A 57,671-nucleotide genomic window follows, 5' to 3' on the forward strand; every position below is an offset into this window, starting at 1 on the left:
GTACCTCGTGGCCCGGCCAACGGGTGACCATCGCCTGCGACAGGTAGAGCAGGCTGTAGTAGCCCGCATCGCGGACGAGGTCGACCTCGCTCTGGTCGAGAGCCGCACCGGTCGCCGCGTGCGCAGTCCAGCCGTGCAGCACCGACGCCGGCCGCCCGCCGCCGACCTCCATCGCCGCGCACAGCTCGTCGTAGTCGCCGCGGTGCGCGACGCGGATCTGGAAGCGACCGTCACCGAGGTCGGCGAAGCCGTCGCCGGCCACGACCCGGACGACCGTCTCGCCCCGGGTGGCCAGGCGGTCGGCGACCTTCTCGACGATGCCACTGCCGGTGGTGAAGACCAGCCACGGGCCGCCCGGCGACCGGGCCGGCTGCGACGCCAGACGGGCCTGCCGCCAGGCGGGCACGATGGTGATGTCCTCCCCTTCGGCCGGCGGTTCCGCCTCGACCTGCTCCGCCTTGTCGAGAGTGCGGTCGACGCTGTCGATCCAGTAGCGGGTCCGCTCGTACGGGTACGTCGGTAGCGCGACCCGGCGGCGGCGCTCGCCGGCGTGCAGCGCGGCCCAGTCGATCGTGGCGCCAGCCGCCCAGAGCTGCCCGAGCGCCTGCGCCAGGCTCTGCCCGTCCGGCTGGTTGCCGCCGACCCGCCCGAGGGAGGGGATCGTGGCTGTGGACTTCGCGACCGTTTGCCTGGCGAGCTGGGTGAGGCTGCGGCCCGGTCCGACCTCGAGCAGCACCGCGCCGGTCTCCGCCGCGGTCTGGCAGGCCTGCGCGAAGCGCACCGGCTGGCGCAGGTGGTCGGCCCAGTAGCCGGGATCGGTGGCCTGCTCGTCGGTGATCCAGGTGCCGGTCAGGGTGGAGATGAAGCGGCGGGTCGGCGGCTGTAGCCCGGCATCGGCCGCAGCCGCCCGCATCTGCCCGACGATCGGGTCGAGCATGGCCGAGTGGAAGGCGTGCGAGGTGCGCAGCATGGTGCCCTGGACGCCGGTCCGGGTGAGCAGGTCGTGCAGGGCCGCGATGGCCTCGGTCGGCCCGCCGACGACGGTTGCCTGGGGCGCGTTGACCGCGGCGAGGCTGATCTCGTCCGTCAGCACCGGCTCGATGTCCCGCTCGGCCAGCGGCAGCGCGAGCATCGCACCGGCCGGCATCGACTGGATCAGCCGACCGCGGGTGGCGACCAGCTCCAGGGCGACCGGAAGGGGGAACACCCCGGCGAGGCAGGCGGCCACGTACTCGCCGATGGAGTGGCCGACCATCGCCACCGGTTCGACACCCCAGCTCATCCACAGCCGCGCGAGTGCGTACTCGATCACGAAGAGGGCGGGCTGGGTGATGCTGGTCTGCCGCAACCGCTCGGCCAACTCCTGCTCAGCACCGGCGGCACGAGCGCTGAACAGCACGTCGCGCAGATCGAGACCGAGGTGGGGCACGAGGAGTTCCGCGCACTCGTCGATGGTGTCGCGGACCACCCGCTCGGTCCGGTAGGCCTCCTCGGCCATGTCGACGAACTGGGCGCCCTGTCCCGGGAAGAGGAAGGCAACCGGAGTCGGCTGCTTCGGTTTCACAGTGCTGCTCTCGCCCACGGCGAGGCCGACCACCGCGCTGTCCACATCGCTACAGACCGTCGCCGCCCGATGGCCCAGCTCCGGCCGCCCCACCTGCAGCGTGTACGCGACATCGGCGAGTGACTTCTCTGGATGGTCCTTGAGGTAACCCGCCAGCTCGGCGCCCATCGTCGTCAGTGCGGCCGGCGTCTTGGCCGAGAGCGGGAGCACCTGCCAGGTGCGACCCTCGTCGGTCGGCGGCAGCGCCTCGGCCTCCTCGAGAATGACGTGGGCGTTGGTCCCGCCGATGCCGAACGAGCTGACTCCGGCCCGCTTCGGGCCGTCGACGCGCGGCCAGCTGCGCTGTTTGCGAACCACGTGGAACGGCGTCTCCGCAAAGTTGATCTGCGGATTCGGCCGCTGGTAGTGCAGCGTCGCGGGTAACTTGCCGTGCTGCATGGCCAGCACCGTCTTGATCAGGGCCGGTGCGCCAGCGGCCGCGCCCAGGTGCCCGATGTTGGTCTTCACGCTACCGATCGGGATCTGCTGGGCGCCGACGGCGCCGGCCTGCCGGTACGCCGCCGAGAGTGCGGCCACCTCGATGGGGTCACCGAGCGCGGTGCCGGTGCCGTGCGCCTCGATGTAGCCGATCGAGTCCGGCGGGACGTTGGCGGCGTGCAGCGCCCGCCGGACGACAGCGGTCTGGCCGTCCACACCGGGAGCGCTGAAGCTGGCTCGACGGGCGCCGTCGTTGTTGATGGCGGAACCGATGATCGTCGCGTACACGGTGTCGCCGTCGGCGACCGCCTCCTCGTACCGCTTGAGCACGAGGACGCCGGCCCCGTGGCCGAAGTTGGTCCCGGAGGCGTCCGCGTCGAAGGCACGGATGTGCCCGTCGCGCGAGTAGATGCTGTTCTCCGCCCACATGTGCCCGCGTTGGTTCGGGACCCGGATGTTGACCCCGCCCGCCACCGCCATCGCGCACTCGTCGTCGGCCAGCGCCTTGCAGGCCATGTGCACAGCGACCAGAGCGGTGGAACAGGCGGTGGTCACCGACACGGCCGGGCCGGTCAGGCCGAGTGCGTAGGCGACGCGGGTGGCGATGTAGTCGGAGGCATTGTTGATCTCGATGGTCAGATCGCCGACCGTGGCCCGTACGGACGGGTCCTCGTAGACGTACTCGTTGCTGTACGTGTTCGGGGCGCCACCGCCGAACACACCGATCGACGGGTGGCGGGCCGGGTCGTACCCGGCGTGCTGCAGGGCGGTGTGGCAGACCTCGAGAAAGACCCGCTGCTGGGGATCGGCCACCTGAGCCTCGCGTGTGTGGTACCCGAAGTAGCGCGCGTCGAAGGTCGCGATGTCATCCAGCAACGGTGCGAGTCGCACGTAGTTCGGGTTGGCGATGACCGAATCGGAGACACCGGCGGCACGGAGCTGGTCCTCGCTGATCTCGGTGAGAGATTCCACGCCGTTGACCAGGTTCGTCCAAAATTCGTCGATGTCGTCTGCACCTGGAAAACGGCCGGCCATTCCGACGATCGCAATGCGTCGGCCATTCGTCGTGGAGACATCCTCTGCTGCGCTCACCGGCACGGCTCCTCTCGCGGGTCGGAGCGAGACTAAGCCGAACCCTGTCGACGCGGGTACATCCGTTTTTGGTGACTCGTGCCCCGCCGGGTAATACCGGCCATGCGATCTACCGCTGCTAGACGTGGATGGTGCGTTCGATGGACAGCCAAGTAGGACTACCCATCGCAGGAGTGGATCAGTTTAGGCTCGGGCCGTTCTAATGGGCGTGCGAGGGAGCAGGCATGTCGGACGTTGCCAACGACGACCACATCGCGATTGTCGGTATGGCGTGCCGGTTCCCCGGTGCTAACTCACCTGACGAATATTGGGAGAATCTCGCAAAGGGCGTCGGGTCGGTCACCTGGCTGACCGACGAGGAACTCGCTGCCAGCGGAGTCTCCGCGCGGGAGTACCGGCATCCGCACTACGTCAATGCCGCGTACCTCATGGACGACATGGAGGGCTTCGACGCCCGGTTCTTCGGATACACCCCGCGCGAGGCCGAAGTGGCCGACCCGCAGAACCGCTGGTTCCTGGAAATGTGCCACGCGGCCATCGAGGACAGCGGGTACGACCCGACCCGCATCGACGGGCTCGTCGGCGTGGTCGGCGGCACCGCGCACAACGGCTACGGCGAACACCACGTCAAGAGGAACTCGGCGCTCAACACCACAGTCGGCACGATGGCCATCGATGTCGGCAACCGCTCCGACTACCTGGCCACCACCGTGTCGTACCGGCTGGGCTTCCAGGGGCCCAGCATCAACGTGCAGACCGCCTGTTCGACGGCCCTGCTCGCGATCCACACGGCGAGCCAGATGTTACGCAACGGGGAGTGCGACTACGCCCTGGCCGGCGGGGTGGAGGTGGAGCTGCCGTACCGGGCCGGCCAGATGTGGGTCGAGGGAAGCATCTACACCCGCGACGGACACATCCGACCGTTCGACGCGGACGCCTCCGGCACCATGTTCAGCACCGGCGTCGGCGTCGTCGCGCTCAAACGGCTCACCGACGCGATAAACGATGGCGACCACGTCCACGCGGTGTTGCGCGGTTCCGCGGTCAACAACGACGGTGGCAACCGGGCCGGCTTCACCGCCCCGGGCGTCGAGGGTCAGGCGCAGCTCGTCGTCGAGGCCCTGGCGGTCGCCGAGGTGCACCCGGACAGCATCGGTTTCGTCGAGGCGCACGCGACCGGCACCCTGGTCGGCGACCCGATCGAGGTGGCCGGGTTGACCCGGGCGTACCGGGCGGCCGGCGCCAGCGGGGTCGGGACGATCCCGATCGGCTCGGTGAAGGGAAACATCGGCCACCTCGGGCCGGCCTCCGGCATGGCCGGGCTCATCAAGGTCTGCCTCGCGATGCGCCACGGTGCCATCCCACCCACCATCAACTTCTCCCGTCCCAACCCCAACCTCGACCTTGAGAACAGCCCGTTCTACGTGGTGTCCGAGCTGACGCCGTGGCCGCAGGGCGAGACACCGCGCCGCGCGGGGGTGAGCTCGTTCGGCATCGGCGGCACCAACGTCCACGTCATCGTCGAGGAGCCGCCGGCCAGCGCGAACCGCCCCCGGCCGGGTCCTGCCTCCCGCCGCTGGCACACCGTGCCGGTGTCCGCCAAGACCGCTGCCGCCTGCGAGGCGGGCGCCCGGGCGCTCGGCGCCGCACTCGCCGGCCCGGCCGGTGGGTACGAACTGGGCGACGTCGCGTACACCGCGCAGGTCGGGCGGACCGCGTTCCCGCACCGCGTGGCCGTTGCGGCGTCCGGAGCCGTGGACGCCAGCGAAGCCCTCACCACGCCGAGCCGGCACATCAAGGGAAAGGCGGTGCCGCGCCGGATCGCGATGATGTTTCCGGGCCAGGGCACCCAGTACCCCAACATGACCCGCGACCTGTACGACACCGAGCCGGCGTACCGGGCCGCGTTGGACGAGTGCGCGACTCTGCTGCTCCCGCACCTCGACGACGTCGACCTCCGTGAGCTGTTGTTCTGCTCGGCGACCGACGTCGAGGCCGCGGCGACGCGACTGCGCGAGACCCGGTACAGCCAACCCGCGCTGTTCGCCGTGGAGTATGCGTTGGCGACACTGCTCGGTGCCGCCGGGATCACGCCGGCACGGATGATCGGCCACTCCGTCGGCGAGTACGTCGCGGCCTGCCTCGCCGGGGTGTTCACGCTGGCCGACGCCCTGGCCGTGGTGGCCGCGCGGGGACGCCTGATGCAGGCGATGGCACCCGGTGCGATGCTCGCGGTGGACGGTCCAGCCTTCGTCATCGGGCAGTTCCTGTCCGGCGACGTGGAGGTGGCGGCAGTCAACGGCCCGCGCGCCACAGTCGTCGCCGGGACGGTCGAGGCGGTGGCCAAGAGTCGCGAGACGCTCGACGCCAACCACATCGCCTACACCGCGTTGGTCACCTCGCACGCCTTCCACACCCAGCTGATGGAGCCGTGTCTCGAGGAGTTCACAGCTGTCGTCGCCGGGGTGCCCCGGTCGGCGCCGCAGGTGCCGTTCGTGTCGAACGTGACCGGCACCTGGATCACCGACGCGGAGGCGACAGATCCGGCCTACTGGGCCCGGCACCTGCGCTCGACGGTGATGTTCGCGGACGGCATCACCACAGTCGCCGCCGACGACGACACGTTGCTGGTGGAGGTGGGACCGGGCGACACCCTGTCCCGGCTCGCCCGTCAGTCGGTGGCGCGCAGGGCGGTCCCGATGGTCGCCACGACACGTCATCCGTTGCGCAACGTGCCGGACGACAGGGTGTTCGCCGAGGCGTTGGCGGGGATCTGGTGCCGTGGCGGCGACGTCGACTGGGCACTGTGGAGCACCGGCCGCCGGGTGCCGCTGCCGGGGTACCGGTTCGAGCGGCAGCCGTACTTCGTGGAGCCGGACCCGGCGCTGCCAGCGGCGCAGGCGGGACCCGAGGAGGAGGCCGGCTGGCCGCTGCCCGCCGACCGCTGCTCCTTCGTCCCGATCTGGCGCGAGGCGCCGCACTCGGAGCCGCCGAGTGATCTCACCGGCCGGCACGTCCTGGTCTTCGACAGCGGCCACCCCGTGGTCGCGGCGCTCACCGCGAACCTCACCCGCGCCGGCGCGGTGGTAACCGTCGCGCGCCCGGGCGGGACCTTCAACCGGGTCGGCGACCGGGAGTTCCAGCTGCGGCCGGGGGACGCCGGGGACATGAGCGAACTGTTCACGGCCCTCTCCAGCGATCCGCCCGTGGACGTGGTCCACGCGCTGAACCTCACCGAGCCGGCGCCGGACACCATCGGCGTGGACGCGATCGGTGCGGGCCAGCGCGACGGCTTCTCCGATCTGCTGCATCTGGGCCAACAACTGGCAATCCTCGGCACCCCCGCCCGGGTCCACGTCCTCTCCAGCAACATGCAGGAGATCTCCGGCGCGGAACGGCTGGAGCCGGCCAAGGCACTGCTGCTCGGCCCGGTCCTGTTGATGCAGCGCGAGGTCGTCGAGGTCACCGCCCGCAGCGTGGACATCGCGCTGCCCTCGGAGCTGCCGGCCGCCGCGCTCGCCCGCCAACTGAGCACCGAGATCGCCACCCCGAGCCCGCAGGCGCAGGTCGGCTGGCGCGGTCGCAAGCGCTGGCGCCTGGACTACCAGATGGAGCCGATGGACACGCCGCCGCGCGCTCAGGATGCCGGCGGGGTGTACGTGATCACTGGGGGCCTCGGCGCACTCGGGCTGATCACCGTTGCGGAGCTGGCCGACGGCAGCGCGCACACCGTCGTACTGCTCGGCCGCTCCCCCGTGCCGGACCGGGCGGATTGGCCGGCCCTCATCGCCAGCCCGGAGACCGGCGCGCAGCTGCGCACCACGTTGTCCCGTCTGCGCGCGGTGGAGGAGCGCGGCATCACCGTGGTGCCGCTGCGCTGCGACGTCGTCGACGACGCCTCGCTCGCGGCGGCGGTGGCGAGGGTGCACGAGAGGTACGGCCGGATCCGTGGGGTGTTCCACTCCGCCGGTGTGGCCGGCGGCGCGATGATGGCGGTACGGACCGACGCCGACGCGGCCGCCGTGCTCGCCCCCAAGGTGAACGGGACCTTGAACCTGTACCGGCAGCTCGGTGACGAGGTCGACTTCTTCGTCGTGTACTCCTCGTTGACCGCCGCGACCGGGACCTTCGGGCAGGTCGACTACTGCGCGGCGAACAACTTCCTCGACGCCTTCGCCCGATGGGCCGCACAGCGTGACCGGCCCGTCTACTCCATCGGCTGGACCCAGTGGACCGAGTCCGGCATGTCCGCCGACTCCGAGGCCGCCGCACCGCAGGCGTTCCGTGAGTTGCAGACCGGTGCCCGCTCGGAGCCCGCCGCCCATCCCCTGCTGGATCGTCGCATCCTCGCCCCCGGCGAGGTGGTCGCGTTCAGTACGACGCTCACGCCGGGCAGCCACTGGATCGCCAGCGAACACCGGTTGGGCGACCGGGAGGTCGTCGTCGGGACCGGCCTGCTCGAGATGGTCGACGGCGCGTACCGCGAGGGCGTCGGCGGCGTTCCGGAGATCCGTGACGTCATCTTCCTCGGCCCGGTAGGGGTCACCGAACCCACCGAGATCCGCATCGAGCTGCGCCCGGACGGCGCGGGACATGATGTCGTGGTCACCGCGGCCACCACGGGCCCGGACGGTCCGGTCCGGACCGAGCGACTGCGCTGCCAGGCCCGCCCGTACCAGGCCGAGCAGGTGCCGGTGCACGATCTCGAGGCGATCAGGTCCCGTTGTTCCCGGTTCACAGTGACGGCCGAGGAGCTGCGGTCCGCGGGCGGCATGATCGACCATGGCCCGCGCTGGGCCGGCAACATCAAGGGCACCTCGGTGGGTGACCGCGAGGAGCTTTCCCGGGTGGAGATGGCCGAGCAGTACTGGCCCGAGTGCGGGCAGTTGCGCCTGCACCCGGCGCTGCTGGACACCGCGGTCGCCGAGGCGAACTACGCCGAGGACCGGTTGCAGGCCGGGGAGAACTACCTGCCGTTGGGCTACGGCCGCATCCGGGCGCACGAGCCGTTACCGCCACGCTTCTGGGTGCACATCCGCCATCTCGGTGAACCCGGGGCCGAGATCGACCGAATGACCACGATCCTCATGCACGACGACGGCCAGGAGATCGCGCGAATCGACGAGTACGCCGAGCGTCGGGTCGATCCGGCCGCGATCCGCGCGGCGGTGCAGGGGGCGGACGTCCCCGTGGCGGCGGCACCGCACGCGCAGACAGTTCAGGATGTGAGCATCACCCCGGAACTGGGCCGCGATGTGCTGCGCCGAATCCTGCACTGGCGCCCGGCGCCGCACCTGCTCGTGGTGCCCGAGGGCATCCACCGCAATCTGCGCCGCACGCAGGCGATCACCATGGACCTGGTCCAGCGCGAGCTGGTCGGTGCCCGGCTCACCGGCACGTCCGCGGCGCAGGACCGACTCGTCGAGACCGATTACGTCGGGCCCGAGACGGACCTACAGCGCAAGCTGGCGGACCTGTGGGGTGCCGCGCTCGGGATCGCGCAGATCGGCATCGACGACGCCTTCCTCGAACTCGGCGGGAACTCGCTGGTCGCGGTGCAGCTGGCGTCGCGGATGCGGGACACGCTCGGGGTGGAGCTGCCCATCGCCATCCTGTTCGACCATCCCACGGTCCGGTCCCTTGCGGGTTTCCTGGGGAGCGCCGCGTGAACGAGACCGACACCGCGTCGCTCGCTCCCTGGATCCAGTACGCGCAGCCGGTACCCGGGGTCCGGCTGGTGCTGCTCTGCATCCCGCACGCGGGTGGATCGGCTTCCAGCTTCCGAGACTGGACGACAAAGCTCGCCAGCCGGGGCATCGAGGTCTGGCCGGTCCAGTTGCCGGGACGGGAGACGCGGTACAACGAACCGCTCCTGACCGACCTTGGCGGGATGGTCAAGGCACTCTCCGATGTCGTCCTGCCGCAACTACGCGACCGGCCGTACGCGGTGTTCGGGCACAGCGCCGGCTCGGTCATGGCGTACGCGTTCGCCCGGCACGCCGTGGCGCACGGACAGCCGCCTCCCCGGCACCTGTTCGTCAGCGCGTGCCGACCGCCCCAGCACCCGGATCCGGACTTCCCGATCCACCTGCTCCCCGACGACCGGTTACTCGACCGCCTGGTCGGATACGGGCGGATGCCCATGGAGGTGCTGCGCTACCCGGATCTCACCAAGTCGATGATCAACACCGCCCGGGCCGACCTGCAGCTGGTCGAGACCTACCCGTGGCCTGACGACCCGGCGCTCGACTGCCCGGTCACCGCGCTGGGCGGCCTTGAGGACGTGGACGTTCCGGTGCATCTCCTGCCGGACTGGCGAGTGATCAGCCGGCGCCGGACCGAATCCCACACCGTGCCGGGTGGGCACTTCCCGGAGGCCGCCGGCCAGCAACGGATCCTTGAGGTGGTGCGCCGTGCCCTCAGCGAGTACTGACGTCGGTGGCCGGCAGGCACCGGCGCTGAGCAGTCGGGCACCCACGGTGCCCGCTGTGGAACTCGTGGACCTCACCAAGTTCTATCCGAAACGGCGCGCCACCGACGGCTCCCCGATCGCCTCGGTCGACCACGTCAACCTGACGATCGACGCGGGCCAGGTGTACGGCCTGCTCGGCCCGAACGGCGCGGGCAAGTCGACGACGATCCGCATGATCGCCACGCTGCTCGAGCCGACCTCCGGTCAGGTCCGGGTCGGTGGGCTCGACACCCGCACCCACGAGCGGGAGATCCGGGCGATGTTGGGCGTCGCCCTGGGCGGTGAACGCAGCGTCTACTGGAAGCTGACCGCCAGGCAGAACCTGGAGTACTTCGCGGCCCTGCACGGTCACTCCCGGCGCCGGTCGCAGCGGCGCATCATCGAGGTGCTCGACCAGATGGAGCTCGCGGACCGGGCCGACGACCACATCGAGACCTGGTCCACCGGCATGCGTCAACGCCTGGTGATGGCCCGGGCCCTGCTGAACCACCCGCAGGTGCTCCTGCTCGACGAACCGTCAAGCGGCCTCGACCCTCATGCCAGCCAGAACATGCACGAGCGCATCGTCGCGTTGAAGGACATGGGCCACACGATCCTGCTCACCACGCACGACATGGCCGAGGCCGACTCGCTCTCCGACCGGCTCGGCATCATCGATGGCGGCAAGCTCGTCGGTGAGGGCACGTCGGCGCAGCTCAAGCGATCGGTCGGGGTCACCACCATCGCGCACGCCCGGATCATCGCGCGCTCCAGTGCGGACGTGGACAACCTGGTGCTCGATCTGGCCGGTGCCGCCACCACCACTGTCGAGTCGGAGGGCCAGGACGGCTACACCCTGACCCTGCGCGGCGACCTCGGCGACGAACTCATCCCGACGTTCATCTCCGCCGCGCTCCGGCACGGGGTCACCGTGCTGCGGCTGGAGAACGAGCCGGTGAGCCTCAAGGACGTGTTCCTCGCCCTCACCGGGAGGAGGCTCTCCGCTGAACCGGATCCGAGCTGACGTCATCGCGTTCACCGCCACCGCTCGCAAGGAGTGGCAGGTGATGATGCGGTACAGGAGCAACTTCCTGCTGCTGCTCGCCGAGACGGTCCTCATGCCGATCGCCTACTGGGCGCAGGCGGCGGGCTTCGAGGGCGGCGACCCGAACGCTGCCGACGCCTTCGCCCAACGGTCCGGCACCTCCAGCGTCGCCGGCTTCATCTACCTCGGCTGGGCCGTTTACATGTGGATGACCGAGGTGGTCTGGGGTCCGGGCTCGGCGCTGCGCAAGGAGCGGATGCAGGGCTCGTTGGAGAGCCTCGTGCTCACCCCGGTCTCCGGTTTCACGCTGCTGTTCGGGCCGGCCGCCACCCAACTGTTCCCCGCCGCGCTGGTGTTCACGGCGGTCGGACTCATGATGCGCTTCGCCTTCGGCGTTCCGCTGGACGCCGGCCAGATCGTGGGTGGCGTGCTGGTGGTGCTCGCGTCGGTCCCGGTGCTGTTCGCGCTGGGCGCTGTGGTCGGGGTTTCCGTCATGCGGATACGGGACTCCGCCGGAGTGAACTCCTCCGTCCGCGGTCTGGTGGGCATCCTCTGCGGGATCACCTATCCCGTCGCGGTACTGCCCGAGTGGGTGCGTCCGGTCAGCGAGGCCATCCCGATCACACACGTGCTCGACGCGCTGCGGTTCGCGGTGCTCAACCACGGTGGCATCGCCGAGTTGTGGCGGCGGGCACTCGTCCTGCTGTTGTTCGCCCTGGTGATCGGCACTGTCGCCATGGTGATGTTCCGGCTGACCATGATCAGCGTGCGCCGGACCGGCCGATTGGGGCAGTTTTGATCCGCGAAGCCGTCGCTGTCGTGGTGCGGGAGTGGCAGGTCCAGCGCCGCTACCCCATCAGCATGGTCAATCTCGTGCTGTTCACCCCGCTCTACCGACTCGCCCTGCCAACGCTGCTGCTCGGTGCGACGTTCACGGTGGGTGGCACCTCCCTGGGGCTGTCCCGGATGACCGGGACGACCGACCTGGCCGGCTGGATCGGGCTCGGCGTGCTCTCCGCCTCACTGCTGGTCGGAGCGGTCACCAGTGTCTTCTCGACGCTCGACGCCGACCGGTCCACCGGGGTGATCGAGCACTCCTGGTGCTCGCCCGCCCCCCGCGAGGCGTACGTGGTCGGCGCTGTGCTGACCGGATCCATGTTCGCCTCGGCGGCCAGTCTGGTGCTGCTGGCGTTCGCGGTGATCGGATTGGGTGCGTCGTTGTCCGCCCTCGGATCGTTGCTGTCACTACCCGTCCTCGCCGTCATGATCGTCGGCAACTGCGGGTTCGGCTACCTGGTCGCGGCGGCGCTGCTCGCGATGCGGCGGGCGGAGGCCCTGGTCGAGGTGACCGCGATGGTGGCCATGCTCTTCTCCGGGGTGTCGTTCCCGCTCACCCTGCTGCCCGGCGTCAGCCGTTGGCCGACCTACCTGTTGCCGGGCACCTGGGGCTTGGACCTGACCCGTCATCTGACGATGAATACGCTCCCGTTGGTACCGCTGCCGGTGGAGGTCATCGCGCTGGTACTGACCTCGACCGGCTGGCTGCTCGTGGGCCGGCGCGTATTCATCCGCACCGAACGGCGACTACGCGTCACCGGCTCTCTCGCACAGTTCTGATCCGACGAGGGGAACGAGATACCGATGAAACACGCACAACGGCCCGTGGTGCTCTCGGCCCGGTCCGGGCCCGCCGACGAGCAGACCGGCCGGGCGCGGATCGCCGAGGAACTGGGCGTTGACCAGATCTGGATCGAGCAGCAGCCCGACCAGCGGGATTCGACAATCGTCGCGGCCAACTACCTGCACCATGCGCCGTCCGCCGCGGTCGGCACCTCGGTGCTACCGGTCTACACCCGAAACCCGGTGACCACCGCCCAGGCCGCGCTCACCCTCGCCGACTTCTCCGGTGGCCGGTTCATGCTCGGCCTGGGCTTCAGCCACCAGTTCGTCAACGAGTACGTCCTGGGTTGCCAGCAGGGGCCACCGATCGCGGTGATGCGGGAGTACCTGAAGATCGTCAAGGGCATGATGCACCAGGGCTCCGTCATGTTCGAAGGCAAGTACTTCACCGCCCACGCGAACTACCTCGGCTTCCGCCACCCCGTACCGCTCTATCTGGCCGCGTTGCGACCGCAGATGATCCGGCTGGCGGTCACCGAGTGCGATGGCATCGTGCTGTGGCTGTGCAGTCACCGGTTCGTGCGTGAACACATCACACCCATGGTCGAGCGGGTCTGTGCCGAGGTCGGCAAGGACCCCGACGAGTTCAAAGTCATCACCATCCTGCCGACGTACACGGGAAAAACCCATGCGAAGAGCACGTTCGAACAGTTCTGTCAGACCGTCAAGGCGTACCGGCTGATCCCCTATTACCGCTACGTCCTGGAGGCGCACGGCACCATCGAACCGGAACAGCTCTGCCTCATCGGCTCCGAGGAGCACATCCGCGAACGCATGGCCGAGTTCCGCGACGCCGGTTGCACACCGATCCCCTCGCCGCTCGGCGCCACCTACGAGGAGTTCGCCGAGGACGTGCTCGCCGCCTACGGGCCGAAGCCCAGCTGAGCCCGATGCTGCACCACTGGTTCCTCGACAGCGTCCGCAAGACCCCGGACGCGATCGCGCTCGTCGTGGGCTCCGCCGACTACACCTACGCGGACCTGGACGCGGTGTCGCGCGGCATCGGCCACCGGCTGCGGCAGGTGGCCGAGCGCCCCCGGGTGGGCCTACTCGCGTCCCGCTCGGCCGCGGCCTACGGGGGATATCTGGCAGCATTGCGCAGCGGCGGCGTCGCCGTACCGATGAACGATGCCAACCCGCCCGAGCGGCTGGCACAGCTCACCCGGGCCGCGGGGCTCGACGTGGTGGTTGTCGACCGCGACCAGGACGCGTCGTTCGCCGGCGCCGTCCCGGTCGTCCGGATCGGTGCGCAGTCGGTCGCCGGATTCTGTGCCACCGACGCCGGTCCGGACGATGTCGACCACCTCGACGGCACCCCGGACGACCTGGCCTACCTGCTGTTCACCTCCGGCTCGACCGGCGTGCCCAAGGGCGTACCCATCCGGCACCGCAACCTCGACGAGTTCGTCAGCTACAACATCGCACGCTACGACGTGGGGCCGGGATCGCGGCTGTCCGCGACCTTCCACCTGACGTTCGACCCGTCGGTGTTCGACATGTTCGTCGCCTGGGGGGCCGGCGCGACGCTCGTGTCCCCGTCCCAACAGGACCTCTTCGACCCGGCCGCGTTCGTGAACCGGCACCGGATCACCCACTGGTACTCGGTGCCGTCGATGATCTCCACCGGGTACGCGGCGGGGTTGCTGCCCGCCGGATGCATGCCGGAGCTGCGCTGGAGCCTGTTCTGCGGTGAACAGATCACCCTTGACCAGGCGGCCCAGTGGATGGACGCGGCACCGCACAGCACGCTCGAGAACGTCTACGGACCTACCGAGTTGACCGTGACCGTGGCCGCCTACCGGCTACCGGCCGAGCGGGCGGCCTGGCCGCAGACCGTCAACGGCACGATTCCGATCGGGGCCATCTACCCCCACCTCGAGCACCGGGTCGACCCGGAGACCGGTGAGTTGCAGGTGCGCGGGCCGCAGCGGTTCGGGGGATATCTGGACCCGGCGGACAACGTGGGGCGTTTCGTGCCGTCGCCGACCACCACCGACGGGGTGCCCGGCCCGGACGCCTGGTACCGCACCGGCGACCGGGTCGGCCGGCACGACGGGCAGTTCGTCCACCTGGGCCGGATCGACCATCAGGTGAAAGTCTTCGGCCAACGCGTGGAGCTGCCCGAGATCGAGCATGCGATGCGCACCTGGGCCGGCGTGACCGACGCGGTGGTGGTACTCGTCGACGTCGCGGGCGGGCGGGAACTCGCCGCCGTCTACACCGGCCCGGAGGTGGCCGCCCGCGAGCTGCGCGGCCGACTCCGGCCGCACCTACCGCTCGCGCTGATCCCGAAGCGGTACCTGCGGGTGGACCTCCTGCCCCTCAACGACCGCGGCAAGACCGACCGGTTGGCCTGCCGCGACCTGCTCACCGCGAACCCGGCTTAGCGTCCCCGGTCGGTCGGCGCCGACGCGGGCCGGCCGGGCGCCGCCCGGATCAGCCACGGTCGACAACGGCGATCCGCAGTTCGCTGGTGCAGCGCTCGCCCGCGTCGCCGGACGGCAGCCAGACCTCGTCCGGGCCGGGGTACATCTCGGTGACGGTGACGGCCGAGTCCGGTGCGGTGCGGGCCGCCGCACGCACCGACGCCGCGATCATCGAGATCAGCAGTGGGCTGGTCAGGTCGACGTAGTACGGCTTCGCCTGCCCGGCCACCCGGACGAAGACGTAGCGGGGCAGCCCGAGCGCATCCGCCCAGCGCCGGACGGCCCGGTAGCGGTCGGCTTCGTCACGCAGCCCCGCCCAGCTCACCTCGGCGACCGGGACGGTCCACTGCTCGCGGCTGACCACCAGTCGGTCGATCGCTATGCGGGGGCGGTGCGCGGCCGCCGCGAACGGGTGGAAGAGCTGCCCGACGCCGTCCAACAGGAAGTCGCCGAGCACCGCCAGCGGATGCCAGAACCGGCCGTCCTCGGCCTCCACCCAGAGGTCGTCGTGTCGATCCCGGACCAGGCTGAGGGCCGAGATCGGCACCCCCGCCGGCACCCCGTCACGGGGCGGCTCCGCGGCGAAGCGCAGGTACTCGTAGGCGTCACTGGCCAGGTAGGGCGGCGGGTAGGACCGCCCGCTGACCATCGGCCAGCTCGCCGGGAAGATCGGAACGAGACCGGGCACCCGACGGGCGTCCTCGGTGGCCATCGCCCGCGCCCGCGCGGGATCAGGGTGCGACAACATGAACACGCCCTGGTTGAGGCTGTTCTGCCCGGAGTGCAACTCGCCGAGCACCCATTCGTACTCGCCACGGGACACCGCCTCGACGTCGGAGGCGGCGATCATCACGTCGGGGCAGTGGAACCGGCCGGACAGCCACTGCGCGGGCGGCGCGGCGAACCGTTGCCGCACGGCGGCGGCGATGTCGACGGCCGCCGCCCGATGACGCGACACACCGTCGGGCACCGCGATGATCTCTGCCCAGTGCCGGCGCAGCTCGGCCATGTCGGGGGCCATCTCCTGCTCCACCACGTCGGCGGCGCAGCGCGGCCAGAACTCGTAACAGACAGCGGCGAGGCCGACCCGGTCAGCGCCGCGCGCCATCGTCCGGTGGATGTCGCCGAGGATCGCGAGGTAGCGGGTCGCGACCCGGTCCACCATCCACCGGGCCGAGGTGAGGACGAGGTCGAGCGGCGCGGCGAGGTCGTCGCGCATGCCCAGCGGCAGGTCGATGTCGACAGCGCTGCGGCAGTCCTCGACGAGGACGGCCCGGCCGGTGGCGTGCGTGTCGTCCGCCGGCCGCTCCGGCGCACGTCCGCTCGCCGGGGCGAAGGCGCCGGCCAGCTCACGGAACGCGCTGTCGAGTGCCACCGGATCACCGGCCGCCGCGCGCACCCGCTCGGCCGCCGCCGACACACCGTCCAGCAGGTCAAGCGCTCGTTGCCGGAGCCCGGCGTCCGGAATTGCCTCGAGTCGCCGCCGCAGGTACCGGTCCGGGTGACAGGTCGGTGGCACCGCCATCCCGACACTCACCTGCCCGGCTCGTTCCAGCCCGGACAGCACCCGCTGCACGTCGTCGTGTCCCGAGACGCCGGGAACCCCGGCGGCCAGCAGCCGGTCAGTGATCTCGGCGACCGTTCGCGTGCCGTCGCACAGCGCCAGCACGTCGAGCCGTGGGCGGGGCATCTCGAACCAGCCCCGCACCGCCGACCAGACCTTTCCGTCCGCGACCCGGACGGTCGGGGCGAGGACCGGCGTGAGGTACGGCCGCAGCAGCGGGTCGGCCGAGAACCGGTCGGCGATCGCCTGCACCGCCCAGTGCTCGAACTGGACCCGGCGCTCGACGATCTCGCCGTGCCGACCCCGGACCGCGAACGCCGAGCGCTCGTCGTCGGCCCACCGCGCCCAGCCCACCGGCCCGAAGAAGCCGATCGACTCGTTCTTGGCGTGGTAGCGCTGCGCGTACTTGGTGAGGGCGACCTCGTGCTGACGCTGGCTCTTGTTCCGCGGCGCGCCCGCGCGGTGCCCGGTGAGCCACGGCTCCAGCACCCAGCCGACGAGCTTGCGGTTCTGCCACAGCAGCGCGGCCCGGAAGGGGTCGCTGTCGACGATCTCGGCCAGCACCGCACAACTGTGCGCGACCGCCGTGTCGTACGTGACCCGGAAGCCGTCGGCGTCGGCGTCGGCATCCTCGGCCAGTTTCGGCTGCCCCAGACGGAGCAGGTCGTCGACGGGAGATCCGGCACCCCGGACCGCGACATCCCGCCACATCCACAAGGACCCGGCGAGTTGCACGCTCAACGGCCAGTCCGAGCCCGTCATGACGCCTCCGGCAGGGTCGTGTCGGCCACCACGAGCCGCAACTCGCTGGTGTACCGACGGCCCTGCGCGTCCGGCAACCACAGCTGGCCGGGCCCCGGCAGCATCTCGGTGAAGGTGACCTCGTCCCCGTCGTCGAGACGCCGACGGATCTCGCGCTGCAGGACCGCCGCGAGCAGAGGGCTGTGCAGGTCGAGGTAGACCGGCTTGACACCGCTGCCGATCCGCCAGTAGCTGTGCCGCGGGATGCCGTACTCGGCGGCCACCCGCCGCAGGGCGGCGTAGCCGTCCGGTTCGGAGAGCCGGGCCAGCGGCGCGATGTCGTCGCGGAGCCGCCAGGACTCACGGGCCACCACCAGACGGTCGATCACGACCCGTGGGGTGTGCGGCCGAGGTGGCAGCATCCGGAGCCGGTTGGCCAGCGCGTAGGAGATGTATTCGCCGAGCACGTTCTGGATCGGATGCCGCGCACCGTTGGGCAGTTGGGCCACCAGCGCGGCGTTGTCGTCGACGACGGTGACCGCCGAGGCCGGCACCGGATCCGGCATCTTTCGCTCTCCGATCCGGGTGCCGAAGGAGAGGTAGGTGTAGCCCGGCACGTGGGCGTCCGGCGGCGGGTGGTCCCACCCACTGGTTGGGGTGCTCGCCCAACGACCGTGCAGCGGAACGAACCGTGGCTGGCCGTCGAGGCTGCCACGGGAGATCAGTCGTGGCACGAGATCGGCGTCAGAAGCGAAGTCGAGGAACGATTGACCGTCCACGGTGACCATCGCGGCGTGCACTTCGCCGAGAACAGCGACATAGTCGCCCGCATTGATCGCCTCGGGACCGCTCGACGCGATCATGACATCGGGACTGTGGTGGCGACCGGCGAAGAATGCCGGAGCGGGTCCCCCGAACGCCCGCTGTACGCCGTCGGCCAGCTCCGCAGCGCTCCGAACGGTAGACGTGGCGGTGAAGTCCGGACGCAGCACATCGACCCAGCGCCGTTGGAACTCCACGGTGAGTGGATCCAGCCAGTCTGGTTGTTGGGTGGCTGGAACGAGCCTGGCGCACAGCGCGTCGAGCGGCACGGCACCCGCCGCGAACAGGGTTGCCAGGTCCCCGTACATCGAGCGGGCGAGTATCTCGAACTCTTCGCCCGCACGTCGGGCGAGCCACCGTGCGCCGGCCAGTACGTGTTCGAGCGGACCGGCGAGGTCGTCTATCAGCCGGGTCCCGAGCGTGACCGAAACGTTCCGCTCGGCCTGCGCGACGAGCGGACGGCGACCGATCTTCGAGTCGTCACCGTTGCGCGTGGCGGACGTGCCGGCGGTCGACGTGAAGAGATCGTCGAACTTGGCGAACGCGGCGGCGAGGTCGGTGGAGGTCTGCGCCCTGGCGACCTCGGACCGTGCGGCCTCGATCTCGCCGAGCGTGGCCAGGGCCCGCCGCACGGCCGGCCCCGGCGCGAGGCAACGCAGTTCCGCTTCGACAGCTCGTTCGGCGCGCAGCTCGTGCGGAACGTCGAAGGTGCGGGTGACCAGCCCCTGCGCGGACAGCGCGTTGAGTACGTCCTCGACGTCGTCTTCCGGTATGCCCAGGTCGACGGCGATCATCGCACCTGTCCGGACGCCGTCCACCCGCTTGACGACCTCCAGCTCGAGCTGGCCCAGACGGACGAGACCGCCCTCCGGCCGGCTCAACGCGCGGCCCGTACGGCTGACCGCCGGCGCCAGGGCGGGAGGTAGTTGCGCGGCGATCTCCGGGTCCGCCGCGAAGGCTCGGCCAACCGCATCCAGCGCCCAGTCCTCCACGTAGACCTGGGACCGGCGCACGAGGGGTGTCTCCGCCACCACCGCGATGCGGTCCGGACCGGATCCCGTCGTACCCCACACGACAGGGCCGAAGAAGCCGACCGACTCGTTGCGGGTGTAGTAACGCTGGAGATACTTGGTCACTGTGCGCTCGCTCGCCCGGCACCGCTGGTTGCGCGGAGCGTCGGCGGCGCGCCTTCGCAGAAAGTCGACGGAGAGGGCGAGCACACCCGGGTTCTGCCACAGCAGCGCGGTGCGGATCGGTTCCGATGCGGCGAGTCCGACGGCTCGGGGGGCGGTGGCCGACCGCGCGGAGGACCAGTCGGTGACCTCCTCCTCGCTCACCGCGGCGGTCAGGTCAGCGAAGGGAAACCCCGTGCTTCGCAGCACGAATTGCGGCCACACGAGAAATCCACTGCTGCCCAGTGGAATCCGTTCGTCTCCAGCCATCGGAGCGTCCTCTCCGGCTCTCACTCGCACGGTCACCGCGTTTCGCGCTCGTACGCGGCGTGGCTGCGTCGCGCCGCGATGCGCTTTCCCTGCTCGCGTTGGCGGGAAGCTCGAGCCTGCGCGGCCGCGGGGGCCGGCGCGGGATCCACTGTCAGGCTGCGGGCCAACGCCCGTACCGTGGGGTTCTGGTACAGCGCCAGCAGCGGAATCGGCTGTTGGAGTTCGCGTCGGATCAGGGTGTGCAGCCGCAGCATGCTCAGCGAGGTGCCACCGAGGTCGAAGAAGTTGTCGGTGACGTCAACATGTTCCTGCCCGAGCACTATCGACCAGAGCTTGGCCAGGCGGTCCTCCATGCTGTTGTCCGCTGTGGCACTGACCCGGCCCACCTCGGTCGGTGCGGACAGTGGTCTCTCCCGTAGCGCGGCCCGGTCAACCTTGCCGTTGACGGTCAGCGGTAGTCGGTCGACGATGACGATCCTGGTCGGCAGCAGGTACCCGGGCAGCGACCGAGCCAGCCGGGAACGTAGCTCGACCGGCGTGGCACCTTCGGCCACCACGTAGCTGACCAGCTCAGGTCCGTCAGGGCCGTCGTGCGCAACGGTCGCGGCACCGGACACCCGGTGATCGCCGAGAAGCTCGGCATCGGTCTCGGCGGTGGCTGCGCGAAATCCACGGACGTTTACCGTCTCGTCGGCACGTCCGAGGTACGCCACGGTGCCGTCGGTGCGGTACCGCCCGACATCGCCAGTGACGAAGCGTCCGACGCCCGGCACCTCCTCAGCCGGGCGGTCGGTGTCTCTGGCCTCCAGGGGCTCCGGACCGCTCTCGCCGTCCGCACCCCGGTCCGGGTCGCTCAGGAGGGCCGCGAGGTGACGGCTACGGACCACTATCGCACCGGGCTCGCCGATCCCGCAGCGGGCTCCGGTTGGGTCGACCACGAGTAGCTGACTGCCCGGAGCCGTTGCCCCCAGTGCGACGGGGGCACCGACCTTGAGGACGTGCCGCGAGACGAGCTGCGGAGTCTCGGTGGTGCCGTATCCGTTGAGCAGCACCGCAGCGGGGGCGAGGCGGGCGAGCTGCGCGACGTCGACAGCCGTCACGGCGTCCCCGGCCAGGCAGAGCAGGCGTACGTCCGGCAACTCGACGCCGGTATCGGCGAGGAGGCGGGCCAGCGGTGGAGTCAGGTGGACCACTGTCACCCGCTCCTCCCGCAACCATCCGGCGAGCTCGTCTGGTGACCGGTAGGTGTCAGGTGCCGGAACGCACAGTGTGGCGCCGGTCCACAGTGGCAACAGGACGTCGCGGAAGACGGGGTCGTGGGAGACCCCGGCCAGCAGCGCGAAACGGTCGGTCGCGGTCATCTCGTGCTCGGCGGCGTACCACTGAAGGAAGTGTTCGAGTGGGCCGAAGTCCCCCACGACGCCCAACGGAGTGCCTGTCGACCCCGAGGTGAACGCGAGATAGGCCCCGTTGGCTGGCCCGCCACCGGCAGGCGATGTTCGGTGCACCTCGGGTGGAGCATCGTGGTGCAGGGCAACGAGTGCCTCAGTGCTCAGATCGAGACGGCTCGGCCCCGTACGGATCAGGCAGCGGGCCCCGCCCCTGGCGACGTAGCGCGCCAGACGCGCTACCGGGTAGCTGGGGTCCAGCAGCAGCAGCCGGCCGCCGGACGCCCAGACCGCGAGCATCGCGGTCACCAGGGCGCAGGTCCGGTCCGCGGACACGGCGACGGTGTCCCCGGGCCGGACGCCGGCATCGTGGAGGGCCGTGGCCGCCGCACGAACCTCGCCGCGCAGCTGGGCGTAGCTGTGCACGCCAGCGGCGTCGCGAATGGCCACCCCATCCGGGTTGGCCCGCGCGACCCGGGCGAGACGGACGCCGAGATGCGGTGCGGCGGGGATGAGCAGTGCGTCGGTCGGGTCGGGTAGGCGTAGGGACCGGGGCGTGTCCGGTCGGTGTGCACGTAACGGCGCGACCGGTTCGTCGAGCGCCGCGGCGAGCACCGTCGTGTACTGGTCGAGTAGCTCCGAAGCGGTCTCCGTGGAGCAGCGCGGCAGTTGGTGGACGAGGTCGATCCGGATGTCGTCGTCGTGCTCGGTCACGTACACGTTGAGATCGAAAATGGCCGGTGGGACTGCCGCATCGCGGATCGAGGTGCGCAAACCGTGCAGCTGTGGCGGCCGCTCGGCGTCCCCCAGGTGGTTGAACCAGATCTGGAACAGCGGGCCCCGGTGACCCCGCTCGGCGGCGACCGCCTCGCCCAGCGCGTCGAACGGAACGGCGTCCGCGGCCGCGGCGACGAACGCGCCGTGGGTTTGGTCCACCACCGATTCGAAGGACGGTCGACCGTCGAGGTCGACGCGGAGCACCCGCGTGGTGATGAAGAAGCCGACGAGTTCGCGCGCGGCGGTTGGTTCGCGCACACTCACCGGGTACCCGACGCAGACGTCGTCGCCGCCCGACCAACGGGCGGCGATCTCCGCGAAGGCGGCGAGCAGGGTGACGAACACAGTGGTCCGCCGGGTGTGTGCGAGAACGCGTACCGCCTCGGTGAGACCTGGCCCCAGCCAACGGGTCTGCCGTGCGCTCGTCACCGCCCCAGCCTCGCCCGACGGCTCCAGCGAGATCGGTCGGCCCTGCGCGCCGCGGAGCCGCGCCACCTGGCGCCCGAGCCGATCCGGCAGCCCGTCATCGTCCCGGCCGATCCGCCACGCGGCAATGTCGCCGTAGCCCGCCGTGAGCGGGTGGAGGTCCGCCTCCCCGGCGGTGGCCGCAGCGTTGTACAGGCGGCTCAACTCGTGCCGGATGATCGCGAGGGAATCACCGTCGGTGGCGATGTGGTGCATCGAGAGCACCAGCCAGTGCCGTTGCGCCTCAAGTTCGATCAACATCACCCGGAACGGCGGTTGCGCGGCGAGCGCGAATGGGCGCCGGAGGAACTCCGTGGCCAGACTGTCCGCGTCGGACTCGTCAGCTGCCGCCGCCACGGGCACCGGGACCGGAGCGGGCGGCAGGACACGAACGGTAGTAGCGTCCAGCACGACGCTGCGCAGCGGTTCGTGCCGGCCGACGATGGCCGTCAACGCGCCGGCCAGGGCGGAGCGATCGAGGTCACCGATCAGCTCGAGGATCATCGGCACGTTGTACGACAGGTCTGTCGGCTGCAGTTGGTGCAGCAGCCACAGCCGCTGCTGGTCGGGCCCGAGGGGGTGCACTGTCGGATCTGGGCGGGGCGTCAGCACTGCCGCCGGTTCACGCAACGACTCGAGATAGCCGACGAAGGCGCTGAACGTCGGGCGCTGGTGCAACGCCAGGATCGGCACCTGCAGCCCGAGGGCATCCCCTACCCGACGGGCGATCCCGGCCGCTGCGATCGAGTCCCCACCGAGGGCGAAGAAGTCGTCATCTGCCGTGTACGTGTCGTCGTCAAGGACGTCGGCCCAGGCAGCGGAGACGACCTCGACAGCGCTGGCAGCCAGGTTGAAACTGGTAGCGGCCCGTGAGTCGCCGGAGGGTAACTCCACGTCGATCATGCTTGCAGTGGCACCCAGGTCGGGCAATACCACTTTGCTTGTCATGCATCGCCGCTACAGCTGTGGTTTTGTCGTGCGACAACCACGGTGGTCAGTAGCATCCCTCGGACGATCCGCCAGCGACCGGTAAGCATGGACAGCGGACCGCCTCCGAGAGCAACTCCCGGCTGATGCACTGTCGCGGTGAAGGTCTCGGTAGGCGGATCGAAGCGCAAGCTGGCTTCCTGGAAGCCGAGCCAGCGCCGCATCAGCGGATACCAGGCCTTGTAGATGGACTCCTTGGCGCTGAAGGTCACCCGGTCCCAATGCACCTCACCATGGGCCAACCGCAGCGCTGCCAGCGAGGCCAACTCGTCGGGGCGCGCGATCAGGCGCAGGAGCCCGTCGGGAAGTGACTCGTGCGGCTCGGCATCGATCCCGATCGAGTCCAGCATCGTGGCCGGAGCCAGCGCCGCAGCCCGGTAACCGGCACAGTGCGTCATGCTGCCCACGATGCCTGCCGGCCAGATCGGTGCCCGGTCGGGGCCGCTCGGCACGGCCACGGGTGGCAGACCCAGTTGGGTGAGCGCAAGCCGGGCGCAGTGCCGGACGGTGGCGTACTCCAGACGGCGCTCCGGCACCGCCCCAGCGATGGCCGCCTCCTCCTGCGGGTACGGGCGCGCCTCGGCCGGGTCGCACAGGAACTCCGCGACAGCTACGCCCTCGGGCAGGATCTTCGCGAGCACAGCCGATTGTGGATTACGCACCGGCCGTCCGTCGACACGATCTTTACCGAGACCGGCGCGGAACAGGATCCCGGGCCCTCAGATCAGGCCGTGGCCCAGCGCCGTGATGACCGCGGCGGTGCGGTCGGCCACGTCCAGCTTACTGAAGACGCGCAGCAGGTACGTCTTCACTGTGGCCTCACTGATGTGGAGCTCGCGTCCGATGTCGGCGTTCGTGAACCCTCGCGCGACAAGGCGCAGCACCTCGGTCTCGCGGGCTGAGAGGGCCGGCGGTGCGGGGCGCCGTACCTGCCGCACCAGCGTGGAGGCGACGCTCGGCGCGAGCACCGTCTCACCACGGGAAGCGGCCCGGATTGCCTCCGCCAGCTCCGTTGGCGAGGCGTCCTTGAGGAGATAACCGCTGGCACCGGCCTCGATCGCCCGCAGAATGTCGCGGTCCGACTCGTATGTCGTGAGCACCACCACGCGTACGCCTGGAGCACGCGTGAGGATCCGGCCGGTCGCCTCGACTCCGTCGCCGCCCGGCATGCGTAGGTCCATGAGCACGATGTCGGGGCGCTGCTCGGCGGCGACCTCCACGCCCTCCGGCCCCGACGACGCCTCGCCGACCACTGTCAGGTCCGCCTCGGCGTCGAGCATGCCGCGCAACCCGAGCCGCACAACCGGGTGGTCGTCGACGAGCACGATGCGGATCACGCGGGGACCTCCAGCTCGACGGTAGTGCCGCCCGGTCGTCCGCCGTCAACGGTCAGAGTGCCACGCACCTGCTCGACGCGTGAGCGCATGCCGGCGAGCCCGAACCCGTCGGCGCGGTCTGCGGCGATGCCGCATCCGTCGTCGCGCACGACCAGGCGCACGCCCCGCTCGCCGTACGCGAGCACCACCTGTGCCTCGGTGGCGTGAGCGTGCCGGCGCACGTTGGTGAGCGCCTCCTGAGCGGCCCGCAGCAGTACGACCTCGACAGGTGTGGGCAGCTTCCGCGGCGTCCCGGTCACTCGCACTGTGGCGTGCACCCCGGCCTCCTCGGTGAAACGGACAGCCTGACGGTGCACCGCGTCGGGCAGCGATCCCGACGCGAGCGCGGCGGGCGAGAGCGCCGCCACCAGGGCTCTCGCCTCGGCCAGGTTCTCCTTTGCGGTGTGCACCGCCAGCGCCAGGCGCTCGTCGCGTAGCTGCGGGTCGTACGCCTGCAGCAGCGTGACGATACTCGTGAAGCCCTGCGCGAGAGTGTCGTGGATCTCGCTGGCGAGACGGGCCCGCTCGGTGGCGATCCCCGCGTCGCGCGAGAGTCGGGCCACCTCGGCGCGGCTCGCCTCGAGTTCGTCGATGAGCATGCCGCGCTCCACGTGCTGCCGGAGCACTCGGACGATCCAGAAGCTGACCCAGGTGCTCGCTGCCCCCGTGATGACTGCGATCAGCAGGTCGGTGGTCACCGCGTGCGGGTCCTCGACGAGGTCGACAGCGGGGGTGACCAGGTTCGCGAGGATCGCCAGTACGATCCCGACACGTACGTCCACGAGCTGGAAGATGAGCGGGATGACCGCGAACAGCAGCCAGCTCGTGAAGGGTGCGGCCGCCACTGCGACGACGTAGAGCATGAGGTACGTCAGCGTGACGGCCAGGACCGCGCCGTCCTCGACGTTGCGCCGGATCTGCCGCCGCCCGACCGTCACGTGCAGCAAGGCCATGGCGGCGATGGCACCCGTGGCCAGCCCGCGGCGCCACGGCTGGTGGTCGTCGACCACGAGGGTCGCGGCGGCCACCGTCACCGCCACCACCCCGAAGTAGGTGTCCCACCAGCGGGAGTGGCCAGCAAGCGCCTCGCCACCCCTCAGCGATCTCTCTGATCCCACCGGAAGGTCACCAGGCATAGCACCAATCCGATCACAGTCCAAGCGCCGAGCACCAACGCCGTGCGGCCGAGCTCCCACTGGCCAGCGGCCTCAAGCGCCTTCATGCCGTCGGGCAGAAAGACATAGCGGAAGCCTTGACTCATCCATTTCACGGGAAAGAACGAGGCCACCACAATCAGCCAGTGCGGCAGCTCTGTGATGGGGTGGATGAACACGCCGGAGACGAACTGCAACGCCACCACCGGCACATTGAGGATCGTGCCCGCCGTGCGGGCCTGCTTGACCATCGCGCTCACCGCCACGCCGAGCAGGCCGCACGACGCGGTCGACAGCAGGAAGAGCCAGGCGAACGTGCCCCAGTGCGACGCGTCGGGCATCGGCATGCCGAAGACGAGCGCGCCCACGCCGACCAGCACGATCACCTCGGCGGTGCTGAGCACGAGGACCAACACGAGCTTGCCGATCAGATACGAGGCGGCCGGGATCGGCGTGCCGTGCAGGCGCTTGAGCGTGCCGTCCTCGCGGTCCATGGCGAGACCGGAGCCCATTGTCACGAACGCGGTTGTCAGCACGCCATACGCGATCATGCTGGCCGCATAGACCTGGCTCGCACTGACACCGATCTGATCCTGCTCGTTGTCGAAGATGGTCCCGAACAGCAGCAGGATCATGGCAGGAAACGCGAACGTGAACACCATGGCGGTGCGGTCGCGCAGGAACAGGAGCAGTTCGGTACGGCCCCGGCTCAGACCGTTCCGCACCGGCGAAGGAAGGGCGGTCGATGGCCGGGCGGCGATGGTCATTTCGTGGCTCCGATCAGGTTCAGGTAGACGTCCTCAAGGGTGGGGCGGGTGATCGTGAGGCTGCTCAGGTCGACGTCCTCGGCGACCAGCTTGCGGATCAGCTCGGTCGGATCAGTGACCTTCTCGACGCGCGGCTCGCCGTTGTGGCGCCACCGCACTGTGGCGCCGGCCGCACCGCGCCCACCCAGCGTCGCCGGGGTGCCCTCGGCGACGATCTGGCCGTCCGCGAGCACCGCGAGCCGGTCGGCCAACGCCTCGGCCTCCTCGAGATAGTGCGTGGTGAGCAGGATCGTGGTGCCCTCCGCGGCGAGCGCGCGCACCAGCTCCCAGAACTGCCGGCGCGCCTGCGGGTCGAAGCCAGTCGTGGGCTCGTCCAGGAAGAGCAGATCCGGGCGTCCCACGATGCCGAGCGCCACGTCGACGCGGCGGCGCTGCCCGCCGGAGAGCGCTCGAATCCTGCTGTCGCGCTTCTCGGTGAGGCCAACCAGCTCGATCACCTCGTCGGCCGGTCGCGGATCGGGATAGAACCCGGCAATGTGCCGCACCATCTCGCGGACCGTGAGGTCGGCCGCATCGTTGGCGTCCTGCAGGACGATCCCGATCCGCGAGCGCCACGTCCGCCCCGCAGTGCCCGGGTCCTCGCCGAGAACCCGGACGTCGCCAGCGTCGCGGCGGCGGTGTCCCTCGAGTATCTCCACAGTCGTGGTCTTACCCGCCCCGTTCGGGCCGAGCAGCGCAAAGGCCTCCCCTCGGTCGACCGTGAGATCGATGCCACGGACCACCTCGTGCCCCCGATAGGTCTTCCGGAGGCCTCTCACCTCGATGGTTGTCATACCGTCGAGAGTGCCGGTTGCCAACCTTCCCGAGGAACGACCGCCCGGCCGTCAGCGGCTGTCCACCGATCGGTGGACACTCGCGGGTCTCGTTGATCGGGCGACGATCGGCCGTGACCTGGCTCCGCACTCGGCAACGTGCTTCCTGGACGCTCATGACGTCTGCGATGCTCTGGGCGTGCAGTACGTGTCCAGAGTGCCGCGACCGCCGCTGGACGGGCTGATCGACGACCTGTACTACCTGGAGGGTCCGCCGCCGTACGCCCGGCTGACGCTGCCGCCCGCGCCGTCGGCGCTGCTCATCGTCAACCTCGGGGCACCGTTTCACATCCGTGCCGGCACCGACATCGAGGCGGCCGAGTACGCCGACGGCTGCGTGGTCACCACGCCCACCCGCGCGTGGGAGTTCGGCTACCCCCGGCGGACCCGGTCCGTCGGCGCGCACGTCAAACCGTGGGGACTGGCGCCGTTCCTGCCGATGCCCGCGGCCGAGCTGGCTGACCGGCCGGTGACGGTGGAGCAGGTGTGGGGCCGACCCGCCGTCGCTGAGCTGCGAGAGCGGCTGGCCTCGGCGGACGGACCACACGAGATGCTGACACTGCTCGAGGAGGAGCTGATGCGGCGGCTGCGGGCGACCGCCGGCCTGGGGTTGGTCCGCCATACGAGCAGCGTCATCGCGGCGACGAGCGGGGGCGTGACGATCGGCGGCCTGAGTGTGGCGGCCGGTGTCAGCAGCACCCATCTGGCCCAGCGGTTCAAGGAGCTGATCGGCGTCACGCCGAAGCGGCTGGCCCGCACCTACCGGTTCACCGCCACCGTGTTCGCGATCGACCTCGCCGGGCCGATCGACTGGGGCGAGCTCGCCGGTGCCGCGGGTTACTTCGACCAGGCCCACTTCGGCCACGAGTTCCGGGCGTTCACCGGGCTCACGCCGACCCGCTACGTCGAAGTCCGGCGGCGGTTCCAGCGCGAACATCCCGGCCACGTGGTGGACGGTTGGCCGCTGCCGGCGGATTGATTTCCTACAAGAGGGACAGCTCCCGAGACGCTAATTTGGGGTTCCCGAAATCAGAGGAGAGCTCCGTGGGCAAGGTGGTCATGTACAGCTCGGTGTCGGTGGACGGCTTCGTCGCGGACGTGAACGACAGCCCCGGACCGCTGTTCGACTGGTTGTCCGGTGGGGACGTCCCGTTGGACGACAGCGGTGCGCTGAAGGTGTCGCAGACCTCGTACGACTACACCCGGCCGTACTGGGACCAGATCGGGGTGACGGTCGTCGGCCGGCACGTCTTCGACATGACCGACGGCTGGGACGGGAAGCCTCCGGGCGGAATCGAGCACGTGGTCGTCGTGACGCACCGGCCGGCGCCGGCGGGCTGGGACCCGGCGGCGCCGTTCCACTTCGTCGCCGGCGTCAAGGCAGCCATGGCCACGGCGCAGCAGCTGGCGGGTGACCGCATCGTCGAGGTCGCCGCCGGCGACGTGGGCGGCCAGGTGCTGGCCGCGGGCCTGATCGACGAGGTACGCATGGACGTCGTACCCGTCGTGTTCGGGTCCGGCAAGCGCTACTTCGGGTCGGTCGACGCACAGCACCTGTTGGCGGATCCGGACGCGGTGATCCAGGGCAACCGGGTGCTTCACCTGCGCTATCAGGTGCGCCGTTGACCAACCTGAGCCGGTACGCGAGGAGACGTCGCGGAGGTGCCGGTGGGTTCCGGCAACCAGTCGCGGTTCGGGTCGTACTCCAGCCAGCGATTGCTCCCGGCCTCCGCCACGTAGGCGTTGATCAGGACGCCCAGCAGTGGATGCTCGTCGGTGCGCCACAGCAGCGACCAGGCGTAGAGGGGTGTCGGTTCCACAAGCGGGACCAGCCGGATCCTCGGATCATCGGGGAGCGGCACGTCCGCCGGCAGCAGAGAGAAGCGGCGCGGGTCCGCAGCCACGTCGGCGAGAAAATGGTCAAGCCCCAGGTTGGCGCCCTCAGCGTGCTCGCGGATGCCGAAACGCTCGGCGAAACTGTGGAGGAAGTCCAGCCGGTTCAGCGCTCCCGGTGTCCACAGCACACTGTCACCCAGTTGCTCGGGCCGCAGCACGGGCTCGGCCGCCAACGGATGATCCGCGCTGAGGATCGCGTCCACCGGCTCCAGGCGTACGAGGCGGTGGGTCAGCCCGGCGGGCAGGGGCGGGTGAACGCGGCCGAAGGCGGCGTCGATCTCGCCGTGCAGCAGCGCGGCCGCCACCGACGGCAGGTCGCGCCCGTGTCCCAACTCCAGCCGTAGCTCGCTGGTACGCGCCGCCACCTGCGCCAGCGTGCGCATCGGCGCGTACAGGTGGCCCCACACATCGACTCGTAGCGGCCGGCGCAGATCCAGCACCGCGGCCACGGCCAGGTCACCGGTGGCCAACGCCCGCCTGGCCGGTTCCAGAAACCGTTGCCCGGGTTCGGTGAGCCGCACTCCCTGGCCGCCGCGTTCGAACAGCCGCATACGAAGCCTGAATTCCAGGCGGGCGATTCGTTTGGACAGCGCCTGCTGTGAGATCGACAGTTCCTCGGCCGCCCGGCCGAAGTGCAACTCCTCCGCCGCGACCACGAACGCGCGAACCTGAGCCAGGTCAAGATCCACGCCGTCACCTTAGTTGACAACCGATGGTTGTCGCTCGATCTCGAATGTTGTTGGAGGGCGCGGCACCACCGCCGGTTTCATGATCGGCATGAAGAGATTGGTCCCCACCGGAGATCCAGCCCGTCCGGTTGAGTTTGCCCAGGATGCCCAGCCCGTTCCGGCGGCGGACGAGGCATTGATCAGGGTTGAGGCGTTCGCTCCGAACCGGGGCGAGACGTTCCTGCTGGAAGAGCCGGGTCCAGATCTCATTCCGGGCAAGGACGTCGCAGGCTTGGTGGTTCAGGCGGCGGCCGACGGTTCCGGCCCGTCGATCGGCACCCGGGTGGTGGGCCATCCGGCGATGGGCGGCTGGGCCGAGTACGTGGCCGTGCCCACCCACTCGCTTGCCGTACTGCCCGACGAGATCAGCGCCGTCCAGGCGGCCGCCCTGCCACTGGCCGGGATCACCGCCCTCCGGTTGCTACGAACGGCCGGCGCCGTGGCGGGCCAGCGGATACTGCTGACCGGCGCCTCCGGCGGGGTGGGTCACTACCTGACCGAACTGGCCGCCGCCGCGGGCGCGGAACTCACAGTGGTGACCGCCACGCCAGCGCGTGGTGAGCGGTTACGCGAAGTGGGCGCGACAACTGTCGTACACGATGTGGACGACGCGCAGGGGCCATTCGACCTGGTGCTGGAATCTACCGGCGGCGCCCAGCTACCGGTCGCGCTTGCCCGACTGGCCGCCGGAGGCACGCTTATCTGGTTCGGTCAAGCCAGCCGCACTCCGGTGACGCTCGACTTCTTCGACTTCTTCGCCGGCCCGGAAGGGGCGGCGATCCGGCATTTCCACTACGCCGGCGCGCCGTACGGCCGGGACCTGGCCACCCTGGTGCGTCTGGTCGACGGCGGGCGGCTGCACCCGGAGATCGACCGCGTGGCCGACTGGAGCCAGACCGCCCAGGTCCTGGTCGACCTGCGGGAACGCCGAATTCGCGGCAAGGCTGTCCTGACGACGGGAGTAGCACGATGAGCGTCGCAGAGTTCGCCGCCGCCAATCTGACCCGCGCCACCGGCGCCGGACTGGACCCACACGAGTACCGGCGCGTCACCGCCGAACTGGCGTCCCTCAACGATTGGGGTCAGGCCTTCATCCGCGCCGCACGGCAGCACCTCGCCCGCGCGGAACAGGCGACCTCGCCCGTGTCGGCAGGCGAGCACTACCAGGTGGCGGCGCGCTGGTTCCACTTCGCCACCCTGGCACCGGATCCCGAGCACGCGCTGGCCGCCAGCGAAGCCGACGCCGCCATGGGCCGCGCGCTGGCTCTCCTGGAGCCGCACGCCCGGCGGATCGAGGGGCCCGGCTTCACCGGTTGGCTGCGAGGCTCCGCCGACACGCCGACCACCGTCATAGTCGTGCCCGGCATGGACTCCAGCAAGGAGGAGTTCCACACCGTCACCTCAGCCTTACTGCGAAGGGGCATGGCGGTCTTCGCGATGGACGGCCCCGGGCAGGGCACCCTCGCGTCCACCTCGACGGTCCGGCCCGACTACCACCAGGTGATCGCACAGGTCATCGACGCGCTCGGCGTCGCACGTGTCGGGCTCATCGGGCTCAGCCTGGGCGGCTACTACGTCGCGGAGACCGCCGCCCACGAAACCCGCGTCGCGGCCGCCGCCACCGTCAGCGGCCCTTTCCGCCTGGACTGGGATGCCCTGCCGCCCTTCGTGCAGGGCCTCCTCAGTTGGCGAGCCGGCGGGGCCCAGGCGGCCCGCGATTTCGCCCGCCAGGTCGACCTCTCCACGCTGGCACCACGCATCACCGTCCCACTGCTGGTGGTGGACGGTGGCCAGGACGTCATCCCCGGCGTGACAAACGGCGAACCGCTGGCCCACCTCGCCCCGCGAGGCGAATACCTGCTCGTACCGCACGGCGACCACCTGCTCGGCAGCGCCCAACCCGACTGGCTCGCCGCAACCGCCGACTGGCTGTCCGGAGAACTCAGATGAACCGTCTCAGCAACAAGATCGCCCTGATCACCGGTGGCACCAGCGGCATGGGACTGGCCGCCGCGCACCGCCTCATCGCCGAAGGCGCCCACGTGGTCATCACCGGCCGTACCCATCAGCGGGTGGAAGCCGCTGTCGCCGAGCTCGGCCCGCGTGCGCTGGGCGTGGCGGCCGACGCCGCCGAGCTGGCCGGGCTGGACGCGCTGATGGACACGATCAGAGCCCAGCACGGCCGGCTGGATGTCATCTTCGCCAACGCCGGCGTGGGTACCTTCCTGCCCTTCGCCGACATCACCGAGGCGGACTTCGACCACGCCGTCGGCGTGAACCTCAAAGGCGTGTTCTTCACCATTCAGAAGGCGCTCCCGCTGCTTACCGACGGTGGCTCGATCATCATCAATGCCTCCTGGACCCTGCATCGGGGCAACGGCGTCCTCACCCTGTACTCGGCGACCAAGGCGGCAGCACACAACCTGGCGCGCACCCTCGCCGCGGAACTGGGGCCGCGGGGCATCCGCGTCAACTCCATCAGCCCGGGGTACATCGACACGCCGATGTATCCGGCAGCGGCGTTGAGCGAGGCTGAGGCTGCGGCCGTGACCAGCCGAGTGGTAGCCGGCCGGTTCGGCAGACCGGAAGAGGTCGCCACCGCGGTGGCGTTCCTCGCCTCGGCTGACGCGTCCTACATCAACGGCCAGGACCTGGTCATCGACGGAGGCCTGGTGACCGCCATGCCAGCCTGATCGATCCGGCTACGACGCCGGTACCTCGTTGGCGTCGTAGCCCCCACGGCCCTCATCATCGTGCCCCTTCCCGACCAACGAGCTGCGCTGACGCAGCCATCGTCGACTGCCTACGCGCGGTTTGCCCGGACGGCACGGCGACGTTCAGTGAGGCGTCGCGCCTTCACCGCGTTGCCGCAGTCGGCCATGCGACACCATCTGCGGGAACCGCTGCGACTCTGGTCCAGGAACATCCAGCCACAACCACCTTCGCCCACCGGGCAGCGGCGCACCCGGGTCAGGTCGGCGGTCAGCATGACGTCGAGGGCGGCGTCGGCGATCCGGTCGGGCACCATCATGGCCGGCACCGTGCCGTAGGTCAGCCGCACCCGCGACGAGTCGAGCACGAAGCTCGCTCGGGCGGCCGCGCCCGACCAGCGTTGATGTAATGCGACAAGCGCGGCGCCGGCCGCGACAGGGTCACCCGTCGTCCCACCGTCCGCGATCGTCGCGAGCAGCACGAGATGCAGCCCTTCGCGCACGTCCCGCACCGCGGCCAGACCGGCCTGCGCCGCCGCGGGCTCGTCGCGCCAGACGCGGCCGACCTGGTCGGCCTCGGCGTCGCTGACCACGCCCACCCGGACCGACCAACGCAGCAGAGCGGGGCTGTCGCCCAGGAAGTCGTGTGGCGAGCCACCCCCTCGCTCGAGTGTGTTGACCAGGTCGAGCGCGGGGTGGCCGCCAACCAACGGTAGCTGGGAGACATCGAGCGGCATGCCCAGGATGCTACCAGCTATATCGGCATAGACGGTGGTTATGAGCCGAGCAGATGGGCCCGGCGAAGTTCGCCGTGGCCTGTGTCCACCCGTGATACACCCCCGCTCGACGACAACGGGCAGAGATAACGGCACGTCTATGCTACCTTCAAAACCCAGCTAGCAGGAATCACTCCGGTGTGGCTCGTGCCATTGATCGCGGGTCGGCTGCGTACCGCTTGCGTGGCGGCTTCTTGCTGCGTCCTGTCGAGAATCTGGGAGGTAACCAATGGCGCACCAACGACGCGCGGTGTATGCCCTCGCCGCGTTGTCCGCCGCGACCTTCTGTTACGTCACCACCGAGGTGCTTCCGATCGGGTTGCTCACGCTGATCGCGCCAGACCTGGGACGCACCAGGTCCGAGGCAGGTCTGCTGGTGACCGGGTACGCCGTGGTGGTCATGATTGTGGCGCTTCCACTGACCCGGATCACCCGGCGAGTGCCCCGGCGCCCACTGCTCGCCGGCTCGCTCGGTGTGTTCGCCGCGGCGACTGCGGTGTCGGCCTTCGCGTCCTCCTACGAGGTGTTGCTCGCCGCACGGCTGGTCTCCGCCACCACCAACGGCATCTTCTGGGCGGTGGTGTTCCCCGTGGCGATCTCGATGTTCCCCGCGAACATCCGCGGCCGCATCGTGGCCCGACTGTCGATCGGCAACGCTCTCGGCCCGGTCCTCGGCGTACCGCTGAGCACCTGGCTGGGCGGGCAGGCCGGGTGGCGGGCGGCGTTTCTCGCGATGGCCGTTCTCGGCTTCGTCACGTGCATCGCGGTGGTCCTGCTGCTGCCGAACGTCACAACACAGGAGAGTGCTGCCGACACCGGCCCACTGCCGGATCGGCACCGCTTCGTCGTAATCCTTGTCGCCACCGTCCTCGCGGTCACCGGCGCCATGGGCGCGTTCACCTACATGACCGTCTTCCTCCTCGACGTCAGCGGGTTCGCTGCGGCGTCTCTCGGCATACTGCTGTTCGTCCAGGGCTCGTTCGGCGTCGCCGGCACCTGGGCGGTGGGCCGGGTCCTGGACCGGTTTCCGCTCGGTGTCGTGCTGGCACTGCTCGGGCTCATTACCGCCGCGATGCTCGGCCTCTACGGGGTGGGCACGAGCAAGGTACTGACGATCCCGTTGCTCGCCGTGGCGGGGATGTCGTTCAGCTCGCTCATCGCAAGCATCCAGCACCGCATCATGCAGGTGACCCCGTCGACCACCGACATGGCGTCGGCAAGCCTCAGCGTCGCGTTCAACGTCGGCCTCGCCGTCGGCTCGCTCATCGGCGCGGGCCTGCTGGCGACGGCCGGGGTACGCGTCATCCCGTTGTTCGCCGGCCTGCTGACGGGCGCGGCGTTCGCGTTGCTCGCCTGCCACGAGCTGTCCCGCAGGAGGGGAGTCGGCCAGGAGACTGTCAGTCGTGGTCGCGATCCACAGCCGGTCGGACACTCCGCAGCCGGTGCGTGAGTCCCACGGCCCGAAAGGCGTGACTCACGATGCCGACAGCTCGGCCGTCGTCACGGCGCACACCCCCGGGCGCCCGTGCCGCAGGGCCCGGCGTGGAGGATGCTCCTCCGCGCCGGGCCCTGGCATCGGGTGTGGTCAGCTGGCCGCGCAGGTGACGGTCGTGCCCGGACCGGTGCCGGTGCCCTGGAAGCCGAAGTTGGTCGACTGCCCGGCGCCGACGCGTCCGTTGTAGCCCACGTTCGTGTATTGGACGGTGCCGCTGCTGCCACTGGCCTGGGCGTTCCAGACGCTGGTGACAGCGGCGCCGCCGGGCAGCGTGAGGGTCGCGGTCCAGCCGTTGATGTCTGCGGAGCCGGCGGTGACCGTCACGCTGGCGGTGAAGCCGCCGGGCCACTGGTTGACCGACACCGACGCGGAGCAGCCGTTACCGGTCGGCGGCGGGGTGGTCGGCGGGGCCGTGGTCGGCGGGGCCGTCGTGGGCGGCGCCGTGGTCGGCGGCGCGGTCGTCGGCGGCGCGGTCGTCGGCGGCGCGGTCGTCGGCGGCGCGGTGGTGGGCGGGTTGGGCACACCGTTGGCCAGGCTGTAGGCCAGGTCGGGCTGGAACGAACCGGCCGTGTAGCGGCAGCCGTCAGCCTCCCCCGGCGGCTTCACCCAGAGGTACGCGTCGATGTTGCTGTCGCCGGTGTTGGTCGTCGGGTACTGCCCGATGCGCCGGTCGGTGTTGTCGTCGCCGCACCAGTCGCCGCTGGCACCACCGTTGCGGCTGGTGTCGATGACCTGGCGCTTGCCCGAGAGGCCCATGCCGTTGAGGGCGGAGATGACCGCCCGGCCGAAGTTCGCCTCGCTGGAGGTGGAGTTGTAGTTCGACACGTTGCTGAAGAAGCCGTCGGCGTACTGCACTCCGGCCGCTCGGAGCCGGTTGGCCGTCTCATTCGCGCTGTTCCAGGTGGAGTGGCCCGCGTCCAGGTACACCTTGGCGTTGGGGTTGGCCGACTTGATGGTCCGGGTGGCCGTCGAGATCGCCTGGTTACGCGCGTTGATCTCGCTGCTGTTCAGACACGTCAGCAGGGCGAGCGAGTCGGTTTCCAGGATGATGATGACGGTCTGGTTGCCCAGCCCTCTGGCGAAGTTGGACACCCAGGTCTGGTACTGGTTGAGGTCCGGTGCCCCACCGGCGCTGGCTCCGCCGCAGTCCCGGTTGGTGATCTCGTACACCGCCAGCACCGGGATCTGCTGTGCCGAGTTGGCGGCGCCGATGAACCCGGAGACCTCGGACTGCACTGTCGAGGGGTTGAAGTTGGCGAACCAGCGGGCCTGCGGCTGACTCGCGATCTTGTCGCGGATGACGGCGGCACGCGAGTCACCGGGGTTGGCGGCGACCCAGCGGACGACGGCCGAACTCGGGTCGCGGTAGAGCGATCCGGACAGCGTGCCGGCGGAGGCGCTGCCGACGGCGAGACAGACGCCGATGGCGGTGGCGCCCGCGACGGCCGCCACGCTGGTGGCCACCGATCTGCGGAGGAGCGAGCTAAACATAGCCACGACGTGTTGCCTCCTGATCACATAGATGTTACCGAATTCATGGGAGCGTTCCCATGGACGGTAGCGGAGGCACGTCCCGCTGCCAAGGTGTCCGGACTCGTTCTTGAGGCAGTGACCCTTGTTTATATTCCGAACTCACTACCGCACCGCGCCAGCGCGCTCGCCGGCCTCCACGGCAACTGGGTCGCCCTGCCGACCTCGGTCAGCGCCGGGCTCTACGCGCCACGTGTGTTGTCCCGCTTCCCGGTCCGCCAGCTACGCGACGCCACCTACCCACTCGGGTCCGACCCGGAGCGGGCGGTCGGGAAAGCCGCCCGCGGTCGGCCGATACGGAGGCACGGTCGGAAGGTCGGACCTTCCCGCCGGACGTGACCTTGAGCCGCGAGCGGCAGCCGTCGGGAGCCGGGCCGGCAGGGCCGCAACCCAGGAGCCGGCCGGCGGCGGGCGCCCGGCACGGGTCGAGGGCGGCGCGGTACGGCATCGATCGCGGAGACGCGCCCCTGGAGGCACCGGGACTGGCCCACATTTTGCCGGCCCGGGCCCGACGGGGGCATGCCGCCACCGGCGCAGACGCGCGAGTGACAGTCGCCGTACCGGAACCGGTCGCGCCGACGGGCTCGGGGCCGAGTCGCAACCCGCCGGACACAGCATTGACATACTTCACTGCTCAATCTAGCGTCGGGGCGAATCGATTCAAGGGTCGAGCGGGGTGCTCCGGCACCGTCCGGCGGTCGGCCGTCGAGGTTCGGGACGCCCCCGGTGTCGGCCACCAAAGATCCGACGACCAACTGGTCCCGCATGGGCGGCGAGACCAGCCGCAGGGAGCCGTGGCGATTAGCGGCCGGATGCCGTGGACAGGTCGCGTCTGCCGAGGTTCCTCCGCGCCGAGCATGGTCGGCGGAGTGACCCGAGGTGGCGCGTGGTAGCGGTGCGGGTGTCGCCGTGGACTCCCCGCACCTGAGTCAGTTCGTGTCGAGTGGCGGGAGCCCCATCGTGACAAGACGTAGACCCATCCTTGGCTTTCTGGCAACGGCGGCGGCTGTCGTCGTGACCGTGAGCGCGGCGGCACTGGCTGGCGGCCTGAGCACCACCGCGTCGGCCGCGGACATCGTGCCGGCCGCGGCGACCGCCGGGTGCGGCAAGGCGCCCACGCTGACCAGCGGTTCACGAACCATCCAGAGCGGCGGCCAGAACCGCACCTTCATCCTGAGGATTCCTGACAACTACGACCGGAACCACCCGTACCGGTTGATCTTCGGGTTCCACTGGAACGGCGGCACCGCCAACGACGTCGACGGCGGCGGGGCGGACGGGGCAGCCTGGTCCTACTACGGGCTGCGGCAGCAGGCGAACAACAGCACCATTTTCGTCGCCCCGCAGGGCAACGGCAACGGCTGGGCCAACCCCGGCGGCCAGGACGTCACCTTCGTCGACAACATGATCAGCCTGATCGAGGCCGACCTCTGTGTCGACACGACGCAACTCTTCGCGCTCGGCTTCAGCTACGGCGGCGGCATGAGTTACTCGCTCGCCTGCTCCCGGGCGAATGTCTTCCGCGCTGTCGCGGTGTACTCCGGCGGGCAGCTCAGCGGGTGCGGCGGCGGTACGCAGCCGATCGCGTACATGGGCATCCACGGCATCGGGGACCCGGTGCTGAACGTCTCCGCCGGACGGTCCCTGCGAGACACCTTCGTCCGGGCCAACGGGTGCACCGCACAGAACCCACCCGAGCCGAGGGCGGGCAGCCTGACCCACATCACCACCACCTACTCCGGCTGCCGATCCGGCTATCCGGTGGTGTGGGCGGCCTTCGACGGCGGGCACACCCCCGGTCCGGTGGACGGCGGCGGGGACAGCGGAGCCAGGACCTGGACCAAGGGCGAGGTGTGGAGGTTCTTCACCCAGTTCGGCAGCACCGACCCCACGCCGACTCCGACGACGTCGCCGACCGCCAGCCCGACCAGCACCCCGCCGCCGGGTGGCACCTCGACCCTGCGCAACGCGGCCTCCGGACGGTGCCTGGACGTCAACGGCGCCTCCCAGACCAACGGCGCGGCGGCGATCATCTGGGACTGCCACGGCCAGAGCAACCAGAGCTGGACGTTGACCGGGGCCCAGGAGCTGCGCGTCTTCGGTGGTAAGTGTCTCGACGTCAACGGCGCCAGCACCGCGAACGGCAGCTCGGTGATCATTTGGGACTGCAACGGCCAGTCCAACCAGCGGTGGCGGCCCAACGCCGACGGTTCGATCACCGGCGTTGGTTCGGGCCGGTGCCTGGACGTGGTCAGCAACGGCACTGCCAACGGCACGCGCGTCCAGATCTGGGACTGCAACGGCGCGGCCAACCAACGATGGAGCCGCATCTGATTCCGGCGGACCTCTCGGGAGGCCACCGGTAGGCCCGGTTCGGCGGCGGAACCAGCCGGTTTCGCCGCCGGACCGGTCGGGCGCGCGGCACCGCACATTCATCTGATATTTCTGCGCCCCAACACATGTCCCACCGGCACCGATCGGCGACTTTTACCTGGTCCACACGGTTGACCGGCGATCGATTCGGTGCCTAACATACGACGTCTATTTATTAGTGATCTTCGATTGAAGCGACTGCGCGCAGTACGCCAGCTCACCGTGTGACGTACGGCTTCGCTGTCGAAACCGGCTGGGGAGGCGGGTCAGATGTTCGATCGAGAGAGTCATCGGCACAGTGCAGGCGAGGTGGAGCCACGCGGACGGTCCCGGCGGCGCCTGTGGCGTCCGCGCCAATGGACCGCCTCGCTTGTGGGATCGGTGGTGATAGCGGCAGCGGTGCTCACCGGCTTCGCCTCGCCGGCCCAGGCGGCAACCGCCATCACGATCAACGGTGGGTCCGGTGGACGGGCGCTCGACGGGATCGGCGCGGTAAGCGGTGGCGGCGGCAACAGCCGGTTGCTTGTCGACTACCCGGAACCGCAACGCAGCGACATCCTGGACTACCTGTTCAAGCCGGGCCGCGGCGCCGCCATGCAGCTACTGAAGACGGAGATCGGCGGGGACACCAACTCCACCTCCGGCGCGGAGCCCAGCCACGAGCACACCCGGGGCAACATCAACTGCAACCGGGGCTACGAGTGGTGGCTGATGGAGCAGGCGAGGGCGCGTAACGCCAACATCGCCCTGGCGGGCCTGTCGTGGGGAGCGCCGGGCTGGATCGGGAACGGCAACTTCTGGTCCAACGACTCGATCGACTACCTGGTGGCCTGGCTGGACTGCGCGGCCACCCACGGGCTGACCATCAACTATCTCGGCGGGTGGAACGAGAAGGGCTTCAACGCCACCTGGTACAAGAACCTGCGCTCGGCCCTCAACTCCCACGGCTACAGCAGCGTGAAGATCGTCGCCTCGGACGACTTCGGCTGGGGCGCCGCCGACGAGGCCCTGCGGGACCCGGCGTTCGCCAACGCCGTGCAGGTCTTCGGCAGCCACTACGTCTGCGGCTACCGCAGCGCGCAGACCAGCTGCCCCAGCTCCGGCAACGCGGTCTCCACCGGCAAGTCGCTGTGGGCGAGTGAGAACGGCTCCGACGACTACAACGCCGGGGCACAGGCGCTCGCCCGGGGCATCAACCGTGGCTACATCGACGGCAAGATGACCGGCTACATCAACTGGCCCGCCATCGCCGCCATCACCCCCAACATCCCGTGGGCGACCACCGGCGTGGCGGTGGCCCAGCAGCCCTGGTCCGGCGCGTACTCGATCGGCAAGAGCGCGTGGGTGATGGCGCAGACCACGCAGTTCACCGCCCCCGGCTGGCGCTACCTCGACGGTTCGACCGGCTACCTCGGCGGTAACCGCAACAACGGCAGCTACGTCTCGCTGAAGTCCACAAACAACAGCGACTACAGCACCATCATCGAGACGATGGACGCCGGGTCGGCGCAGACCCTCGACTTCACCGTCACCGGCGGGTTGTCCTCCGGGACCGTGCACGTCTGGTCGACGAACGTCCGGTCGAACAACACCGCCGACCACTTCGTCCGGGGCAACGACATCACGCCGAGCGGGGGGCGTTTCTCACTCACCGTCCAGCCCGGCTACGTCTACAGCATCACCACCACCAGCGGCCAGGGCAAGGGCACGGCGACCAGCCCGGCACAGGGCACCCTGAAGCTGCCGTACAGCGACACCTTCGACAGCTACGACGTCGGGCGTGAGGCCAAGTACCTCATGGACCAGCAGGGCTCGTTCGAGATCGCCGCCTGCGGCGGTGGCCGCTCCGGCCGGTGCGTACGGCAGATGTCCGAGCAGACGCCGATCTTCTGGACGTCCGGCCAGGCCGAGCCGTACACGCTGCTGGGTGACCTGAGCTGGCGCAACTACACGGTCTCCTCCGACGTCATGCTGGAGAAGTCCGGCTACGCGCAGCTCATCGGCCGCGCGAACACCTACAACCACCAGGGGCCACAGAACCTCAACGGCTACTACTTCCGGGTGACCGACGGTGGCGCGTGGTCGATCCGCAGCAACAACACAAGCGGCAACTGGCGCACGCTGGCCAGCGGTAACACCTCCGCGCTGGGCACCGGACGCTGGCACACCCTGGCGCTCACTCTCAACGGAAGCACCCTCACCGCGAGCATCGACGGCGCCACCGTCGGCACGGCCTCCGACTCGACCTGGGTCGCCGGCCAGATCGGGTACGGCACCGGTCAGGGAGTCACCGCCCAGTTCGACAACCTCACCATCACGCCGGTCGGCAACTCCGGTGAGCCGGGCGCGACCACGGCTATCCGCGGCGCGGGCTCCAACCGGTGCCTGGACGTCAACGGCCAGAGCCAGGCCGACGGTTCGGTCGTGCAGATCTGGGACTGCAACGGCGGCGCGAACCAGCAGTGGACGCTCACCTCGAGCAACCAGCTGACCGTCTACGGCAACAAGTGCCTCGACGTGGCGGGCACCACTGCGGGAAGCCGCGCGCGGATCATGTCCTGCAGCGGCGGTAGCGGCCAGCAGTGGCGGGTCAACGCCGACGGCACGATCACCGGGATCGGATCGGGGCTCTGCCTGGACGTCAACGGCGCGGGCACCGCAAACGGCACCGCCGTGCAGATCTGGACCTGCACCGGTGGCAGCAACCAGCAGTGGATCCGCGGCTGACCGGCTGACCGGCGGGCGAAGGCCCGTACCCGGGTCGTGGCTGCCGGCCGCTCGACTGAGCGGCCGGCAGTCGTCTGCCGCGGCTCGGGCGCTTCGGCGCGCGGGCCGGGTTCCTGCCGGGTGGTGCGCTGCCTATGCTCGACGGGTGCAGGACAACGATCAGACCGTGCTGGCCGGGATGCTCCAGTCGGCCGAGGAGGCCGCGCCCGTCGAGGCGGTCGAGGCGGTCACCGACACCATCGCCAAGGCCCTGGACGCGCTCGACGTGTCGCTGCTCATCGCCGACCTCAGCGGCCGAGCGCTGGTCCGGCTGACCCACCAGACGCTCGCCGACCGCCCCGGTCGGCGGCAGGGCGAGGAGGCCGCCGAGGTTCTCCACTTCGACGGCGGCCCGCACGAGCAGGCACTGCGCCAGCAGACCACGCTCGTGCTGCCCGGTGAGCGCCGCTGGACGGTGCTCGCACCCGTCACCGAGCGCGGCGAGACCATCGGCCTGCTGGAGATCGACCTGCCCGTCGAACCGGGTGCCGCCACGATCGCGGAGATCGCCCGCACCGCGCACGCGCTGGCGTTCGTGGTCATCGCCAACCGCCGGCACACCGACCTGTTCGAGTGGGGGCAACGCAGCACCCCGTTCACGCTCTCCGCCGAGATCCAACGCCGCCTGCTACCCGCCGCGTTCACCTGCGAGGCGAACACATTCGCCCTCTCCGGCTGGCTGGAGCCCGCCGCGAGCGTCGGCGGAGACACCTTCGACTACAGCGTGGCCCGCGACGCGTTGCACGTCAGCGTCACCGACGCGATGGGCCACGGCGTGGCCAGCGCACTGACCGCCACCCTCGGCGTGGGTAGCCTGCGCAACACCCGCCGGCGCGGCGACAGCCTGATCGCACAGGCCGAGACAGCCAACCGGGCCATCGCCGAGAACGCGAACGTACGCGGCACGTACATGACCGCCGTACTGGGCCGCATCGACCTGGGCACCGGTCGGGGCGAGCTGCTCAACGCGGGGCACGTGCCGCCGATGCTGGTCCGCGACGGCCGGGCCGCGCCTGTGGAACTGCCCGCCAACTTTCCGTTGGGCATGTTTCCCGACGAGGGCTACCGCAGCGGCGAGGTGTCCCTGAGGCCCGGTGACCGGCTGGTCATCGTCACCGACGGGATGCGCGAACGCAACGCCAGCAACCTCGACCTGCCCGCCGCCCTGCTCCGCATCGCCCATCTGCATCCACGCGAGGCGGTCCGGGCGCTGTCCGACGAGGTGCTGGCGATCGCCGGGCCGGCCCTGGCCGACGACGCGACCCTGCTCATCATCGACTGGTACGGGAGCCAGGAACCGCGGTCGAGCCGGGCCGGCGCCGACACCGCCCGCGCCAGCGACTTTCCCTAGCGAGGGTGGTCACGACGCCGCCCGTGCCGCCTCCTCGGCGTCGTCCACCGTGTCGAAGATGTCGATCACGCGGTCCACCGAGGTGATCGACAACACCTTACGCACCGTGCGGCGGACCCCGGCCAGGGCGAGCGAACCGCCCCGCGCCTGCAGGTCCTTGTAGGCGACCACGAGCGCGCCGAGGCCGCTGGAGTCTATGAATCCGACGTCGGTCAGGTCGACCACCACCACCTGGACACCGTTCTGCACCAGTTGGTGCAACTGGTCCCGTAGCTCGGGCGTGGTGCTCATGTCGAGGTCGCCGGCGGCCTCCACGACGGTGCCGACCCGCCCCTGCCGCGTTGACAGCGTGAAGTTCACCCAACCCCCTCGGTACGGCCGTCGCCGGCAACTCGGCGACCCAACGCGCCACCCTCACCGTGCCAGAAGTCGGCGGCAACCGCTCGTCGGGGCGCGCCCCCGTCACGGAACTTCCCGCCCCACCAGATCGGGACGGGTGGCCCATTCGACGGCCACCCGCAGCGGGTCGCCGGTGCGGAAGATCGGCGGTTCGTGCAGCAGGAAGTCGCGGTGGCTGATGTTCCAGGCGTACGCGCCGGCCATGGCGAAGGCCAGCACGTCACCCACGCCGATCGGCCCGGCGGTGGCCGAGGAGGACAGCACGTCCTTCGGGGTGCAGAGCTGCCCGACCACGGTGACCGGCCCACCGTCGGTGCGGGCGCCGTCGGCACCGCGCCGCCGGTGCACGGTGAACGGTTGCGGGTGTCCCTTCGCCGCCGGTGTGCGCAGGTGGTGGGTGCCGCCGGCGACCACCACGAACCACTCACCGTAGGAGCGCTTCACGTCGACCACCTCGGTGAGGTACGCCCCGCAGTACGCGGTGACCGACCGACCCGGCTCGATCCGCAGCCGCACCCCCGGGTACGCGTCGAGGACCTCGCCAAGTGCCCGGCCGTAGCCGACCCAGTCGAATCGCGCCGCCGGGTCGGCGTAGTCGACGGCCATGCCCCCGCCGACGTCGACCTCGACGGCACCGAGTTCGGCGGTCGCCCAGCGGACCACTGCGGCGGCGACAGTGGCCGCGAGCGGGGCGTCCAACCCGCTGGCCAGATGCGCGTGGACTCCGCGTACGTCGATGCCGGCCGGTGGTCGGCTTGCGCACTCCACCGCGTCGGCCGGGTCCATCCCGAACGGGCTGGGCCCACCACCCATGACCAGGCTCGCGCCGGGCGCGTCGACCGGCAGGTTCACCCGCAGCAGCACCTGGGCGGACCGGCCGGCGGCGGCGGCCAGCGCGCCGAGTCGCCGCAGCTCGGCCGGCGATTCGACGTGGATGCGGCGCACCCCTGCGGCCAGCGCGGCGGCGAGGTCCGCGTCGGTCTTGCCCGCCCCGGCGTACGCGGCCGGAACGCGACCGGGCGACACCTCGGCCAGTCTCCGCAGCTCGCCCCGACTCGCCGCCTCGAACCCGTCGACGATCGGGGCGAGGGTCCGTAGGACGCCGGGATCCGGGTTGGCCTTGACCGCGTAGAGCAGTTCGACCGGCCGGGGCAGCGCCGCCCGGATCGCGCCGGCATGTGCGGCAAGCGCGTCGAGGTCGTAGACGTAGACCGGGCGGGTCACCGCGGCCGGCCCAGCGGGTTGGGCACCGGCACGAACGGTGCGGCCCGGTCTGCGTCGCGCCGCCACCGGACCAGCAGGTTGGCCTTGGCAACCAGCGGCTCGCCGGCCAGCAACGCACGCAGCTCGGGCGGATCGTCGAGGTCGGCGGCGACCGCCTCGACGACGGCCCGCAGCTCCTGCCACAGCCGCCGTTCGAGGCCCGGCCGCGCGTCGGCAAGCGCCCCGCAGATGCCGCCGAGGTGGTTGACGAACAGGCAGTAGACGATCCGGCGGTGGGCGTCCCGGGGGCCGTAGCGGACCTGCGCCGGAACACCCTCCGGCCAGGCGGCCCACCGGTCGGCGGCGAGCTTCACCCCCTCCAGGTCGCGCAGCAGCACGCGTACCGGGCTACGGTCGCGGTCGAGCACGACGACCACGTTCTGCAGGTGCGCCTCGTACACCACGCCGTGGCTGAGCCAGCCGCGCAGCACCGCCGGCACCAGCAGCTCGACGTACGCCCGCCACCAGGCCACCGGGTCCGGTGTCGCCAGGGGCTCGGCGGCCAGCGCCGCCGCCAGGACCGGGGTGTCCCCGGGTCGCAGGTGCGGGCGCAGGCCGGTGCGCAGGATCGTCCCGTACGCCTCGTCCGGGCCGGGGATGTCGACAGTGCGGTAGGCGGGCTCGGCGAGCAGCCCGACCCCGTCCGGCAGCGGCACCCGGGACAGCAGGTCGGTGAGCGCGACCGCGCCGGTGAGTTCGTAGCGGGCGTTCTTGCGTAGGCAGTTGGTGATCCGCACGTGCAGGCTGGTCTTGACGAAGAGGTCGGCCGCCGGGGCGTAGAGGGTGCGCACGCTCGCCGTCGGCCGCACCGGTACGCCGGCCGCCCCCAGGTCGCGCAGCCGGGGGTGGGTGGGCGGAAGCAGTGCCAGCTGCCAGGGGTGCACCGGCAGGACGCGGTGCCCGGGCGGCGGCCGGGGCGGGTCGAGGGCCGCCACGAGTGGATCGAACGGCCCGGCCCCGGCGACCAGGTCTTCCGGTACGGCGAGCCAGTGCAGCCGGAACGAGGTGCGCAGCTCCGGCGCGTACGCCCGCCAACGCTCCGGGTCGCCGCTGCGCCACTTCGGGGTGGGGTGGTGGGGGTGACCGAAGACGAGTGACTGCTCCGAGTCGACGTACGCGTCGATGGCGGCCTCGCCGGTGCGGGCGCGATCCTCGGTCGGTCGTTCGGCGAGCAGCCGGGCCACGGTGTCCCGGCTGGCGTGGACCTGCTCGACGAACTCGTCGTTCACCAGGCCGGTCCGGGTGGTGAGTTCCGCCGCGACCAACGCGGCCAGCCCGTCGGCGTCCAGGTCCGCCCAGCACCCCGCGTCGGTCATCCGCTGCACCGGACCGGCGTAGCGGTGCGCGCCGAGCGGGTCGGCCCGGGCGACCGCGCAGCGCAGCGTGACCTGGAGGTGTGGCAGCAGCACCCGGGCTGCGCCGTCGACCACGGTCGGTGCACCGTCCGGTGGGGCGAGTTCGCGGATCAGGCACCCGAAGACGGCGTGGGCGGCGGCCAGGTCGGCGAGCTGGCCGGAGGCGGTGGCCGGCCGGGAGCACAACCGCACGCTCGTCATTGTGTCTCCCGCAGGTAGTTCGGGCCGGTACGCAGGTAGTACTTGTTGATGTCGGCGCAGCCCAGCCGCTGTTTGGGCAGCAGGGTGCCGGCGGTGAGCATCGCCTTGACGGGCAGGTGGGCGGCGCGCAGCACCCGTTCGGTGAGGGTCCGCGCCGCCGGTCCGTCGCCCCACCGGTCCCGGGCGGCGGCGAGCCGGGGCGCCAGCGCCTCGGCGGGGGACGGCACGGGCAGCCCGCGGGCGGCCAGCGCGACGAGCGGCGCCGCCGCGGCCAGGTGCAGGGTGATGGTGATGAACACGTCGGCCAGTTCCTGTGGATCGCGCGCCCACATCCGGTGGTCGTGCAGGGTGAGCCCGGTCGGGCCACCGTAACGCGGGTCGAGTCGGGCGCCGTCGTTGTCCTTGTAGAGCAGGCCGACCGAGCCGTCGGCGTGCACCAACAGGTGGATGTTCTGCGGGTGTGCCTCAAGGGCGATGCCGTGGCGCAACCACAGGAAGACGTGCCAGTCGAGGAGCAGGTCCAGGTAGGAATCCAGCAGTGCCGCGGGCCGGTCGGGGCTGATCCGGGCCAGCACCGTGCCCGCGACCGGGTCGGGTGCGGCCAGGGCCGCGACCGGCACCACCTGGACCCCATCCAGGTCGCGCGGAAACCGGCGGAGCAGGAAGCCGCGCCGTTCGTCGCCGTCGACGTGCGCCCAGGTGCTCTCGTCGGCGTGCCGGATCCGCCCGGCGAAGGCGGGTTCGGCGTGGGCGGTCCGGTCGAGCAGCGCGGCGACCGCCGCGCCGTCGGCGAGCGAGCCCGGGTGCAGGGTGCGTCGGTTGCGGGCGCCGAGGCTCGCGGTTGGTAACGGCAGCTTGAGGTGCAGGTACGGGTCGCTGTCGAGCGCCACCGTCCGCATCGAGAGGGTGGGCCGCACCGGTGTCACAGGCAGGTCGGTCACCGGGAGCGCGGCGCGGGCCACGGTGATCGGATGCGCGGGCAGCAGCAGCTGGTCCGGTCGCGCCGCGCGTGGCCACCAGGCCGGCAGCTCACCCGCGAGCCGGACGTCCTGGGCGGGTACGGCGTACCAGCGCAGCGCGAACCGCGGGGCGTGCTCCGGGGCGTACCTGAGCAGTTCGTCGTCGGTGAGACCGTGCCGGCACCGGTCGGTGGGGTAGACGGGGTGCCCGTGGTGGGCGGCGAGCACGTCGTCGAGGAGCGCCGCCGGCAGCCCGGTCGGAGTGTTCGCCCGGGCGGCGGCCACGTCGGCGAGCACCCGTGGCCGGTGCCGGGCGGCGAGCCGCCGGGCCCGGAGGTCGGCGCGGCACTCGGCGCGGAAGTCCCGCCAGCCGGCCGCCGCCTCGCCGTCGTCCCGGGGGGCGAGCAACGTCAGCAGCCCGGCCACGGTGTCCGTCCGGTGGGTGACGGCGTCGGCGAGCACCAGTACGGCCGGCGCGGCGCTACGCAGGGCGTGTTGGAAGCCGTCCGGCCGCACCGGGATGCGCAGCAGGCCGGCGGGGTGCGGCACCTGCCACCAGTCCGGCCCGTCCGGGCGGCCGGTGCTGAGCAGACCGAGGTGATCCTCGCGCAGCAGGGCGTCGAGCACCCGGGTGAACACCTCCCGCTCGCAGTCGTCGCTCACTCGACGATGGTCCACTCAAGACCGCTGCGGAAGGCGGCCAACGACGTCCGGACGCTGTCCCGGTCCGGGGCGATCGCGTGCAGCACGGCCAGGTAGTCGCGGTTCGTGCCGGTGCGCTCGGCGAAGCGGCCCACCGCGCGCAGCGGACGGCAGCCCAGCCGGACCTCGCCGTGCCGGGTGTCGAGCGGCCCGGGTGCGGCGGTGAGTCGGCCCGACCGGTCCGCGCAGACGTACTCGACCTGGGCGTATCCGTCGACGGTGGCGGGCAGCGCGAGGGCGGCCAGCGGCTCGCCGAGGTGCAGCCGGATGACGTGTTCGAACAGCGGAACGCCGAGCAGGTCGGCGAGGATCAGGTCCATCCGGTCGCCGATGAGGCGGTAGTTCACCTCGATCAGCCGGACCCGACCGTCGCCGGTGACGACGTACTCGGTGTGGCAGGCACCGAAGCCGACCCCGAGCGCGGCGAGGCAGGCCCGCAGTCGGGTGCTCGCCGACTCGGTCGGGGGTGACCAGGAGAGGCTCTCCTCGGTGAAGGTCGGTGGTGGGCCGAGGCCGGTGCGCCACCCGCCGAGGGAGGCGAGACCGGTGCCGTCGCCGAGGGTCTCGAAGGTCCGCAGCTCACCGTCGAGGTACTCCTCGACCACCAGGGCCACGTCCGGCCGGCGGCTCCGGATCTCGGCGACCCGGGCGACCAGCTCGGCGTGGTCGGCCACCAGGTACGCGTCCTCGCTGGCCACCCCTTCGCGGGGTTTGACCACCGCCGGGAACATGCCGACCGGCACCCGCGGCGCGGCTGCCGGGTCGACGGTGACGGTGCGTACCAGATCGAGGCCGGCGGCGGCGATCGCCCGCCGGGCCGCGGCCTTGTCCTTGCAGAGCCGGGCGGCCTCCGGGTCCTTGCCGGGCAGGCCCAGCTCTCGGGCGGCGATCGCGGTGGCCTCCTGGAGATGGTCGCTGTTGGACAGTAGCGCCATCGGCGGGTTCGGTGCCGCCGCCGCGACCACCGCTGTCGCGTCCCGGACCGCGCAGCGCGTCACCGGCACGTCCGCCGGCCATTCCGTGGGCCGATCGGTGAGCACCGTGGCCGACAGCCCCAGCGCCGCCGCCGCCGGCAGGAACCCGTCCAGGACGGCGTCGGTGGGGTTGAGCGCGGTCAGCCAGATCCTCATACCGCCCTCCGTCTGACTACCCGATCACGCCGCTGCCCGCGCGTCGTGCGGCACCGGCTGCTCCACGATCGGGTCGGCGCCGGGACCCGGCCGGTGCGGGAATCGCCGCTGGTGCGCGAGGCCGAGGACGACGCCGGCGGCCACCAGCACGATGGCCGCGACCGCGACCGCCGGGTAGCCGACCCGGTCGGCCGCCGCGAGGCCGACGGACGCCGCCACGAACGAGCAGACCAGGCCGAACGACGACAGGACGGTGAAGTCGGTGCCGCCGGTGTCGGGGCGCGAGTAGTCCATGTTGACCGTGTAGAGCACGACGTTGGCGACGGTGTAGGCCACCATGAAGCAGCAGAGCGCGACGACCGTCGCCGCCAGCGGCGCACGCCCGTTCATCAGCGGCAACAGCAGCAACGTCGACACCGTGAGGGTCACCCCGCCGACCACGAGCACGCCACTGCGCCCGAAGCGACTGACCCCGAGCCCCGCGACCAGGCCCGCCACGATGGCCGGAGCGCTCGTCACCACGCCCGTCACGACACCGATCCGACCCAACGACCAGCCCGCGTCGACAAGGGCCGGCGTGACCAGGGCGTACGCCATTCCGGCGCCGACGTAGACAAGCGGCACCACGCCGAAGGTCCACCATCGGCAGCCCGGCTGGCCGAACACCGACAGCAACGCCCGGTAGGCAGTGCCCACCCGGGCCACCCGATCGGTCCGGGCCGGCTCCCGGAACCGCCACACCACGAGCAGACCGACAGCGGTCATCGCGGCCAGCAGACCGATCGCCGGTGCCCAGCCGAACCTGTCGTAGACCAGCACGCAGGCACCGCCGCCGAGCAGGTTGCCGAGGTAGCTGGCGGCGACCTGGATGCCGTTGCCGGTGCCCCGGGCCGACTCGGCGAGCATCCGGACGGCCACGGCGTCGACGGCGATGTCCTGGGTGGCGGAGAAGAAGACGTACGCGGCGCAGATCGCGATGATCGGCCCCAGCGCGTCGGCCGGGTCGGCGAACGGCAGCAGCGCCAGCAGGGCGAGCACCAGGGCGCTCTGGAGCACGAGCAGCCAGGATCGGTAGTGGCCGCGGTGTCGCGACCCGTACCTGTCGAGGATCGGCGCCCAGAGGAACTTGATGGGCCAGATCAGCCCGACGATCTGCAACAACGCAAGGGTGTCGAGTGAGGTGCCGCCGTCGCGCAGGATGGCGGTCAACCCGACGGTGATGAAACCGACGCCGAGGTACTGGGTGACGTACAGCGCGGTGAGCGTGCCGAGCCGGCCCTTCATGCGGCTTTCCAGTAGCCGAGGGAGGTCAACCGGTCCTTGTCGACGCCGAGCGTCCGTCGAATGTGCCGGGTGATGCCACGGGTGCTGGCGGCCTCGCAGGCCACCCAGTAGTGCGCCGCGCCGCTGGCCGGCAGCGCCGCGCACACAGTGTCGACGAGGTGTTGACCGGCGTCGCGCCGAGGCACCCAGGTGACGTCGTGGTGCTCGCGGGTGCGCAGCGCGAGCGCCTTCTCGCCCTCGTGGGCGTACTCCAGCCAGACCGTGGCCGGGATGTCGGCGCCGGCGTCGAGCAGGCTGTTCACCGCGGGTAGCGACGCGGCGTCGCCGACGAGGTAGAGGTGTTCGGGCGCCGGGTCGGGCAGTTCGAACGCGCTGCCCTGGACGGTCGCGGTGATGGTGTCGCCGACCTGCGCCCCGGTGGCCCAGTTGGCCGCGCAGCCGTCGTGGAGGGCGAATTCGAGCGTGAACCGACCGGTGGCCGGGTCGGGGTCGACAAGCGTGTACGCGCGCTGGTGGGCCCGCCCGTCGTTGTCGAACCACAGCCGGATCCACATCGTGGGGTGCACCCCGCACGCCGCCAGCAGGCCGCCCCCGTCGAGGAGCAGGCGCTGGTAGTGCCCGTCGATCGACTCGGTGCCCAGCACGGTCAACCGAAAGTCCCGGCCGCCCATGGCCTTGAGGACCAGGGCCTCCCAGTTCCGTTTCACGCACCCCTCCAGGTAAGGTCATCCTTGGTTAGGGGAGGTTAACCTAAGTTGCGCCCCCGATGGAACAGAGGAGCGCGCCCGATGACACACCTGGAGAAGGTCGCCGGTCTCGGTGAGTTGTCGTTGCTGACAGTGGACCCCGACCGGCACGCCGCCCTCCTGCACGGCTGGGTCAGCCAACCCCGGAACTCCTTCTGGGGCATGGGCGCACACACAGTCGACGAGGTCCGCGACATCTACGCCTTCGTGGACAGCCTGCCGACGCACCACGCGTACCTGATCATGGTGGAAGCCGAGCCGGTCGGCCTGTTCCAGACCTACCAGCCCGAGGCCGACCCGGTCGGCGAGCGTTACCGGGTCCAGCCCGGCGACATCGGGATGCACCTGCTGCTCAGTCCGGACCGGCGGATCGCCCGCGGCCTCACCAACGCCGTCGGGCCGGCGCTGGCCCGCTTCCTGTTCCGCGACCCGGCCGCCCAGCGGATCGTCGTCGAGCCGGACGTCCGCAACCACCTCGCCCTGCGCCGGTTGGAGATCGAGGGCTTCACCTTCGACTCGGAGATCGACATGCCGGACAAGCGGGCTCAGCTCGCGTTCCTCACCCGCGCCCGCTTCGTGGCGAAGCACCCGACGCCGGCCTGAACACCGACCCTTGTCGGTGGCGGCCAGGGGCGACCCAGGCGTAGCGCCGCAGGTGGGAGAGCTGGCCGTGCATGGCGGCGGCGGGCGCGGTGTGTCACTGCCGCAAACACTAACGGTCCATATCGACTCATCCTTTCGGCTAGGAAACTCTCAATCTTTCGGGTAGTGTCCAGGTCGACAGGTGAATGACATGACGCGGCGGCGAGGCCCGTGATCGTGGCCATGCGTTGCGACAGCGCACCCCGCCCGCACGTGCGCCCCGGCGACAGCCAGTTCGGAGAACTTCTTCCGGTCGATCCGATTGACGGGCAACTGTGGGAAGGACCACCTCATGGCCAGCATCGCCGGAACCGCTACCAGCACCCTCCGCGGCAACCGAAGCAGTGACCAGAGCCCGGACGAACTGCTGGCCACCCTGGCGGCGACCCCGGCCGACGACCCGCGCCGCCAAGCGCTGCGGGACCGCGTCATCGAGGCCTGGCTGCCGCTCGCCCGACACCTGGCCCGCCGCTACGGCGGGCGCGGCGCCGCCGACGAGGACCTGAGCCAGACCGCCTCGGTCGGGCTGATCAAGGCGGTCGACAACTTCGACCCCAGCCGCGGCATCGACTTCGCCGGGTACGCCATCCCCACCATCATCGGCGAGATCAAGCGGTACTTCCGGGACCGCACCTGGGCGGTCCGCGTGCCCCGCCGCCTCCAGGAGTTGCGCCTGTCGATAAGCGCGGCGAACAGCGCGCTGACCCAGACCCTCGGCCGCTCGCCGACAGTGGCCGACATCGCGTCCCACCTCGACCTCTCCGAGGAGACCGTCCTGGAAGGGTTGGAGGGTGCCCGCGCCTACCGGGCCACCTCACTGTCCACCCCGATCGGGGCCGGCGACCGGGAGCTCGGCGACACTCTCGGCGGCGACGACCACGAATTCGACGTCGTGGAGATCCGGGTGGCCCTCGGGCCGGCCCTCGCCACTCTGCCGGAGCGCGAACGCGAGATCCTGAGCCTGCGCTTCCACGGCAACCTGACCCAGTCCCAGATCGCCGAGCGGGTCGGTGTCTCGCAGATGCACGTCTCCCGGCTGATCAACCGGTCGTTGGCCACGCTGCGTCGCCACCTCTCCGGCGACAACTCGTTCTGACCGTCGGCGTCGTCGACCGCTCAGAGCTGGACGACGTGACCCACCCGTGGCGGCGTACGACCGGCGAGGACGTCGAGCCAGGCCCGCTGGAGGGCCGCCGGCCCGGCACCGACCTGGACGTCGAGCCACCCGCCCACGATCGCGGTGAAGCGTTGCCAGGCCTCGGTGAACCGCTCGTCGAGCCCCGCACGGCCCCAGTCCTGGCCGCGTTTGCGCATCTGTACCGGCGCGAAGAACACCTCGTCGGCGGCGTCGGCGTTCGGCGTCTGGGTGGTGAGGCCGACAGCGATGTCCCGGACCAACCGGTCGCCGAGGTGCCGACGCAGGGCGGCCCGGGTCGAGGGCGCGCCGGACAGGTCGAGGTACACCGAGGCAACGGCGTCCAGTGCCTCGATGTCGTCGTACGCGACGACCTGGTCGTAGCAGCCGAGCGAGCGGGTGAAGGTCAGGTTGCCGGGTGAGGTGAGCCCGACCAGGCGCGGCCCGCGCCCACGCAGCTCGAACGCGGCGGCGTACGCGGTCTTGCTCGACGCCGAGGACAGCAGCAGCGACTCGGCACCGTAGCAGTCGTTGTCGAGAACCTGGTCGGCAAGCATGAACGAGGTGAAGAACAACGGCCGGAACAGGATCAGCAGATCCTCCTGGTCGGGCCGGTACGCCGGGTCGCCCGTGGTCGACCGGTACGCGTTGTACGGGGACGGCAGCTCGGCCCGGTGCGGGCTGGCGTCCCGGAACCCGGACGCGTCCACCCGGTCCGGCCGGACCAGCAGGTGACCCGCGGGCGGGAGATAGCCGTAGATCCGCTGCCCCACCACGACGCCCGCGACAGTGGAGGCGACCACCTCGGCGAAGCCCCAGAGCGGCGGCAGACCCCACTGTGGCCCGAGCCCCACCGGCGGAAAGAACTGCCAGTAACGCATCGCCTCACCGAGCACCGCGTAGGTCACGTTGTTGGCGGTCAGGCCGACCCGGTCCACCCGCAGCAGCGCCTCGCCGTCGGCCACCGCGGGCGGGTCGCCATCGACGAGCGTGGTCCGTCCGAGGTCGTCACGCGCCACGGCGAAGGTCCATGAGTCGGCCATGAGGTGACGCTAGACACCCGCGCCGACCCAGACAAGTGCACTGAGAGTGCAAAATCCCACTGCTCCGGTCAGGACCGGGAAGCGGCGAGGTCGCGGAGGTGCGCGAGCGGCAGATGCGGGGGCCGCCACTCCAGGAAGAGCGCTGTGGCGTCGTCCTCAAGCCGATCGTCCTGGTAGCCGACGACGGCACGCACCAGGCGACGCATCGTCTCCGGGCTGGGCAACCCGTCGTTGAGGGCGCGGTTGACGAAGTCGATGAGCCGCTCCAACCCGAACTGGATGCCGTCGGAGCTCCGCGCGTCGGTGATGCCGTCGGTGTAGGCGAGGATCCGGTCGCCCGGGTGCAACTCCTCCACGTGCACCGTCGGGCGGCGGGCCGACAGGTGACCCAGGCCGAGCGGCAACGCCGTCGGCCCCGGCAGCTCCCGAATGGCCTTGCCGTCGCGCAGCAACATCGCACCCGGGTGACCCGCGTTGATCGTGCTCAGTCTGCCGGTCCGATGGTCCAGCTCGATGAGCAGCCCGGTCGCGAAGAAGTTGGGGTGCTCGGAACGCACCCACTTGTCGATGCTGATCGCCGTGTCGACCAGGTCGAGCCCACACCGGCGGGCGTTGCGGTACGCGCTGACCACGAGTGAGGCAAGCGTGCTCGCCTTGATGCCGTGCCCACAGGTGTCGAAGAGCCCGACGCTGAGCACGTCCCCGTTCAACGCGTAGTCGAAGATGTCGCCGCCGACGTCGTAACAGGGTTCGAGGATCGCGGTGATCACCAGGTCGTCGGTGGCGAAGGTCAGCGGCGGCAGCAGCCCCCACACGATCTCGGCGGCGACCTGCATCGGCAGCCGCCGCCGCATCCGCTCGACCACGTCACCGTAGAGCCGCCGGTTGACCAGGATCTGGGCGATGTTCACCGCCACCTCCCAGGCTGGGCCGTCCATCGCCGGGTCGGCGGCGGCCGGCGAGACGACCTCCAGCACGCCCATCCGTTCGCACCCGAGCAGCAGTGGCACCCAGACCCGATCCGGGCTGTCGGGGGCGCGCTGGATGTCGAGGTTGGTGAAGGCCCGCCCGGCGAGAGTCGTCTCGATCGACAACGCGTCCCGGACCAGACCCGCGCCGAGCAGCGGCACGAGCAGGGACTGCGTGTAGTCGGCCAGGTAGATCACGATCTCGGTGGCGTCGATGGCGGGAGCCGCCTGGGCCACGAGCTGGGACAGCTCGTCCGGACCGCCCCTGGGTGCGTTGAGCTGGAGCCAACGCACCATCTCGCCGACGTCACCCAAGCTCCCACCTCCCCGAATCCTCCCCGACCGCGGGAGCACGTGGTGCGACCGTGAGGCTACCTTGCCCTCAGCGAGTTGGGACATCGGCGAGGTCGGCCGGGTCGAGGTGCAGGGTGGCGAGCAACCCCGAGTGCTTGGCCGGGTCCACCCGCTCCGGCAGTTCGCGCTCGACCCAGTCGGCTCTGGCCTGCTGGCCCCGGTCGCGCAGCGCGGTGACGATCCGGTGCCTGGCGATGCTCATCTGGTGCTCTCCTCTTAGGCGTTCAGGACTGTCATTCGCACGGACGGCGGCGGTCCGGACCACCGCCGTCCCGGCGGTGCTGACAGGCGGACCCGACAGCCGGGACGGGGCCGGCGGTCACTAACACGACCAGCCGTCGCGGCGGTGGGGATGACGATCGGTAAGGCCCTGTTTCGGCTGGTGGCGGACGGCGTCCGGCGGCCACCGCAGTCCCGGGCGACGTGTTCACCGTACGCCCTCGCGGTGCGCCACCGCACCGGCACCGGCCACCCGACCGACCGGGACGCGCTGCCGGCGCCTCGGATCGATTGATCAGGGCTCCAGCACCACCTTGCCGGCCCGGCTGCGTGTCTCGGCGAACACCAGCGCGGTGGAGACCTCGCTGAGCGGGTAGCGGGCGGCGATCTGCGGCACGATCACCCCCTGCCGCAGCAGGTCGAGCACGATGCCCAGGTCGGTGCGCAGGCGACGCCGGAACGCGGTACGGCGGGTGAGGTGACCGGCCCAGAAGTTGTAGAAGCCGACCTGGTGGCCGTTCGGCAGCGCGTTCCAGGTGTAAAGGCGCGTCAGCACCTTCACGAAGACCCACCCGATCGGCTGGCCGGAGTTCACGGCGGCGGCGTTGCCGTAGACCACGAGCGAGCCGCCGGGGGCGAGCAGGCCGTACGAGGTTCGTACACCCGGGCCACCCACCGGGTCGAAGACGGCGTCGACACCGCCCGGCGACAGCGCACGCACGTGGGCGGCCAGATCCGGGTCACGGTAGTCGAGCGGTTCGACGCCGAGTTCACGCAGCGCGGCGTGGTGCCGTGCGGCGGCGGTGCCGATGACCCGCAGGCCGAGGTGTCGTCCGAGTTGGACGAGTACCGTGCCGACGCCACCGTTCGCGCCGTGCACGAGGATGGTCTGCCCGGCCCGCAGGCCCGCCTTCCGCAACATCTGCCAGGCCGTCACACCGTTGACGACTACCGTCTCGGCGGCGGCGGGGTCCAGATCCGCGGGTACGGGGGTCAGGGCGTCGATGTCGACGAGCGCGTGGGAGGCCCACCCGCCGGTCTTGGTGACCGCCGCGACCCGGGTGCCGATGAGTGCGTCGTCCGCGCCGGGGCCGACCGCCCGGACCGTGCCGACGAGGTCGTAGCCGGGCACGAAGGGGAACTTCGGCTGGCCGGGGTAGCGGTCGTGGCGCATCTGTTGTTCGGCGAACGAGATGCCGGTGGCCTCGACCTGGACGAGCGCCTGCCCCCGGGCGGGGACGGGCATGGCGCGTCGGCGCAGGTGGAGTCCGTCGGGCTCCACCACGCCGGGCAGCACCACTTCGGTGATCGTCGCATCCGGGTTCATCGGATTCTCCTTGTTTGTAAGTGTGCACTCACACACTTGTCCGGGTCAAAAAATGGGCCACTGTCGTGGCCCAGGGTCGGTGGTCGGGTCAGGGGTGGCGGATGCCGGCGGTCAGCGCGCGGGCCCACGGCTCGGAGACCTGCTCCAGGCCGGCCGTGACGATCAGGTGACAGAGCTGGCCGTACGCGAAGAAGCGCTGCACCTGCGCGTCGTCGGCACCGGCCCGGTCCTGCACGAAGGTCGCGATCCGCCGGTAGCCGGCCCGCACCGCCTCGGCGATCTCGGGGATGTCCGTGACGGCCTGCGCCTGCACCTGGAAGAGCAACAGGTCACGGTCGGCGATCAACTCCGCGTACGCGCGGCCCATGGCGTCGAGGATCTCCTCGGGGCTGCTCCCCGCGGCCTGCTCCGCGCCCGCCTCGATCGCCGCGGCGATCCTGTCGAAACACGCCCCGGCCGCCGCCACGAACAACCCGAGCTTGCCGGCGAAGAGCCGGAAGACGTACGCCTCGGAGATGCCGGCGGCGGCGGCCACTGCGGTGACCGGGGTGGCATGGAAGCCGGTGCGGGCGAACGCCGACACCGCGGCGTTCAGCACGGTGACCCGACGGGCCTCGGCGGTGGATCGCATGTTTGTAAGTGTGCACTCACAAACAATGGTCGTCAAGTCCGTCGGCCCGGCCGCCGGTGCGCAGCGCTACGCGCACGTCCCCACCCACGCAGCTCACTCGGACGGGTAGAGCCGGGCCGGGTCACCGGGTCGGACGCTGTCCGGAAGGTCGTCCCGGGTGCTGGCGGCGAGCGAGCCGAGCAGCGCCAGCGAGCGCGCGGACTCCGTACCCGGCTCGGCGTGGTAGATCACCAGCAGCTGCCCGTCGGCGCCCGCGACGGCGAGCTTGTCGCAGTACAGGTCGAGGTCACCCACCTCGGGATGATGCAGTCGGCTGACCACACCCTCCCGCCTACGCACCTCGTGCCGCGCCCACAGTTGGCGGAAGCAGTCGCTCTTGAGGGACAACTCCCCCACCAGCGCCGTCAACCGGGGGTCGTCGGTGGCCCCGCCCGAGTCGGCGCGCATCTGCCCCACCACGCTCTGCATCGCCTGCCGCCAGTCGCGGAACAGCTCCCGTTCGGCAGGGTCCAGGAACACCGCGCGGAGTCGGTTCGCGCCCGGGGCGAGATTCGGCGACAGGACCCTCGCCATCGGGTTCGAGGCCAGGATGTCGAG

At 70.7% G+C, this 57,671-nt stretch carries 43 protein-coding genes (2 of these 43 cut by a window edge); 18 read left to right on the forward strand and 25 right to left on the reverse strand.

Features of this window, described 5'->3' with window-relative positions:
• A protein-coding gene (locus AB0B85_RS01880) for a type I polyketide synthase (protein ID WP_357402502.1) crosses the window boundary here: on the reverse strand, window positions 1–3,133 show its 5' portion. 2,318 nt of this gene lie to the left of the window's left edge; the window shows 3,133 of its 5,451 coding nt (coding positions 1–3,133); it begins with the start codon at window positions 3,131–3,133; the stop codon falls past the left edge of the window.
• A gap of 224 nt (window positions 3,134–3,357) precedes the next feature.
• On the opposite strand from AB0B85_RS01880, the gene AB0B85_RS01885 reads away from it, so the two are divergent.
• From AB0B85_RS01885 to AB0B85_RS01915, 7 genes are read left to right on the forward strand one after another with little or no spacing between them, the layout of a single operon-like run.
• Window positions 3,358–8,802 carry an SDR family oxidoreductase gene (locus tag AB0B85_RS01885; RefSeq protein ID WP_357402504.1) on the forward strand — a complete coding sequence of 1,815 codons (5,445 nt, stop codon included), beginning with the start codon at window positions 3,358–3,360 and terminating at the stop codon, window positions 8,800–8,802.
• The gene (locus AB0B85_RS01890) at window positions 8,799–9,566 is read left to right on the forward strand and encodes a thioesterase domain-containing protein (RefSeq protein ID WP_357402506.1); all 768 of its coding nucleotides are present in this window, start codon (window positions 8,799–8,801) and stop codon (window positions 9,564–9,566) included. Before AB0B85_RS01885 ends, AB0B85_RS01890 begins: the two co-directional genes overlap by 4 nt.
• Window positions 9,547–10,608, forward strand: coding sequence for an ABC transporter ATP-binding protein (locus AB0B85_RS01895; RefSeq protein ID WP_357402508.1), 1,062 nt, complete (start codon window positions 9,547–9,549; stop codon window positions 10,606–10,608). The genes AB0B85_RS01890 and AB0B85_RS01895 overlap by 20 nt, the downstream gene beginning before the upstream one ends.
• A gap of 4 nt (window positions 10,609–10,612) precedes the next feature.
• On the forward strand, window positions 10,613–11,428 hold the full coding sequence (locus AB0B85_RS01900; protein WP_357402850.1) for an ABC transporter permease: 816 nt from the start codon (window positions 10,613–10,615) through the stop codon (window positions 11,426–11,428).
• A complete protein-coding gene (locus tag AB0B85_RS01905) occupies window positions 11,425–12,246 on the forward strand; it encodes an ABC transporter permease (protein ID WP_357402510.1) in 822 nt (273 codons plus the stop codon). The genes AB0B85_RS01900 and AB0B85_RS01905 overlap by 4 nt, the downstream gene beginning before the upstream one ends.
• Before the next feature lie 24 nt (window positions 12,247–12,270).
• Window positions 12,271–13,194, forward strand: a complete 924-nt coding sequence (locus AB0B85_RS01910; RefSeq protein WP_357402512.1) for an LLM class flavin-dependent oxidoreductase — start codon at window positions 12,271–12,273, stop codon at window positions 13,192–13,194.
• 5 nt (window positions 13,195–13,199) lie between these two features.
• A complete protein-coding gene (locus tag AB0B85_RS01915; protein WP_357402514.1) occupies window positions 13,200–14,696 on the forward strand; it encodes an AMP-binding protein in 1,497 nt (498 codons plus the stop codon).
• Between the two features lie 49 nt (window positions 14,697–14,745).
• On the opposite strand, the gene AB0B85_RS01920 is transcribed toward AB0B85_RS01915, so the two are convergent.
• The 8 genes from AB0B85_RS01920 to AB0B85_RS01955 are packed head-to-tail and all read right to left on the reverse strand — an operon-like array spanning window position 14,746 to window position 27,051.
• Complete coding sequence (locus AB0B85_RS01920) at window positions 14,746–17,061, reverse strand: lantibiotic dehydratase (protein WP_357402516.1); 2,316 nt, start codon at window positions 17,059–17,061, stop codon at window positions 14,746–14,748.
• Complete coding sequence (locus tag AB0B85_RS01925) at window positions 17,058–19,304, reverse strand: lantibiotic dehydratase (RefSeq protein WP_357402518.1); 2,247 nt, start codon at window positions 19,302–19,304, stop codon at window positions 17,058–17,060. Before AB0B85_RS01925 ends, AB0B85_RS01920 begins: the two co-directional genes overlap by 4 nt.
• 32 nt (window positions 19,305–19,336) lie before the next feature.
• The gene (locus tag AB0B85_RS01930; protein WP_357402520.1) at window positions 19,337–22,882 is read right to left on the reverse strand and encodes an AMP-binding protein; all 3,546 of its coding nucleotides are present in this window, start codon (window positions 22,880–22,882) and stop codon (window positions 19,337–19,339) included.
• The gene (locus AB0B85_RS01935; RefSeq protein WP_357402522.1) at window positions 22,879–23,583 is read right to left on the reverse strand and encodes a 4'-phosphopantetheinyl transferase superfamily protein; all 705 of its coding nucleotides are present in this window, start codon (window positions 23,581–23,583) and stop codon (window positions 22,879–22,881) included. The genes AB0B85_RS01930 and AB0B85_RS01935 overlap by 4 nt, the downstream gene beginning before the upstream one ends.
• A 57-nt stretch (window positions 23,584–23,640) precedes the next feature.
• Entirely contained in the window at window positions 23,641–24,258 is a 618-nt protein-coding gene (locus AB0B85_RS01940; protein WP_357402524.1) for a response regulator transcription factor, read from the reverse strand.
• Entirely contained in the window at window positions 24,255–25,415 is a 1,161-nt protein-coding gene (locus AB0B85_RS01945) for a sensor histidine kinase (protein ID WP_357402526.1), read from the reverse strand. Before AB0B85_RS01945 ends, AB0B85_RS01940 begins: the two co-directional genes overlap by 4 nt.
• Window positions 25,394–26,218, reverse strand: coding sequence for an ABC transporter permease (locus AB0B85_RS01950; protein WP_357402528.1), 825 nt, complete (start codon window positions 26,216–26,218; stop codon window positions 25,394–25,396). The genes AB0B85_RS01945 and AB0B85_RS01950 overlap by 22 nt, the downstream gene beginning before the upstream one ends.
• Window positions 26,215–27,051, reverse strand: a complete 837-nt coding sequence (locus AB0B85_RS01955) for an ABC transporter ATP-binding protein (RefSeq protein ID WP_357402530.1) — start codon at window positions 27,049–27,051, stop codon at window positions 26,215–26,217. Before AB0B85_RS01955 ends, AB0B85_RS01950 begins: the two co-directional genes overlap by 4 nt.
• Window positions 27,052–27,229: 178 nt before the next feature.
• On the opposite strand from AB0B85_RS01955, the gene AB0B85_RS01960 reads away from it, so the two are divergent.
• Together AB0B85_RS01960 and AB0B85_RS01965 are read left to right on the forward strand one after the other, a co-directional pair.
• Window positions 27,230–28,069 (forward strand): helix-turn-helix domain-containing protein, encoded by an 840-nt coding sequence (locus AB0B85_RS01960; RefSeq protein WP_357402532.1) that lies wholly within the window; start codon window positions 27,230–27,232, stop codon window positions 28,067–28,069.
• Between the two features lie 65 nt (window positions 28,070–28,134).
• Window positions 28,135–28,716, forward strand: a complete 582-nt coding sequence (locus AB0B85_RS01965) for a dihydrofolate reductase family protein (protein ID WP_357402534.1) — start codon at window positions 28,135–28,137, stop codon at window positions 28,714–28,716.
• Here AB0B85_RS01965 and AB0B85_RS01970 read toward each other — a convergent pair.
• A complete protein-coding gene (locus tag AB0B85_RS01970) occupies window positions 28,701–29,675 on the reverse strand; it encodes a LysR family transcriptional regulator (RefSeq protein ID WP_357402536.1) in 975 nt (324 codons plus the stop codon). The genes AB0B85_RS01965 and AB0B85_RS01970 overlap by 16 nt on opposite strands.
• A gap of 175 nt (window positions 29,676–29,850) precedes the next feature.
• On the opposite strand from AB0B85_RS01970, the gene AB0B85_RS01975 reads away from it, so the two are divergent.
• From AB0B85_RS01975 to AB0B85_RS01985, 3 genes are read left to right on the forward strand one after another with little or no spacing between them, the layout of a single operon-like run.
• A complete protein-coding gene (locus AB0B85_RS01975; protein ID WP_357402538.1) occupies window positions 29,851–30,687 on the forward strand; it encodes a zinc-binding dehydrogenase in 837 nt (278 codons plus the stop codon).
• Complete coding sequence (locus AB0B85_RS01980) at window positions 30,684–31,664, forward strand: alpha/beta fold hydrolase (RefSeq protein ID WP_357402540.1); 981 nt, start codon at window positions 30,684–30,686, stop codon at window positions 31,662–31,664. The genes AB0B85_RS01975 and AB0B85_RS01980 overlap by 4 nt, the downstream gene beginning before the upstream one ends.
• Window positions 31,661–32,407, forward strand: coding sequence for a glucose 1-dehydrogenase (locus tag AB0B85_RS01985; RefSeq protein ID WP_357402542.1), 747 nt, complete (start codon window positions 31,661–31,663; stop codon window positions 32,405–32,407). The genes AB0B85_RS01980 and AB0B85_RS01985 overlap by 4 nt, the downstream gene beginning before the upstream one ends.
• 110 nt (window positions 32,408–32,517) lie before the next feature.
• On the opposite strand, the gene AB0B85_RS01990 is transcribed toward AB0B85_RS01985, so the two are convergent.
• Entirely contained in the window at window positions 32,518–33,162 is a 645-nt protein-coding gene (locus tag AB0B85_RS01990) for a CGNR zinc finger domain-containing protein (RefSeq protein WP_357402544.1), read from the reverse strand.
• Window positions 33,163–33,430: 268 nt separating this feature from the next.
• Here AB0B85_RS01990 and AB0B85_RS01995 point away from each other — a divergent pair, with 268 nt between their 5' ends.
• Window positions 33,431–34,651: an MFS transporter gene (locus AB0B85_RS01995; protein WP_357402546.1), complete on the forward strand. Its 1,221-nt coding sequence runs from the start codon at window positions 33,431–33,433 to the stop codon at window positions 34,649–34,651.
• A gap of 135 nt (window positions 34,652–34,786) precedes the next feature.
• On the opposite strand, the gene AB0B85_RS02000 is transcribed toward AB0B85_RS01995, so the two are convergent.
• Window positions 34,787–36,193, reverse strand: a complete 1,407-nt coding sequence (locus AB0B85_RS02000) for a glycoside hydrolase family 6 protein (protein WP_357402548.1) — start codon at window positions 36,191–36,193, stop codon at window positions 34,787–34,789.
• 1,053 nt (window positions 36,194–37,246) lie between these two features.
• Between AB0B85_RS02000 and AB0B85_RS02005 the strand changes: the two genes are divergently transcribed.
• The 3 genes from AB0B85_RS02005 to AB0B85_RS02015 all read left to right on the forward strand — a co-directional run bounded on the left by AB0B85_RS02005 (window position 37,247) and on the right by AB0B85_RS02015 (window position 42,716).
• Window positions 37,247–38,560, forward strand: coding sequence for a lectin (locus tag AB0B85_RS02005; RefSeq protein ID WP_357402550.1), 1,314 nt, complete (start codon window positions 37,247–37,249; stop codon window positions 38,558–38,560).
• Between the two features lie 309 nt (window positions 38,561–38,869).
• Window positions 38,870–41,326, forward strand: coding sequence for a ricin-type beta-trefoil lectin domain protein (locus tag AB0B85_RS02010; RefSeq protein ID WP_357402552.1), 2,457 nt, complete (start codon window positions 38,870–38,872; stop codon window positions 41,324–41,326).
• Between the two features lie 145 nt (window positions 41,327–41,471).
• A complete protein-coding gene (locus AB0B85_RS02015) occupies window positions 41,472–42,716 on the forward strand; it encodes a PP2C family protein-serine/threonine phosphatase (RefSeq protein ID WP_357402554.1) in 1,245 nt (414 codons plus the stop codon).
• A gap of 9 nt (window positions 42,717–42,725) precedes the next feature.
• Here the strand turns inward: AB0B85_RS02015 and AB0B85_RS02020 are convergent, their stop codons facing one another.
• The 7 genes from AB0B85_RS02020 to AB0B85_RS02050 form a co-directional block, all read right to left on the reverse strand.
• Window positions 42,726–43,076 (reverse strand): STAS domain-containing protein, encoded by a 351-nt coding sequence (locus AB0B85_RS02020; protein ID WP_357402556.1) that lies wholly within the window; start codon window positions 43,074–43,076, stop codon window positions 42,726–42,728.
• Between the two features lie 102 nt (window positions 43,077–43,178).
• Complete coding sequence (locus AB0B85_RS02025; protein ID WP_357402558.1) at window positions 43,179–44,339, reverse strand: alanine racemase; 1,161 nt, start codon at window positions 44,337–44,339, stop codon at window positions 43,179–43,181.
• Complete coding sequence (locus AB0B85_RS02030) at window positions 44,336–45,934, reverse strand: IucA/IucC family protein (RefSeq protein WP_357402560.1); 1,599 nt, start codon at window positions 45,932–45,934, stop codon at window positions 44,336–44,338. The genes AB0B85_RS02025 and AB0B85_RS02030 overlap by 4 nt, the downstream gene beginning before the upstream one ends.
• Window positions 45,931–47,556 (reverse strand): IucA/IucC family protein, encoded by a 1,626-nt coding sequence (locus AB0B85_RS02035; RefSeq protein WP_357402562.1) that lies wholly within the window; start codon window positions 47,554–47,556, stop codon window positions 45,931–45,933. The genes AB0B85_RS02030 and AB0B85_RS02035 overlap by 4 nt, the downstream gene beginning before the upstream one ends.
• Window positions 47,553–48,725 (reverse strand): siderophore biosynthesis protein, encoded by a 1,173-nt coding sequence (locus AB0B85_RS02040; protein ID WP_357402564.1) that lies wholly within the window; start codon window positions 48,723–48,725, stop codon window positions 47,553–47,555. The genes AB0B85_RS02035 and AB0B85_RS02040 overlap by 4 nt, the downstream gene beginning before the upstream one ends.
• 24 nt (window positions 48,726–48,749) lie before the next feature.
• On the reverse strand, window positions 48,750–50,009 hold the full coding sequence (locus tag AB0B85_RS02045) for an MFS transporter (RefSeq protein WP_357402566.1): 1,260 nt from the start codon (window positions 50,007–50,009) through the stop codon (window positions 48,750–48,752).
• Window positions 50,006–50,716 carry a siderophore-interacting protein gene (locus tag AB0B85_RS02050; RefSeq protein ID WP_357402568.1) on the reverse strand — a complete coding sequence of 237 codons (711 nt, stop codon included), beginning with the start codon at window positions 50,714–50,716 and terminating at the stop codon, window positions 50,006–50,008. The genes AB0B85_RS02045 and AB0B85_RS02050 overlap by 4 nt, the downstream gene beginning before the upstream one ends.
• Before the next feature lie 81 nt (window positions 50,717–50,797).
• Here AB0B85_RS02050 and AB0B85_RS02055 point away from each other — a divergent pair, with 81 nt between their 5' ends.
• Together AB0B85_RS02055 and AB0B85_RS02060 are read left to right on the forward strand one after the other, a co-directional pair.
• Entirely contained in the window at window positions 50,798–51,358 is a 561-nt protein-coding gene (locus tag AB0B85_RS02055; RefSeq protein WP_357402570.1) for a GNAT family N-acetyltransferase, read from the forward strand.
• Between the two features lie 331 nt (window positions 51,359–51,689).
• Window positions 51,690–52,493 carry an RNA polymerase sigma factor SigF gene (locus tag AB0B85_RS02060; protein WP_357402572.1) on the forward strand — a complete coding sequence of 268 codons (804 nt, stop codon included), beginning with the start codon at window positions 51,690–51,692 and terminating at the stop codon, window positions 52,491–52,493.
• Between the two features lie 20 nt (window positions 52,494–52,513).
• Here AB0B85_RS02060 and AB0B85_RS02065 read toward each other — a convergent pair whose 3' ends face one another.
• The 6 genes from AB0B85_RS02065 to AB0B85_RS02090 all read right to left on the reverse strand — a co-directional run.
• Window positions 52,514–53,575: a DUF2855 family protein gene (locus AB0B85_RS02065; protein ID WP_357402574.1), complete on the reverse strand. Its 1,062-nt coding sequence runs from the start codon at window positions 53,573–53,575 to the stop codon at window positions 52,514–52,516.
• Between the two features lie 68 nt (window positions 53,576–53,643).
• A complete protein-coding gene (locus tag AB0B85_RS02070; RefSeq protein ID WP_357402576.1) occupies window positions 53,644–54,858 on the reverse strand; it encodes a PP2C family protein-serine/threonine phosphatase in 1,215 nt (404 codons plus the stop codon).
• Between the two features lie 67 nt (window positions 54,859–54,925).
• Complete coding sequence (locus AB0B85_RS02075) at window positions 54,926–55,099, reverse strand: hypothetical protein (protein WP_357402578.1); 174 nt, start codon at window positions 55,097–55,099, stop codon at window positions 54,926–54,928.
• Between the two features lie 312 nt (window positions 55,100–55,411).
• Window positions 55,412–56,443, reverse strand: a complete 1,032-nt coding sequence (locus AB0B85_RS02080) for a zinc-binding dehydrogenase (RefSeq protein ID WP_357402580.1) — start codon at window positions 56,441–56,443, stop codon at window positions 55,412–55,414.
• A gap of 88 nt (window positions 56,444–56,531) precedes the next feature.
• The gene (locus tag AB0B85_RS02085) at window positions 56,532–57,074 is read right to left on the reverse strand and encodes a TetR family transcriptional regulator (RefSeq protein WP_357402582.1); all 543 of its coding nucleotides are present in this window, start codon (window positions 57,072–57,074) and stop codon (window positions 56,532–56,534) included.
• 93 nt (window positions 57,075–57,167) lie between these two features.
• Window positions 57,168–57,671: the 3' portion of a helix-turn-helix transcriptional regulator gene (locus tag AB0B85_RS02090; protein ID WP_357402584.1), read on the reverse strand. The gene runs 378 nt beyond the window's last position; the window shows 504 of its 882 coding nt (coding positions 379–882); its start codon lies off the right edge, out of view — the gene reads right to left on this strand; its stop codon occupies window positions 57,168–57,170.

The sequence above is a fragment of the Micromonospora sp. NPDC049044 genome, assembly GCF_040649215.1.
Taxonomy (GTDB): domain Bacteria; phylum Actinomycetota; class Actinomycetes; order Mycobacteriales; family Micromonosporaceae; genus Micromonospora.

Bases quoted from the DNA above. Each gene is read 5' to 3' on its own strand.
- AB0B85_RS01885 (WP_357402504.1), top strand. From the start codon at position 3,358: ATGTCGGACGTTGCCAACGACGACCACATCGCGATTGTCGGTATGGCG.
- AB0B85_RS01910 (WP_357402512.1), top strand. From the start codon at position 12,271: ATGAAACACGCACAACGGCCCGTGGTGCTCTCGGCCCGGTCCGGGCCC.
- AB0B85_RS01915 (WP_357402514.1), top strand. From the start codon at position 13,200: ATGCTGCACCACTGGTTCCTCGACAGCGTCCGCAAGACCCCGGACGCG.
- AB0B85_RS01920 (WP_357402516.1), bottom strand. From the start codon at position 17,061: ATGACGGGCTCGGACTGGCCGTTGAGCGTGCAACTCGCCGGGTCCTTG.
- AB0B85_RS01925 (WP_357402518.1), bottom strand. From the start codon at position 19,304: ATGGCTGGAGACGAACGGATTCCACTGGGCAGCAGTGGATTTCTCGTG.
- AB0B85_RS01930 (WP_357402520.1), bottom strand. From the start codon at position 22,882: ATGACAAGCAAAGTGGTATTGCCCGACCTGGGTGCCACTGCAAGCATG.
- AB0B85_RS01950 (WP_357402528.1), bottom strand. From the start codon at position 26,218: ATGACCATCGCCGCCCGGCCATCGACCGCCCTTCCTTCGCCGGTGCGG.
- AB0B85_RS01955 (WP_357402530.1), bottom strand. From the start codon at position 27,051: ATGACAACCATCGAGGTGAGAGGCCTCCGGAAGACCTATCGGGGGCAC.
- AB0B85_RS01980 (WP_357402540.1), top strand. From the start codon at position 30,684: ATGAGCGTCGCAGAGTTCGCCGCCGCCAATCTGACCCGCGCCACCGGC.
- AB0B85_RS01985 (WP_357402542.1), top strand. From the start codon at position 31,661: ATGAACCGTCTCAGCAACAAGATCGCCCTGATCACCGGTGGCACCAGC.
- AB0B85_RS01990 (WP_357402544.1), bottom strand. From the start codon at position 33,162: ATGCCGCTCGATGTCTCCCAGCTACCGTTGGTTGGCGGCCACCCCGCG.
- AB0B85_RS01995 (WP_357402546.1), top strand. From the start codon at position 33,431: ATGGCGCACCAACGACGCGCGGTGTATGCCCTCGCCGCGTTGTCCGCC.
- AB0B85_RS02010 (WP_357402552.1), top strand. From the start codon at position 38,870: ATGTTCGATCGAGAGAGTCATCGGCACAGTGCAGGCGAGGTGGAGCCA.
- AB0B85_RS02030 (WP_357402560.1), bottom strand. From the start codon at position 45,934: ATGACGAGCGTGCGGTTGTGCTCCCGGCCGGCCACCGCCTCCGGCCAG.
- AB0B85_RS02040 (WP_357402564.1), bottom strand. From the start codon at position 48,725: ATGAGGATCTGGCTGACCGCGCTCAACCCCACCGACGCCGTCCTGGAC.
- AB0B85_RS02045 (WP_357402566.1), bottom strand. From the start codon at position 50,009: ATGAAGGGCCGGCTCGGCACGCTCACCGCGCTGTACGTCACCCAGTAC.
- AB0B85_RS02055 (WP_357402570.1), top strand. From the start codon at position 50,798: ATGACACACCTGGAGAAGGTCGCCGGTCTCGGTGAGTTGTCGTTGCTG.
- AB0B85_RS02060 (WP_357402572.1), top strand. From the start codon at position 51,690: ATGGCCAGCATCGCCGGAACCGCTACCAGCACCCTCCGCGGCAACCGA.
- AB0B85_RS02065 (WP_357402574.1), bottom strand. From the start codon at position 53,575: ATGGCCGACTCATGGACCTTCGCCGTGGCGCGTGACGACCTCGGACGG.
- AB0B85_RS02075 (WP_357402578.1), bottom strand. From the start codon at position 55,099: ATGAGCATCGCCAGGCACCGGATCGTCACCGCGCTGCGCGACCGGGGC.
- AB0B85_RS02080 (WP_357402580.1), bottom strand. From the start codon at position 56,443: ATGAACCCGGATGCGACGATCACCGAAGTGGTGCTGCCCGGCGTGGTG.
- AB0B85_RS02085 (WP_357402582.1), bottom strand. From the start codon at position 57,074: ATGCGATCCACCGCCGAGGCCCGTCGGGTCACCGTGCTGAACGCCGCG.